This is a genomic window from Roseococcus sp. SYP-B2431, assembly GCF_004336745.1.
GTDB lineage: Bacteria > Pseudomonadota > Alphaproteobacteria > Acetobacterales > Acetobacteraceae > Roseococcus.
On record NZ_SJXD01000001.1, the window covers coordinates 55,112 to 108,744 of the forward strand.

The window sequence follows — 53,633 nt, forward strand, 5'->3', positions numbered from 1 at the left end:
GGCGGATCGACGAGGTGCCGCTGGACTGGTGCTTTCAGCCGGGCGTGAAGCTGGACTTTCGGGACAGACCTGACGGCTACGTCTGCACGCCCGAGGATGTGCGGCAGGAGCTGGCGCGCATCGGCCACACGCTGCAACCGCTGGAGATCGTGGTGGTGAATACCGCCGCCGGCGCCCGCTACGGCCAGGACGACTATATCGACACGGGCTGCGGCATGGGCAAGGCGGCAACGCTGTGGATGCTGGAGCAGGGCGTGCGCCTAGTCGGCACCGACGCCTGGTCCTGGGACGCGCCCTTCTCGCACACGAAGAAGCGCGTGGCCGAGACGGGCGACGCCGCGCTGATCTGGGAGGGCCACCGGGCCGGGCGCGAGATCGGCTACTGCCACCTGGAGAAGCTGGCCAACCTCGACCAGCTGCCCGCCACCGGCTTCACCGTGGCCTGCTTCCCGGTGAAGGTGCATCGCGGCAGCGCGGGATGGACCCGCGCCGTCGCGATCCTCGGCGACTGAGCTACTCGACCGTCACGCTCTTCGCCAGGTTCCGGGGCTGATCCACGTCCGTGCCCTTGAGAACGGCCACGTGATAGGCGAGCAGCTGCACGGGAATGGCGTAGAGGATCGGCTGCGCGAAGGGGTCGATCTCCGGCAGCACGATCACCCTCTCGGCGAAGCGCTCCAGGCTCGGCGCGCCCGCTGCATCCGTGAAGGCCATGATCCGCCCGCCGCGGGCAGAGGCCTCCTGCAGGTTGGACAGCGTCTTCTCGTAGAGCGGCCCCGAGGGGCAGATCGCGATCACCGGCACCTGGCTGTCGATCAGCGCGATCGGCCCGTGCTTCATCTCGCCCGCCGCATAGCCCTCGGCGTGGATGTAGCTGATCTCCTTCAGCTTCAGCGCCCCCTCCATCGCGATCGGGAACAGCGCGCCGCGGCCCAGGAACAGCACGTCCCGCGCCTTCGCCACCTCGGCCGCCAGCGCGTGGATCTCGGCGTCCCGCTCCAGCACCTCGGCCGCCTTGTGGGGGATTTCCAGCAGCGCCTTGGTCAGCCGCCCCTCGTCCATCGTCGTCAGCTCGCGCCGCCTGCGGCCGAGGCCGATCGCGAGGCAGGCCAGCACCGACAGCTGCGCGGTGAAGGCCTTCGTCGAGGCCACGCCAATCTCGGGGCCGGCCACCGTCAGCACCGTGGCGTCGCTCTCGCGCGCCATGCTGCTCTCGGGGACGTTCACGACGGCCAGCACGCTCTGGCCCTTCTCGCGCAGCAGCTTGAGCGCGGCCATGGTGTCCGCCGTCTCGCCGGACTGGCTGACCAGGATCGCCGCCCCGCCCTCCGGCAGCGGCGGGTCGCGGTAGCGCAGCTCGCTCGCCACATCGGCATCCACCGGGATGCGCGCCAGCTGCTCGATCCAGTAGCGCCCCACCTGGCCCGCGAGGAAGGCGCTGCCGCAGGCGGTGACGGTCAGGCGGGGCACCTTCGCGGGGTCGAAGGGCAGCCGCGGCATCCGCACCTCCAGCGTGCGCGGGTCGAGATACTGCCGGAGCGTGTCGCCAATCACGGCGGGGTGCTCGTGCAGCTCCTTCTCCATGAAGTGGCGGTAGTTGCCCTTGCCCGTCGCCGCGCCGGAGACGGCCGTGGTCCGCACCTGCCGCTCGACGGGATTGTCCTGGATGTCGAAGAAGCGCGCGCCGTCCTGGTCGAGCACCGCCCAGTCGCCCTCCTCCAGATAGGCGATGCGCCGCGTCAGCGGGGCCAGGGCCAGCGCGTCCGAGCCCACGAACATCTCGCCCTCGCCGAAGCCGATGGCCAGCGGAGCGCCCTGGCGGGCGGCGATCAGCATCCGGTGCTCGCCCGCGAACATCATCGCCACCGCGAAGGCGCCGTGCACGCGCTTGAGCGCGGCCGCCGCGGCCTGCTCGGGCGTGGCGCCGCCGGCCAGCAGGTCGTCGAGCAGGCGGCAGAAGGTCTCCGTGTCGGTCTCGGTCTCGAAGACCTGGCCCTTCTGCTCGAGCTCGGCGCGGAGCTCGGCGTAGTTCTCGAAGATGCCGTTATGGACGATGGCGACGCGCGCGGTCGCATGCGGATGCGCGTTGCGCTCCACCGGCGCGCCGTGGGTCGCCCAGCGCGTGTGGCCGATGCCGGTGGTGCCCGGCAGCGGCGAGGCCTCCAGCACGGCGGCGAGATTGCCGAGCTTGCCCTCCGCGCGGCGCCGCTCGACATGGCCCTCCACCAGCGTCGCGATGCCCGCGCTGTCGTAGCCGCGGTATTCCAGCCGCTTGAGCGCGTCGAGAAGACGGGGCGCGGCGGCCTCGACGCCCACCACTCCGACAATTCCGCACATGCTAGAGCCTTTTCCGTTCGCAAGGGCTCACTGCAAAGCCTCTAGCTGATTGGTTGAAGAGCATGATTCACGCTTCCGGCGATTCCACCTGCAGCGATCATGCCCTAGGTCTTCCCCTTCGCGCCACGTCCGGGCTTGTTCGCCTGCCGGCCCCGCGCGATGGCCAGCGCGTCGTCCGGCACGTCCTCTGTGATCACCGAGCCCGCCGCAGTGACCGCCCTTGCGCCCACGCGCACCGGCGCCACCAGCGCCGTGTCGCTGCCGATGAAGGCGCCCGCGCCGATCTCCGTGCGGTGCTTGTTCACCCCGTCATAGTTGCAGGTGATGGTCCCGGCGCCGATATTCGCCCCCGCGCCGACCGTCACGTCGCCGAGATAGGTCAGGTGGTTCGCCTTGGCCCCCGCGCCGAGATGCGCGGCCTTCAGCTCCACGAAGTTGCCCACATGCGCGCCCTCGCCCACATCGGCGCCGGGCCGCAGCCGCGCATAGGGGCCGATGATCGCGCCGCGGCGCACCACGCATTGCTCCAGATGGCTGAAGGCGCGGATGGCGACATCGTCCTCCACCGTCACGCCGGGCGCGAAGACCACATGCGGGTCCACCACCACGTCCTGCCCCAGCTTCGTGTCGAAGCTCAGCGTGACGCTCTCCGGCTGGACCAGCGTGGCGCCGCCGAGCATGGCCGCCGCGCGCAGGCGCGACTGCACCTCCGCCTCGGCGGCGGCGAGCTCGACGCGGCTGTTGATGCCGCGCAGCTCGGCCTCCGGCGCCTCGACGGCGACGGCCCGGCGGCCTTCCGCATGGGCGGCGGCAACCACGTCCGTGAGGTAGAACTCGCTTTGCCGGTTGTCGTTCCGCAGCCCCGCCAGCCAGCGGGACAGGTCGGCCCAGGCGGCGCAGACCACCCCGGCATTGCACAGCCCGATGGCGCGCTCGGCCTCGCTCGCATCGGCCCATTCCACGATTCGCTCGACCGCGCCCGAGCCGCCCTGCACCACCCGGCCGTACTTCGCCGGATCGGCCGGGCGCATCGCCAGCAGGGCCAGGCCCGCGCTGGCCCGCCCCTGCACCAGCCGCTCCAGCGTCGCCGTGGTGATCAGCGGGTTGTCGCCGTAGAGCACAGCCACGTCGCCGGAGAATCCGTCCAGCAGCGGCGCCGCCATGCGCGCGGCATGGCCCGTGCCCAGCCGCTCGGCCTGCACGACCGTCGCATGCGGGGCCACGGCCTTCTCCAGCTCCGGCATGCCCGGCCCGACGACCACGATCACCCGGTCGAAGACCGGCTCGCCGGCGGCGATCAGGTGGCGGATCATGGGGCGGCCGGCGATGCGGTGCATCACCTTCGGCATCGCTGACTTCATGCGGGTGCCCTGTCCCGCCGCGAGAATGATGGCCGTGCGCATCCTCATGGCCTAGCCGCCCCTATGGCCGCACCGCAACCCTTGCCTGCCTGACGCTTTCTTGCGGGGCGTTTCCGCTCCGGCTACGCCCGCCGCCATGCCCCTCGCGATCTTCGACCTCGACGGCACGCTGGTGGACAGCGCGCCCGACCTCCACGCCTCGCTGAACCGGTTGATGGGCCGGTACGGCCTCGCCCCCTTCCTCCTGCCGGAAGTCAAGAAGATGATCGGCGACGGCGCGCGGGCCCTGGTCGAGAAGGCCTTCGCCGCCCGGGGCGAGGCCGTCGGCGAGGAGGCGGTGAGGCACTTCCTGGCCGATTACGAGCCGAACAGCGCCGTCCTCACCCGCCCCTATCCGGGTATGGTCGAGGCGCTGGAAACCTTCGGCAAGGAGGGCTGGCAGCGCGCCATCTGCACCAACAAGCCGATCGCCGCGACCTGGGTGATGCTGGATGCGCTCCGCCTCGGCGGCTATTTCGAGCTGGTTCTGGGCGGCGACAGCCTGCCCGTGAAGAAGCCCGATCCCGGCCATGTCCTGGGGGTGCTGGAGAAGCTCGGCGTGGACCCGCTCGATGCGACGATGGTCGGCGACCATCAGAACGACATCCGCGCGGCCGCGGGCGCCAGGGTACGAAGCGTCTTCGCGGCCTGGGGCTACGGCGACGGCACGGGCGCGGACCTCGCCTGCGCGACACCCGCCGAGCTGCCGGACCTGCTCATCGCGGCTTTTGGCGCGCCTTAGGGTCCGCCGCGCGAGACCTGGCTCAGCACCACCTGGATGGTGCCCCACCAGCGGCTCGCCAGCTCCATCCGGAGGGGGAGCACCGGCGCATCGGGCTGCACGGGCGGGCCGAAATGCACGATGCTCCGCATGGGGCGCGCATCCTCCGGCCGCTCCAGCGGCACCCCGGCCAGCATCCGGCTCTCGATCACGCAGCTCGGCAGGCCACCGCCGGTGGGCTGGCGCACGGCCTCGGTGCTGACGTCCAGCTGGGTGAGGCGCCTCCCGTCGAAGACCCTCGCCCGCCCGTCGCAGCGCCCGGTCTCGCGCACCTGGCGCGAGAGCTGCAGCATGGCCGAGAGCGCGTCCAGCGTTCCAGGCAGCGCCTCGGGCGGGATGGGCGTGCGTTCCATGTCCTGCACGGGCTCGAGCGTCACGCTTCGCGGTGTGCCGGCGCCGTAATCGATGGCAATGCGCCGGGCGCTACCCCGCCAGTTGCCGCTGCTGCGATGGAGCCGCGGCGTCGGGGTCGAGCCGCGCCAGACGCCCTCGCTGCGCGAGACCTGCTCGCCCCGGAAGAAGAGAGTGGCAAGCCCGCGCGGCCGCGTCCGTGTCTCGATGACATAGGGCGCCCCGGCTCCGCCGATGTCGACATCCACCCGGGCCTCCATCACCGTCACGCCGGCGACGGTGAAGACGTAGCTCGCCTGCCATGGCGCCGCCGCCGCGGGGAAGCCGAGAAGGACGAAGCCCAGGGTGATGCGCCGCAGCATGTGACCGCATAGGTGGGGGCGCCGGCGAGGCGAGACAACCGTCTTGACACCCCGCCCCATCCGCCGCAAAGGGAGCGCCTCCAGGGGCGCGTAGCTCAGCGGTAGAGCACTGCCTTCACACGGCAGGGGTCACAGGTTCAATCCCTGTCGCGCCCACCACGTCGCCCCTACCTTTCGCTTGACCGCGCCGCCCGAACCAGCGGCACCAGCGACAGCAGGATCGCCGAAACCAGGATGCCGGCCGTCACCAGCCCCGCCGGCATGGTGCGCGCGGCCGCGGTAACGCTGGCCGGGCCGAGCCGAAGGGTGACACTGGCCTTCATCTCCTCGGGATGGGTGATCTCCGCGGGCGGCGTCGTGGCGGGAAGTTCGGGGTCCATGCTCTGCCTCTCGATGGATGGCGCGGCAGCATAGCCTCCCGCAACGCCGCGGGCCCGCCCGCGTTGGCCGGGCATGGCCCTTCCCGACGCCCCCCTCCGCCTCTCCCTCGATGTCCTGGCCGCGGCCGAGGCGGCGGCGCGACGCGCCGGGATCTCGCCGCAGCAATGGATCGAGCGGCTGGTGCTGCGCGAGGCCGGCGGGCCGGAGCCGACCTCCGCGCCGCAGGAGGTCGGACCCGAGGACGAGGTGCGTGGCGGCCCGGAAGCCACCGAAAAGCCCGCTCACCAGACCGACGACTGACCGGCCGCCCGGGATCGGAGCAACCCACATTTCGCGGCGGCGTTGATGCTTCATGCGAATGCATGAAGGAGTAAGCAAGATGATGAAGCGCCACATGCCCGCCTTCGCTTTGGCCGCCGCGCTGCTTGCGGCGCCGGCCGCCGGCTTTGCGCAGGGCTCCAGTTCCGACACGCCTCGGCCCCCGGGCTCCGATCCAAGCGCCGCGGTGAGCCGCTCGGTCGGCCAGCCCACCGCGCCCCCGGGCAGCACGGGCAATCCGACCGGCAGCCCGCTGGACCGGTCGCCCACCCCGGGCGCCAGCGCCTCGGGCAATGCGGCCAACCCCGGCCGCCCCTCAGTCAGCGACCCGGCGGCGCGCTCCACCAGACCGGGCATGCCCTCGCCCGGCGCGCCCTCGGCCCCCGGGTCGAACACGAACTGATATGGGAAGACCTGGCCCGCGATCGCCTCAAGGGGTCGCAGGACAGGTCGTCGGGAGGACGCATTCCGCCCGACAGTGAACGCCGGCGAGGACGCCCCTCGCCGGCGTTCATCGATTCAGCGCGGCAGGGTGAGCGCGAAGCGGAGCGCGACCGGCTCGGGGCTGGGTACCGGCCAGCAAGGGCGGACACGGGCAGCCGGCCGCTCCGGGGGCGCGCCCCCGTCCTGACAGGGCATCGCAGGAAGAAGCGGTCATGAACCCCGCTTCACCGCTGCGGATCATGGGAATGGCGGTGCCCGGCGACCCTCACGAGATGCAGGTGCCCGAGGCGAACGCCGCGCTGCGTGACCAGGCTGTCGCCGAAGGCGCGCACCTCCGACAGCCTCCCCTTGAGCACCGCCACCTCCAGGCATTCCTCCCGGTCGAGATGCACGTGCATCGTCGCCACCGAAAGGTCGTGGTGGTGATGCTGCGCACTGGTCAGCCGCCGGGCGAGGTCCCGCGTCCCATGCTCGTAGACGTAGCTAAGCGCGGCCACGCAGGGCGCATCGCCGTCGCCCGCCGCCGCCTCGCGCGCCTGGGTCTCGCGCAGGATATCGCGGATCGCCTCGGACCGGCTGGCATAGCCGCGGCGGGCGCAGAGCCCATCGACCAGGCCGAGCAGTTCCTCGTCGACGCTGATGGTGATGCGCTGCATGAACGGCTCCGTCCTCGGGGCGCGATCTTCGCGCCGATTCGCGGTAAACCGGAAGCCTCAGCCGCCCAGGGCCGCGAGTTCCCGCTCCAGCTCCCCGATCTCCTTGCGCGTCTGGCGGAGGTAGGCGTCGCGCTGCGCAATCTCGGCCTCGGTCTTCAGCTTCCAGCCATAGGCGTTGGTGATGTCCTGCCGCTTCTTGCGGATCAGCTCGGCGAGATCCACCCGGCGCCGGGCGACCTCGGGCGGCGCGGAAGGCTCCGGCTCGGATGCGGCGGGCAGCGGGGGGCCGGTCGCCGGGGATGGAGGGGGCGGCCCGGGCATCGCGCAGGCAGGCGGCTCCGGCGCCGGCCAGAGGGATCCGGACGCCGCCAACCCCTCGAAGAGCCGGATCAGCACCGACCAACGGAGCGCCTCGAGCCGCGCCGCGGCGCGGTGGCGCGCCACCCCGGGGGCTGACCCGCCGCGAAGGCTCCAGCCGCCGGCGCCGAATCGGCCGGCCGCGCCCCGGAACGCCTCCGCCGCACCGGGGCCATAGGCCAGCTCCAGAAATGCCTCCACGTCGCGCGGGCCTGGCCGGTGCAGCAGGGACCGCCGCTGCCGGCGCCAGGCCCACATCACCTCCCGGGCCGCCAGCCGCGCGGAGAGCCGGCGCATCGCCCGGCGGCTGAAGGCCTCGGCGAACCAGTCCCAACCCCAGGCCAGGTGGTAGAGGAGGCGGCAGCCGACCTCGTGCAGCGTGTCCCGCGCGAGGGGCAGGCGCAGCAGGAGCCAGGCGGGACCGGCCAGGACCAGCGTCCCTCCGGGCCGGAGCACGAGGTCCAGCATCGGCCCCCGATGGGTCACCGCCGACCAGCATCCCCAGAGGAAGGCGGCCAGCACGAGCGCGTCGAGCGCGAGCCTCAGCAGGAAACGGAGCTTGCCCGCCAGCTTGCGCGCCGAGGGCGCGGCGCGCAGTGGGGGGCCGGCCGCCAGCGCCGGTCGGTGCGCATGCAGCAGCGAGCGCGAGCTCTCCAGCAGTTGCCGGACATCCACCCGCCGTTCCGCCAGCCCGCTCCGCTCCAGCTGCGCCACGAGCTCCCGAAGCTCGGCCGTCGCGCGGTCCTCGGCCCGCCTGCCCAGCACCTGGCCCTCCATGGAGCCCCTTTGGCCCCGTCCATCGACGAGGCGCCATCCTGGGAGGATCTGGTGAAGGCCGTGTTAAGCCGGCTCCCTCGGCCAGGCCCGGCAGCGGCGAATCGGGGCGGCGGCGGATCCGGGCAGCGATCAGACCCGGGCAGGCGCCGTCCTCGCCGCCTCGGGCTTGGCTTCCGCGACGGTGTAGTATTGCAGCAGGTCGAAGCGGACGACATAGGCGAGGAAGCCGCCCGGAAAGCCCGTCCTCGCCTCGTTGTAGGCCCGCGCCGCCTCGTTGAAGGCGCGCGCCGATCTGCCGATCCGGCCCTGGAGGTCCGAGAGCTCGGCCTGGAGCCGCCCAAGGCCGGGATCCACACTGAGGTCCGGGTCCTGCTCCACCGCCTCGAAGGCGCGGCCGATCGCCGCGCTCAGCTCCGCTTCGGCCTTGCCGATCGCCGGCGGTTCCTGCTCCGCCGCGGCATGGCGGCGGGCGTTCGTCAGCCCGTCCAGCGACTTTTTCTCGCGCGCGGTGCGCCCCGGCACGGCAGCGACGAGACGGGAAACGAGCTCGTGCCGCCGCCGGAGCGGTTCGTCGAGATCAGCCCAGGCCTGCACCGCCGCCTGCTGCAGCGCGACCAGCCGGCCCCGGACGAACACAGCCCAGATCAGCAGCAGCAGGACGACCGCCGGTATCACCCACTCCATGATACGCCCGCCATTCGTTGCAGGGTCGAGATCAGCACGGAATCCTGCGGTGGAATAGGACCGGGACGATCCGCGCTTGCGCGGGCGGGACCGATGGCCTAAACGCCGCCGACCCACGGCAGGAGCCATCGCGCCTGCCGCATCCCCGAAAGCCCGCGCCATGAAGCCCGACACGCATCCCGCCTATCACGACCTGAACGTCATCATGACCGACGGCACGACCTTCACGACCCGCACCGCGGGCGGCAAGCCGGGCGAGACGCTGCGCCTCGACATCGATCCGAAGAGCCACCCGGCCTGGACCGGCGTGCAGCGCATCATGGACACGGGCGGCCAGGTGGCGAAGTTCAACAAGAAGTTCGCCGGCATCGGCATGCGCAAGGGCTGATCCAGCCCTCCTGCTGCTGGAAAGAACCGCCTGGCCAGTGGCTTAGGCGGTTTTTTCGTTTTCGCGCGGAGCCCCTTGAACGGCGCTTTCGCGCGTCATATCTCGGATCCGTCGAGGCGCCCTTGCGGGCCTCGACGCGGATCCGAGGCGCTGTCGCCCGCATGGGGACGGAGCCGATCGGGACGCTTCAACAGGACCTTGCTCCGGAAGGAGGTTCGCGTATGAACGCCATTGATTTCTCTCCCCTGTTCCGCACCGCCATCGGCTTCGACCGCGTTGCCCGCCTGCTCGACGGCGTGCGCAACCAGGCCGAGACCCAGGCCTATCCCCCGTTCAACATCGAAGCGACCGGCGATGACAGCTACGTGCTGACCATGGCCGTGGCCGGCTTTGGCCCCGAGGACATCGAGCTCGTCGTCCGCGACGACCAGCTCTCGATCAGCGGCAAGGCGCCGCAGTCCGCCGAGGGCCAGGAGCGCCGCTACGTCCACCGCGGCATCGCCGGGCGCGCCTTCGAGCGCCGCTTCGTGCTCGCCGACCACCTCGTGGTCCAGGGCGCGCGGATGGAGAACGGCCTGCTGCATGTCGCGCTGAAGCGCGAGGTGCCGGAGGCGCTGAAGCCCCGCCGGATCGAAATCCAGGCCGCGGCGCCGCGCCAGCCCGCGATCGAGCAGGTCGCCCAGGCGGCTTGAGCTGGTCCTTGCCGAGAGGCGGGCCTGAACGGGAGGGCCGGCGGGCGACCGCCGGCCCTTTCCTTATGCGTCGCGCTCAGGAAGGGCGCCTGAAGAAAGCATCCGCCGCCGCCCGCTGGCCCGACCGCGCGGCGATCGCCGCCTCGGCGCGGGCGATCTCCGCCTGGAGATCGGCGATATAGGCCCTCAGCTCCGTCTCGGCCCAATCTTGCAGGGCGGCCGGGGCGAAGCGCTGGGCCGGCTTCGGCCGCGGTTCCTCATCGAACACCGTTTTTCCTCCCCATCCTCACAGGGCTTGGCCCGGGCCGGCCCTGCCACTATAGGGCTTGCGACAGAAGAGCCGCCCCTTGGGGGTGCGCCCATCCGCGCAGCCCCCTCACCCATGGAAGCACCGTCATGGCCCTCCCGCCCCTGATGCCCAAGGCCACCGCCGTCTGGCTCATCGAGAAGACCTCGCTCTCCTTCGAGCAGATCGCTGATTTCGTCCAGATGCACCCGCTGGAAGTCCAGGCCATCGCGGATGGCGAGGTGGCGCAGGGCATCATTGGCTATGATCCCGTCGCGAATGGCCAGGTGACGCGCGAGGACATCGCCCGGGCGGAGGCGAATGGCAGCGCGCGGCTGACGCTGGCGGCCAACGCCATCCCGGCGGCCAAGGGGCGCGGCAAGGGCGGGAAGTACACGCCGGTCGCCAAGCGCAACGACCGGCCGGACGGCATCGCCTGGCTGCTGCGCAACCACCCGGAGCTCACCGAGGCGCAGATCGGCAAGCTGGTCGGCACCACGAAGGAGACCATCCAGAAGGTGCGCGACCGCACCCACTGGAACAGCGCGAACATCAAGCCGCGCGATCCCGTGATCCTGGGCCTGTGCAGCCAGGGCGCGCTGAACGCGGCCGTGACGGCCGCGCAGGAACGACTTCGTGCGGAGGGCATCGCGATCCCGACGCCGCATCCCACGCCCTTCGAGTCCGAGTGATCCTGGGGGCCTCCGCGCGGCTGGAGTGATTTCGTCCGCCGCGGGCACTCCAGCCGCCCTGTCTTTTCAAGGCACTTTCCCGGCAGCCGATGGTCCGGCCCAGCCTCAAAAATGCTCCTTTGCGCGACGCGTGGCCTGATCTCCGGCGCCTTGCGCCTCCGTCACGCCCTAATGAGCGCGGCGCAGCTTCTCCATTTCTTCCTTGAGATGCAGTTTTTCCCGTTTCAGTCGGGTGATCGCCTCATGGTCGGGACGCGGACGGTTGCCTTCGGCGGCAATCCGCGTCTCGAGATCTGCGTGGCGGGATTCCAGGGCTCTCACCCTCGGGGCGTGCATCATGCAGCGTCTTCCTCTGCTTCGCGATGGCCCTGACAGTTACGCCAGGGGCGTCGCCTGTTCATGCGGCTGTTGCGACCACATCCAGGCATGCTATCCCCTTGGCGCCGGGCAGGCGAGTGAATTCGTTGCCCTCGAATGAATCTGCCCTGGGGATACGGCGGGACTGATGCTGGAAGACCGAGAGGCCATGCTGCGCCGCCTGCACGAGCTGCGCAGCGAACACCGCGACCTCGACACCGTCATCGCGCGCCTCGAGAGCGGCTTCGGGGACCAGCTGCAGATGCAGCGGCTGAAGAAGCGCAAGCTGAAGCTGAAGGACGAGGTCTCGTGGCTCGAGGGGCAGCTCGTCCCTGACATCATTGCCTGAAGCGGGTCCTGGAATGCCTCAGAACGACGTGTCGCCCTCCCCTCTGCATCCATTGGTCGGCATCATCATGGGCAGCCGTTCCGACTGGGAGACGATGCGCCATGCCGACGAGGTGCTGACGGCGCTGGGCATCGCGCATGAATGCCGTGTCGTCTCCGCGCATCGCACGCCGGAGCGGCTCTTCGACTACGCGCGCGAAGCCCGTGGGCGCGGGCTGAAGGTGATCGTCGCCGGCGCCGGCGGCGCGGCGCACCTGCCCGGCATGGCCGCGAGCATGACGCCGTTGCCCGTCCTCGGCGTGCCGGTGGAGAGCCACGCGCTCAAGGGCATGGATTCGCTGCTGTCCATCGCGCAGATGCCCGGGGGCGTGCCGGTCGGGACGCTGGCCATCGGGAAGGCGGGCGCGATCAACGCGGCGCTGCTGGCGGCCGCCATCCTGGCGCTCTCCGATCCCGCGCTGGCGGAGCGGCTCGACGCCTGGCGCGCCCGGCAGACCGAGAGCGTCCCGCATGACCCGGCCTGAACCCGTGCCCGCCTCCCTCCCTGCCCCCGTACCCGCCCCTTTGGCGCCCGGCTCTACCATCGGCATCCTCGGCGGCGGGCAGCTCGGCCGGATGAGCGCCATGGCGGCGGCGCGGCTGGGCTATCGCTGCCACGTCTTCTCGCCCGAGCCCGACTCGCCGGGCATGCAGGTGGCCGCCGCCCATACGCTGGCGGCCTATGACGATGCCGAAGCGCTGAACCGCTTCGCCGGATCGGTGGACGTCGTCACCTTCGAGTTCGAGAACGTCCCGGTCGCGACGCTGCGGGCGCTGGAGGGCCGGGTGCCCTGCCGCCCCGGGACGAAGGCGCTGTCGATCTGCCAGGATCGCGTTGCGGAGAAGCGCTTCCTCGCCGAGGCCGGCGTGCCGGTCGCTCCCTGGCGCGAGGTCGCCAGCGAATCGGAGCTGGAAGCGGCCATCGCCGAGATCGGCCTGCCCGCCGTGCTGAAGACCACGCGGCTCGGCTATGACGGCCGCGGCCAAGCGGTGCTGCGACGGGCGGAGGACGCTGCGCCCGCCTTCGCGCGCCTCGCGCCCCGGCCGCTGATCCTGGAGGCCTTCGTCCCCTTCTCCGCCGAGATCTCCGGCATCGCCGCGCGCGGGCTGGACGGCGCGGTCGCGACCTACGATGCCATCGAGAACCGGCACCGGCATCATATCCTCGACCTTTCCTTCGCTCCGGCCCGCCTGCCCGAGGCCGCTGCCGGGGCCGCGCGGAGCCATGTCGCGCGGGTGGCCGCCGCCCTGGAACTCGTGGGCGTGGTGGCGCTGGAGATGTTCCTGCTCCCGGACGGCAGCCTGCTGGGCAACGAGATCGCGCCTCGCCCCCACAATTCAGGCCACTGGACCATGGACGCCTGCCTGTGCGGGCAGTTCGAGCAGCATGTCCGCGCCGTTGCCGGCCTGCCGCTCGGCAGTCCCGCGCGCCACGCGGACGCCGTCATGCGCAACCTCGTGGGCCCTGAGGGCCTCGCCGCCTGGCCCGGGATGGTGGCGCGCGAGGATGTGGTCGCGCATTGGTACGGCAAGGTGGAGGCGCGGCCGGGCCGCAAGCTCGGCCACGCGAACCGCCTGCTGCCGCTGAACGCCCTTGGCGCGCTGGACGACGTGGCCGCGCAGTCGTTCTAGCCCCTGTGGCTGAAAGGCCAGGGCATCTGTGGCCGTTTCGCCACAGGCCCTAGGAAATGCTCCACAAGGTGATGCAATCGGCCGACCTTGTTGTTAGGTTGCGTCCACGCAGCGCAGAATCGTTCCCGTCGGGTCCACTGTGCAGCGACCGAACAAACGAATTGTATTCAAGGAGAACGAGGATGAGCCTCAAGAAGGCCCTTCTGGCCGCGACCGTTCTGTCGCTGCCCGTGGCCGCCCAGGCGCAGCCGATCACCGGCCTCTACATTGGCGGTGGCGTCGGCGCGAACTACCGCGAGGACGGCGGCGCGACCGTGTCCGTCGGCCGCACCACTGTCGGCGTCGGCACGGGCAGCGTTCGCACCAACTGGGGCTACACGGCGCTCGGCAGCATCGGCTGGGGCTTCGGCAACGGCCTGCGCGTTGAGCTCGAAGGCAACTACCGCAACAACGCCGTTCGGCGCGTCGGCGGGGCCTCCACCAGCGGCGGCACCATCCACCAGTACGGCGCGATGGCGAACGCTCTGTTCGATTTCAACTTCCTGAACCTGAACGCCGGCGGCGTGGGCATCGTCCCCTATGTCGGCGCCGGTGTGGGTTACGGCTGGAACGACTGGCGTAACGTGAACGGCCGCAGCGGTTCCACGCAGGTCCGCACCGACGACCGTGACGGCCAGTTCGCCTACCAGGGCATCGCCGGCGTGGCCTTCGGCCTCGACGCCATGGTCCCCGGCCTGGCACTGACCGCCGAGTACCGCTTCTACGGCACGCTCGACCCCGAGCTGGGCACGGCCATCCGGGTGAACGGCGCCACCGTCGCGGCCGGCACCTACAAGCCGACCAACTACAACCACTCGATCCTGGCCGGCGTGCGCTACGCCTTCAACGCGCCGCGTCCGGCTCCCGTGGTGGCCGCGCCCGTCGCCGCCGCTCCGGCTCCGGCCCGCACCTACCTGGTCTTCTTCGACTGGGATCGCGCGGACCTGACCGATCGCGCCCGCCAGATCATCGCTGAGGCGGCCACCAACGCCCGTGCCGTGTCCGCGACGCGCATCGAGGTCTCCGGTCACGCCGACCGCACCGGCACGGCGCAGTACAACCAGCGGCTGTCGGTGCGTCGTGCCGAGGCGGTCGCCGCCGAGCTCGTCCGCCGCGGCATCGCCCGCAACGAGATCACGATCCAGGGCTTCGGCTTCGATCGTCCGCTCGTTCCGACGGCCATGGGCGTCCGCGAGCCGCAGAACCGCCGCGTCGAGATCGTCCTGCGCTAAGCAGGCTTTTCCAACGCAGGAATTGGGAAGGGGCGCCGAAAGGCGCCCCTTTTCGCGTTCGGCCTTTTTCCTAACCAACCTGTGGTAAATTTGCACTCATCTTTAAAACTCTGCGCGCGGATGCTGCAACGCGAAGCATTTCATGCATACGGTAATACCAACACTGCGTTCACGACGCGGGTATCGAAGGCAGACCGGTGAAGACCGGCAGGAGAAACAGATGAAGTTCGCTAAGCTCGTCGTCGCGACCAGCCTCATGGCGGTGCCAGCCTTGGCTCAGGCCCAGCCGATCACGGGCCTCTATATCGGCGTCGGCGCCGGCGCCAGCTTCCCCGAGGAAGGTAGGTTCCTCTCCAACCGGAGCCTCGCCGCGGGCGCGCGGGCCGTGGGTTTCCCCACGACCGGTTCGGGCGCTTTCGAGACCGGCTTCGTCGGCGTCGGCTCGATCGGCTGGGGCTTCGGCTTTGGCCTCCGCGCCGAGCTCGAAGGTCAGTTCCGGATGCACACCCCGCAGGGCCGCGGGTCGGTGAACGGCTCGGGCACCTCGTACAACTACGGCGTCATGGGCAACGTGCTGTATGACATCGCGCTGCCCTTCGCCCCCTGGGTGACGCCCTATGTCGGCGCCGGCGTGGGCTATACCTGGATCAACGCGGACAACACGGCGGCCATCAGCCCCGCCCGTGGCGCCGGCCTGGTCACGAACGACACGCAGGGCTCCTTCTCCTACCAGGCGATCGCAGGCCTTGCCTTCCCGGTCTCCGCGGTTCCGGGCCTCGCGGTCACGATGGAGTACCGCTACTTCCACGCCGAGGCGGCGTATTTCGACTCGCGTGCCTTCGCGACGAACAACGGCAGCACCTTTGCCTCCGGCGCGGTCAAGACCGACTTCACCGCTCACTCCGCCATGGCCGGCCTGCGCTACGCCTTCAACACGCCACGCCCGGCTCCCGTGGTGGCCGCGCCCGTCGCCGCCGCCCCGGCTCCGGCCCGCACCTACCTGGTCTTCTTCGACTGGGACCGCGCGGACCTGACCGATCGCGCCCGCCAGATCATCGCTGAGGCGGCCACCAACGCCCGCGCCGTGTCCGCGACGCGCATCGAGGTCTCCGGTCACGCCGACCGCACCGGCACGGCGCAGTACAACCAGCGCCTGTCGGTGCGCCGTGCCGAGGCGGTCGCTGCCGAGCTCGTCCGCCGCGGCATCGCCCGCAACGAGATCACGATCCAGGGCTTCGGCTTCGATCGTCCGCTCGTTCCGACGGCCATGGGCGTGCGCGAGCCGCAGAACCGCCGCGTCGAGATCGTCCTGCGCTAAGCAGGGCGCTCCCATCGCAGAAATGGAAAAGGGCGCCGAAAGGCGCCCTTTTCTGATTCGACACCCGCTCACGAAAAAGGGCGCCTCTCGGCGCCCTCTCCGTTCTCCGCCGTGGCGGCCAGGTTCAGCGCGTGGCCGAGGCGGGCGTGGCTCCCGAGGCCGTGCGGCGCGGCTGGGACGCGGCCGGCTGCTGGCGCTGATTGCGCGTCTGGGTCGTCGCTGCGCGCCCCGGACGCTCCGGGCAGGGCTGCGTGCTGATCGCCTGCGGGACCTCGCGCGCCACCGAGAGCTGCGAAAGCTCCACCGGCGTGGCCGCCGCCGTGGCCTGCTGGAAGAGCCCGCTCTGCTCGCGGCAGAAGAACGAGCCGCGCGAGATGCCCACCTGCGACTGGCCGTTCGCGAGGTTGGTGATGTACTGGTCCAGCTGGCGCTGATGCTGCGAGCCCGCCGTCCGCCGGAAATGGCCGGCGACGTTGCGGAAGGCCGTCGCGAGCTCACGCTGATGGCGCGTCACGAAGGTGTTGTAGTCATCCTGCTGGCCGCAGGTGAGCGCCACGACCATCAGCTGGCTCTGCAGCGCACGGATGTCGAAGGCCGTCTTTTCCGCAGGCTGAAGGCAGGCGCTGCTTTGCGCGAAGGCGATGCTGGGCGTCAGCATGACGGCGGCCAGGCCACACATGAGCTTACGTGAAGGCGTCATTCCGCCCATACTCCCGATCTCGTTTGGCCCCGGCCTCCGGCTGGCGAATCCAGGCGGGCGGCACGAATCGGCCCATCAGCATCGCCCTTTACACGCATAGAAGCGAGCCGCGAAGCCCGATCATGCGGCTTTTGGATGTGGCTTAGGTAATTCTGACAAGCGTCTGTCAAGAAACGATAAAGTCTCCTCCAAAGTGGGAGGGTTCGGGCGCAGCCAAAAGGCCAGTACAGCACCCTGCACCGCCATGAGCGTCGCCCGGCGCGTGTACCAGGAGAAATCGGCGGATTCGTCGCCCGCGGCGTACCAGATCGCCGACGCGCTCCTCGCCGCGCAGCGCAGCGCCGTGGGGAGGTTCCAGGGCAGCGCCAGCAGGGCCACCGCGCCGCGCAGCGCCTCGCGGTCCGGCTCGAGCGCGATCAGGCGCAGTTCGATCAGGCGGCGGATGCGCGCCGGCGTGCGCAAGGCGGCGAGATCCTCGGCGGCCGCCGCGGCCTCCATCTCCGCATCCACCAGCGCGAACCAGGAATCGATGGCACCGGCCACGCCGCGGGGGAAATGGCTGGAGGCCAGCTCTGCCCCCTCGCCCCGGTCCTCCAGGGCATGACGCAGCGTGGCCGTCGTCCAGCCCTCGCGCCCGGCCCGGGCGACGACGGCGCGCAGCAGGTCCGCTTCGCTCATGCGCGATTCTCCGCGAGGCGGGCGAGTTCCTCGGTGAAGCCCAGCTGGGTGAGGTCCCTCATGCGCGACAAATACAGCACGCCGTCGAGGTGGTCATTCTCATGCTGCAGAACGCGGGCGGAAAGGCTCCCCGCCTCGCCGGAGACCGGCGCACCGTTCTCGTCCAGGCCGCTCCAGGCGACACGCGCCGGCCGGTCCACGTGGCCTCGCAGGCCGGGGATGGACAGGCAGCCCTCCCAGGCCGCCTCGGTCTCCGCCCCGAGCGGCGTGATCGCGGGGTTGAAGAGCACGCGCAGCGCCGGCCCGTCCCGCCAGAGGAAGAGCCGCAGCGGGACATGGACCTGGGGTGCGGCCAGGCCAATGCCGCCGGCATCGGCGAGGGTCTCCGCCATGTCGCCGACGAGTCGCCGCATCTCGGGCGCGGTCGGGTCGGGAATCTCGTCGGCCCTGCCGAGAAGGACTGGATGACCCATGCGGGCGATCTTCAGGATGGCCATGCGGCGGGGACTTCCTCTTTCTTCCTGATACTGGGCTTCATGATATCTGGGGCGAAGCTTTCCGCATTTGAGGGCTTCCCTCCCCTGCGATGGTTGTGTTATGTCGCTGCCTCGGCCTCGGCGCGACCTTCGCACCGGGGTCCTTCCGCATTTCAGGGCCGGATGAGGCCAGCAGGAGATTCGCCCGCGTGCAAGTCGTCGTTCGGGACAACAATGTCGATCAGGCGCTGAAGGCGCTCAAGAAGAAGCTGCAGCGTGAAGGCGTGTTCCGCGAGATGAAGCTTCGCCGGCACTACGAGAAGCCGTCCGAGCGCCGCGCGCGCGAGGCCGCCGAGGCCGTGCGTCGCGCCCGCAAGGTCGAGCGCAAGCGCATCGAGCGCGAAGGCTTCTGAGCCGCAGGGCCGGCTGACGCCGGCCCTCTTCAGGACGATCGAGACGAAAGCGCCGCCCGGCATGCCGGGCGGCGCTTTTGGCGTTGGGCGGTGGTGCGCAAGATCGGGATGTGCTTGCGGAATCCGGCCGCACGGCGGCCGGCGCCGCCCAAGCGACTGTCCGGCCTAAAGGATCAGTGGCGCGGCGAAGCCAAGCGAGCGAAGCGAGCGCCCGGCGTCTGAGGGCACGAAAAGACTGCTCTTGCAGCGCTTCAGCGCTGCAAGGCCTGCACGATTTCCTGCGTGACCTTCTTCGCATCACCGAAGAGCATCATCGTGTTCGGCCGGAAGAAGAGCTCGTTGTCCACGCCGGCATAGCCGCTGGCCATGCCGCGCTTCACGAAGAACACCGTCTTCGCCTTCTCCACGTCCAGGATCGGCATGCCGTAAATCGCGCTCGACTTGTCGGTCTTGGCCGCCGGATTGGTCACGTCGTTGGCGCCGATGACATAGGCCACGTCGGCATCGGCGAATTCGGGATTGATGTCCTCGAGCTCGTGCACGTCCTCGTAGGGGACGTTCGCCTCGGCGAGCAGGACGTTCATGTGGCCAGGCATGCGGCCCGCCACCGGATGGATGGCGTAGGAGACGTCCACGCCCTCCTTCTTCAGCAGGTCCGCCATCTCGCGCACCACCTGCTGCGCCTGGGCCACCGCCATGCCGTAGCCCGGCACGACGATGATCTTCTGCGCGTTCTTCATGATGAAGGCGGCATCCTCCGGGGAGCCCGCCTTCACCGGCGCACGGTCCGCCGCGGCCCCGCCCCCCGCCGCCGCGCCGCTCTCCGAGCCGAAGCCCCCCAGCAGCACGTTGATGATCGAGCGGTTCATTCCCTTGCACATGATGTAGCTCAGGATGGCGCCCGAGGCGCCGACCAGCGCACCGGTCACGATCAGCAGGGTATTGCCGATGGTGAAGCCGATGCCCGCCGCCGCCCAGCCCGAATAGCTGTTCAGCATGGACACCACGACCGGCATGTCGGCGCCGCCGATCGGGATGATGAGCAGGAAGCCCAGGCCGAAGGCCAGGATCGCGATCACCCAGAAGAGGAAGGCCGAGCCCGTCGCGACGAAGGCGATGACCAGGACCAGCAGCAGCGCGCCCAGGGCCGCGTTCAGCATGTGCTGGCCCTTGAAGAGGATGGGCGCGCCCGACATCCGCCCGTCCAGCTTCGCGAAGGCGATCACCGAGCCCGAGAAGGTGATGGCGCCGATGGCGAGGCCGAGCGACATCTCGATCAGCGACTGCGCGTGGATATTGCCGCGCACGCCGATGCCGAAGCTCTCAGGGCTGTAGAAGGCGGAGGCCGCCACGAAGACGGCCGCCATGCCGACCAGGCTGTGGAAGGCCGCGACGAGCTGCGGCAGCGAGGTCATCTGGATGCGGCTCGCCAGATAGGCGCCGAAGCTGCCGCCGATGGCGAGGCCCGCGATGATCAGCGCGAAGCCGCCGGCATCCATGTGCGAGTTCAGCATGGTCGCGACGATCGCGATCCCCATGCCGATCATGCCGTACATATTGCCCTGGCGGGACGTCGTCGGATGGGAGAGGCCGCGCAGCGCCAGGATGAAGAGGACCGACGCCACCAGATAGGCGAGGCTCGAGATCGTCGCCATGGTATCAGGCCTTGTTCTTGTTCTGGAACATCGCGAGCATCCGGCGCGTCACGAGGAAGCCGCCGAAGATGTTCACGGCGGCGAGCATCACGGCCAGGAAGCCGAAGAAGCGCGCGGCCCCGCTCTCGGCCGAGGCGGCCGCGTGGATGGCACCCACCACGATCACCGAGGAGATGGCGTTGGTCACGCCCATCAGCGGCGAGTGCAGGGCGGGCGTCACGTTCCAGACCACGTAATAGCCGACGAAGCAGGCCATCAGGAACACGGTCAGGAGGAGGAGGAAGGGCTCGGCGTGCTCGGCCACGGGCTGCACAGCTATGGCGGCGGTGCGCGCCATCGCCGCGAGTTCCTGCGCGCGCACAGCCAGGGCCGAGGCCGCGTTGGCGATGTCCGTCTGGGTGCTCATCGGGATCTCCTCAGGCCGCGGCGGCGGGCAAAAAGTTCTTGTGGACCACGGCGCCGCCGCGGGTGAGCGTCACGCCGGCGACGATGTCGTCCTCGGGCGGCAGCTTCGGCGCCTTCGCTTCCTTGTCCCAGAAGGTGGTCAGGAAGGTGAGGAGGTTGCGCGCGTAGAGAGCGCTGGCGGCGGCCGGGATGCGGCCGGGCCAGTTGTGGAAGCCCAGGATCTTCACGCCGTTGGGCGTGGTGACCATCTGGCCGGGGATCGTCGCGGCGCAGTTGCCGCCGGCATCGGAGGCGATGTCCACGATGACCGAGCCAGGCTTCATGCTGGCCACCATCGCCTCGGTGACGAGGATCGGCGCCTTGCGGCCCTGCACCAGCGCCGTGCAGACCACCACGTCCTGCTTGGCGATATGCGCGGCCACGACCTCGGCCTGCTTCGCGTAGAAATCGGCGGAGAGCTGCTTTGCGTAGCCGCCCGCGGTCTGGGCCGACTTGCTCTCCTCGTCCTCGTAGCCGACGAAGCTGGCGCCGAGGGACTTGATCTCCTCCTTGGCGGCCGGGCGCACGTCGGTCGCCGAGACGCGGCCGCCGAGGCGGCGGGCGGTGGCGATGGCCTGCAGCCCCGCCACGCCCGCGCCCATGACGAAGGCATTGGCGGCGGGGATGGTGCCGGCCGCCGTCATGAGCATGGGAAAGCCGCGGTCGAAGGTTCCGGCCGCCTCGATGACGGCGCGGTAGCCGGCGAGGTTCGCCTGGCTGCTCAGCACGTCCATGCTCTGGGCGCGGGTGATGCGGGGGGCGAGTTCCAGCGAGCAGGCCTCGATGCCGCCCTGGGCATAGCCGGCGACGGCGTCCGCATCGGCGGCCAGCGTGCCGACCAGCAGCATGCCGGAAGGCAGCGGCGCGTCGGGGGCGCGGACGCAGAAGACGATCCGCGCGCCATCGAGCGCGGCGGCGGCATCGGGCGCGACCTCGGCGCCGGCGGCGGCGTATTCGGCGTCGGGAAAGCCAGAGGCAAAGCCCGCGCCAGCTTCCACCGCGACGGTGAGGCCGAGGGCGATGAGTTTCTTCGCGGTCTCGGGCGTTGCGGCGACGCGGGTCTCGCCCGCCTTCGTTTCCTTCAGAACGGCCAGACGCATGTCGGAAATACCCCCCAAGACTTAGAACTTCCGTCCTGCATAGCCATGCCGCGCCGCCGCACGCAAGTGATGGGCCAGGAACCCGGACGGCACTTCGGCCCCGCGCGCTCCAAACGAAAAAAGGCGGCCCGGTTGGGCCGCCTTTTCCAACGATGCCTCGGCTGAGGAGGTCAGACGGCCTTGAGGTTGACCGCGGAGGTCTTCCCACGCTCTTCCGTCAGGTCGAAGGAGACCTGCTGACCGTCGTTGAGGCCCTGAAGGCCGGCAGCCTGGACGGCCGTGATGTGAACGAACACATCGGAGCCGCCGCCGGCCGGCGAGATGAAGCCGAAACCCTTGCTCGAATTGAACCACTTAACGGTGCCTGAAGCCATCCGCTTAGTCTCCTGATCATATGGGCGCGGAAAATTCCGGCGCAAACCGCCAAGTCAAGCCAGACAAATGGGACGCATCCAGCTGATCTTCGGAAGAGCTTCTGGGATCGGAAAGGCTGGACGAAGGCGCGCTCAATGGCGCAGATCGGCTGGCCGCTGTCAAACACAATGCGGCCCGCCAATCCTCCCGCAATCACACCGTCGCCGGCACCTTGGCCTCGGCCAGCGCCGCCGCCTGCCGCGCCGCGAGCTCCTGCTCGTTGAAGCCGTCGACCAGTTCGTGGAACATCCGGTGCCAGTTCAGCCGCGCATCCAGCCGCAGGAAGACGCTGCCCAGCCCGATCGCCGAGCGGTCCATCAGCGGGAACTCACGCGGAATCCGCACGCCGCCGGTGCGCTTGAGGCCCTGATGCACCTCCTCGGCGATCCTGCGGCCGAACATCGGGTCGTCCGTTTCCTGGATGGGACGCACGCGGTCCTGGATCAGCGGCTCGTAGAGGAAGGCCGCCCACTTCTTCAGGACCTGCATCGTGTCGTTCGACAGGTTGCGGAAGCCCCAGATGCGGAAGCCCTCGGCCGCCTTCTCGTCGTCGCCGTCGCGCACCGCCTCGTAGAGCGTCAGCACGCCCGTGATGAAGCTCGGCGGGAAGACCCGGATGGTGCCGAAATCCAGCAGGTTGATGCCGAGATCCCAGGGCCGCACCTGATAGTTGCCCAGATGCGGGTCGCCATGGATCACGCCGTAGCGGTAGAGCGGCACGTACCACGCGGCGAAGAGCGCGCGCGCATAGGCGTTCTTCTCCTCGGGCTCGGCGCCTTCCTCGATCCGCTTGAGGATGGATTCGCCCGGCAGCCAGGTCATGGTCAGCAGCCGGCGCGTGGTCAGCGCCTCGACCGGCGTGGGGACGTGCACGTTGGGCTGGTCGGCCAGCATGAGGCCGTAGAGGCGCTGCTGCGCGGCCTCGCGCTCGTAGTCCAGCTCCTCGCGCAGTCGGTCCTTCAGCTCGGCGAAGGCCTCCTCGTTGTCCAGCGCGCTGTCCATGCGGCGATAGAGGCTGAGCGCGAGCTTGAGCTGCCTGAGGTCGGCCTCCACCACGGAGGGCATGTCCGGATATTGCAGCTTGCAGGCGACCTCGCGCCCGTCATGCAGGGTGGCGCGATGCACCTGGCCGAGGCTCGCGGCGGCGGCGGCCTCCAGCCCGAAGCTCGCGAAGCGCGACTGCCATTGCGGGCCGAGCTCGGTCTGCATGCGGCGGCGCACGAAGGCTGGGCCCATGGCCGGCGCGTTGGACTGGAGGGTGGCCAGTTCGCGCGCATATTCCTCGGGCAGGGCATCGGGCACGGTCGCGAGGAACTGCGCGACCTTCATCATCGGGCCCTTCAGCCCGCCGAGGATGGCCTTCAGATCCTCGGCATGCGCGCCCTTGTCCGTCTTGAGGCCGAGGAAGCGCTGGCCGGCCACGCGCGCCGCGATGCCGGTGACGGCGCCGGACGTGCGCACCATGCGGCGCACCTCCCCGAAGAAATTATTGCCTTCGCGGTCGGTCAAGGACTGGCTTCCAACTCGTCGATAAAGCCGGAGATCACGTCGAGCCCCTTCTTCCAGAAGTCCGGATCGGAGGCATCGAGGCCGAAGGGCGCCAGAAGCTCCTTGTGGCGCAGCGTGCCGCCGGCCTTCAGCATGTCCATGTACTTCTGCTCGAAATCCGGCACCGACCCGTCGCGGAAGACGCCGTAGAGCGCGTTCACCAGGCAATCCCCGAAGGCATAGGCGTAGACGTAGAAGGGCGTGTGCACGAAGTGCGGGATATACGCCCAGTAGGAGGTGTAGTCCGGCGTGAATTCGAAGACCGGGCCGAGGCTTTCGGTCTGGATCGACATCCAGATCTCGCCGAGGCGCTCGGGCGAGATCTCGCCCTTGCGGCGCTCCTCATGCACCTGCGTCTCGAACTTGTAGAAGGCGATCTGGCGGACGACCGTGTTCAGCATGTCCTCCACCTTGCCGGCGAGCAGCAGGCGGCGCTTGGCCGGATCCGTCTCGGCATCCAGCAGCGCGCGGAAGGTCAGCATCTCGCCGAAGACGCTGGCGGTCTCGGCCAGCGTCAGCGGCGTGGAGGAGCGAAAGTAGCCCTGCGCGGCCGCGAGGCGCTGGTGCACGCCATGGCCCAGCTCATGGGCCAGCGTCATCACGTCCCGCGCCTTGCCGTGGTAGTTCAGCAGCAGATAGGGATGCGCCGAGGGCACCGTCGGATGGGCGAAGGCGCCGCTCGCCTTGCCGGGGCGCAGGGCGGCGTCGATCCAGGCCTGCTCGAAGAAGGGGGCGGCCAGCTTCTCCATCTCGGGGCTGAACCCGGCATAGGCGCGGCGGACGCGGCTGACCGCATCGGGCCAGGCGATCTTGCTGTCGGCGTCGCGCGGCAGCGGCGCATTACGGTCCCAGTGCTGCAGCTTCTCCAGCCCGAGCCACTTGGCCTTCATCGCATAGTAGCGGTGCGAGAGGCGCGGGAAGCTCTCGGTGACGGCCTTCACCAGCGCGTCCACCACCTCGTCCTCGACCATGTTGGCGAGGTTGCGCGAGGAGCCGGGACGCGCGTGCTTGCGCCACTTGTCCATCACCTCCTTGTCCTTCACCAGCGTGTTGGTGATGAGGCTGAAGAGGCGGATGCGGCTGCCGAAGGCCTCCGACACGCCCTTGGCCGCGGCCTCGCGCACCGCGCGGTCGGTGTCGGAGAGCTTGTTCAGCGCGGCGGAGACGGAAAGCTCCTCGCCGGAGACCGTCACGGTCATGGTGGCCAGCGTCTCGTCGAAGAGGCGGTTCCAGGCGGCGCGTCCCGTGACCTCCTTCTCGTGCAGCAGGCGCTCCATCTCGTCCGAAAGCTGGTGCGGCAGCCAGACGCGCAGGTCGCGCAGCCAGGGGCGCCAGGCGGCGAGGCGCGTGCTGGAGGCGATCTTCCCCTCCAACACCTTCTCCTCCAGGTGGTTCAGCTCCAGCGAGAAGAAGACGAGGTGCGAGGAGATCTCGGTCACCCGCTCCTGCATGGTCTGGTAGAAGCGGCCGTTCTCGGTACTGAGGGAATCGCCCGCGAAGATCAGCGAGGCGAAGCTCATGGCGCGGCCGAGCACCTCCTCGATCCGCTCGCAAGCCTCGATGGCCGCGGCGAGATCGTCGCCGGAGAGGCCGGCCAGCTTCGTCGCGTATGTCTCCTGGAAGGCGCGGGCCTCGGCCGCGGCGCGGTCCAGGTCAGCCTTAAGGGCCGGATCCTCCTGGCCCTTGTAGAGATCCGAGAGGTCCCAGGACGGGAGGGCGGCCTCGCCGGAGGCGGCATCGAGAGGGGAGCGCAGCATTTCGGGCACGCGGCCTGGGATCATTCGCATTTCTCCCATATATGCGCCCTGTCGGCGCGGCCAAGCGGGAAGTCCAGGAATGACAACAGGAATCGAGGCGGCCAAAAGCCTCCCCGCACTGCTTTTTACACTGGCGGTCCAGGAACCGGACCTGCCGATGATCGGCTACTGGCGCGACGGGGCCTGGCGGAAGATGAGCCGCGGCGCCTTCGCGCAGAAGGTGGCGGATGCCGCGGCCGGGCTGCGGCGGCTCGGCGTCCTGCCCGGGGACCGCGTGTTGTTGGTCAGCGAGAACCGTCCCGAATTCCTCATCGTCGACACCGCGATCATGGCGATCGGGGCCGTCTCGGTGCCGACCTACACGACCAATACGGTGACCGACCACGCCCATATTCTGCGGGATTCCGGCGCCCGGGCGGTGATCGCCTCCACGGCGGCGCTTGCGAGCCGGATCCAATCGGCGGCGGAGCAGGTGGCGGGGCTCGACGCCCTGGTCTGCATGGAAACGGCCGAGGGCGCCACACCCTGGGCCGATCTGGAAATGCCGGCCGACCTCCCTTCCCTCATCGCCGAGGTGGAGCAGATCCCGGAAGGGCGGCTCGCCTGCCTGATCTACACCTCCGGCACCGGCGGCCCACCCAAGGGCGTGATGCTGCCGCATCGCTCCATGCTGGCGAATTGCGTGGCCGTTCGGAAGATCATCCGCCGCCTCCACATCGAGGGGCAGGGCCTGTACCTCTCCTTCCTCCCCCTGTCCCATGCCTATGAGCACACGGTGGGCGGCTACCTCATGCCCTCCGCCGGGGCGCAGCTCGTCTTCTCGCGCGGCGCGGACAAGCTGCTGGCCGATTTCGCCGAACACCGGCCGCATCTCATCACCACCGTGCCGCGCCTCTTCGAGGTGATCCGCGAGCGGGTTTCCGCCCAGGTCAGCAAGGAGGGCGGCGCCCGGCAGCGCCTGTTCGGGAAGGCGCTGGAGCTCGGTCTGCGGAAGCTCGACGGCCCGCGCCTCGGCCCCGTTTCCTGGGTCATGGACCAGGTGCTCGACCGGCTGGTGCGCGAAAAGGTTCGCGCGCGCTTCGGCGGGCGGCTGAAGGCGCTGGTCTCCGGCGGCGCGCGCCTCGACCCCGACCTTTCGGGCTTCTTCCTGGCCCTCGGCGTCACGGTGCTGCAGGGCTACGGCCAGACCGAGGCCGGGCCGGTCATCAGCGTCAACCTGCCCTGGGACAACGACCGGCGCAGCGTGGGCAAGCCGCTGTCTGGCGTTGACGTGAAGATCGCGGGCGACGGCGAGTTGCTGGTCCGCGGCGATCTCGTGATGGACGGCTACTGGAACAATCCCGAGGCGACCGCGCGGTCCATCGCCGTGACGCCCGAGGACGGGCTTGCCTGGCTGCACACCGGCGACGTGGCCGAGCTGCGCGAGGGCCGCATCCACATCACCGACCGCAAGCGCGACTTCTTCAAGCTCAAGGGCGGCGACATGGTGGCGCCCTCGAAGATCGAGAGCCTGCTCGCCGCCGAGCCCGAGGTCGCCCAGGTGGTCGCCGCCGGCGAGGGCATGGCGGGCGTGGTGGCGCTCATCGTTCCCGCCGAGGGGCGCGAGGCGCAGGTGGGCGACGCCGTGAAGCGGGTGAATGCGCGCCTTTCCACCATCGAGCGCATCCGCCGCTTCGCGCCCGTGACGGAGCCCTTCACCGTCGAGAACGGCCTGATGACGCCCACCATGAAGGTGAAGCGGCGCCAGGTTCTGGAGCGCTACGCCGCAGAGATCGATGCCCTGGCCTGACATGGTGTCAACCCTACGGCAACCCTAGGTCCCGGCGGTCGTTTCCCTTCCTGCAAGTCGATGCAGAGGATGCGAAATGAGACGCCGGATCGGATACAAGCCCTTGATGGCGGCGGCCCTGGCGGGGTTGATGGCGCTATCCGCCGCCCCCGCCACGGCGCAGCCGCGCCACGGGGACCGCGGCCATGACCGTGGCTGGCACGGCGGCGGCCGCGGGCATGGCGGCTACGATCGCGGCCCGAGCCGCCGCGGCTACGACCGGGGTTATCATCGCGGCGGCGGCTATGGCCGGCGGGACAATTCCGGCGCGGTGATCGGCGGCGCGCTGCTGGGCCTCGGCATCCTGGGCGGCGCGCTCGCGCTGCAGCAGTCGCAGGTCGCGCCCCCGCCGGCCTATTACGCACCGCCGGACTACGACCCGCCGCCGGCCTATGCGCCGCCGCCCGGCTATTACGGCTACAAGTGAGAACCCCCATGAAGATCGTCACGACCACCCGCGTCGCAGCGCTTTGCGTCGGTCTCGGCCTGCCGCTGGCGGCTGCCGCGCAGGAGCAGCGCGCGGCCTCCGTCCAGGCGCCGGCCGGCGCGGCCAACCAGGCCCGGCGCACCCAGCACCTGACGCAGGAACAGATGATGCAGCAGGTGGAGGCGCATCTGGGCAGCCTGCGCAGCCAGCTCGGCATCACCCCCGCGCAGGAGCCGCAATGGCAGGAATTCGCGAAGGTGCAGCGGGACAATGCGGTGGCCATGCGCCAGCGCTTCACCCAGCGCGGCACGCAGCTCGCGCAGATGAGCGCGGCGGACAACATGCTGGACTATGCGCAGATCACGGAGCTGCTTGCGCAGGAGCGGATGCGTCTCGCGACGGCCTTCCGGGGCCTCTACGATGTCATGTCCGCCGAGCAGAAGCAGCGCGCCGACGTGATCTTCCGGACGCCACAGCAGCAGCAGCGCCAACGCGGCGCCGCTCGGCCGGGCTGATCGGGAGCGCGGGCGCCGTCAGGCCGGCTCCGTCACCCTGGCCCAGTTCGGGTTGAGAAGCGGCGAGGGCGCGGCCATCCGGCGGCGCGCCTCGCCATATTCGGCGTGCAGCCGCTCGATCAGCCGCGCCGCCGGCAAGATCTCCTGGATTCCGGACACGCTCTGCCCGGCGCCCCAGATGTCCTTCCACTTCTTCTTGCGGTCGGACCCGAAGTTCATCTGGGACGTGTCGGAGGTCTCGAGATTGTCCGGGTCCATCCCGGCATTGCGCATGGACGGCTTCAGGTAGTTGCCGTGCACGCCGGTGATGAGGTTCGTGTAGACGATGTCCGAGGCACCGGATTCCGTGATCATCCGCTTGTAGTCCTCGACGGCGCGGGCTTCCTCGGTGGCGATGAAGGCCGTTCCCATATAGGCGAAGTCCGCGCCCATGGCCTCGGCGGCCAGGATGCTGCGGCCATGCGCGATCGAGCCCGAGAGCGCGATCGGCCCATCGAACCAGGTCCGCGTCTCCTGCAGCAGGGCGAAGGGGCTCTGCGCCCCGGCATGCCCGCCGGCACCGGCCGCGACCAGCACCAGGCCATCGGCCCCCTTCTCGATCGCCTTGTGGGCGAAGACCTGGTTGATCACGTCGTGCATCACATGGCCGCCATAGCCATGGACGGCCTGGTTCACCTCCTCCCGCGCGCCGAGGGAGCTGATGATGAGGGGCACCTTGTGCTTCACGCAGAGCGCCAGGTCCTGCTCCAGCCGGTCGTTCGACCGATGGACGATCAGGTTCATGGCGAAAGGCGCGGACGGCCGGCCCGGATTCGCCGCGTCATGCGCGGCCAGGGTCTCGGTGATCTCGGCCAGCCAGTCGTCGAGCTGCTCGACCGGGCGGGCATTGAGGGTGGGCATGGCGCCGATCACCCCCGCCTTGCACTGCGCGATGACCAGCTCCGGCACCGAGATGATGAAGAGCGGCGAGCCGATGAGCGGCAGCCTCAGCCGCCCTTTGACCTTGTCGCGCAGATCCATGGACCAGCCCCTCGCCCGCCTGTTGTCGGCCAAGGTTAATCCGGCCGGCAGGGCGGCGCATAGACCGGCCACATGTCCGGGCAGGTCTTGTCAACCAGACATGATTCCGTGAGGTTGGACGGGATGGGTCCACACGGCGCGGGACGGAAGGCTGCCGGCGCGGCGGCATTTCGGCCCTCGGCCTCTTTGCCGGGATATATGAATGGCTGACATGAAGCCGGTCCTGATCGTGGGCGCAGGCCCCGTCGGGATGGTGGCCGCGGCCGCGCTGCTGAGGGAGGGGATCCCCGTCACCGTCCTGGAAGCGGGACCGACCATCTCGGACGAGATGCGCGCCTCCACCTTCCACGCCCCCACGCTCGACATGCTGGACGATCTCGGCGCCGCGAAGGACATGATCCGACAGGGCCTCAAGGGCCCGATCCTGCAATACCGGCAGCGCGACCAGGCGGTGATCGCCCAGTTCGACTTCGGCATCCTGGCCGACGTGACGCGGCACCCGTTCCGGCTGCAATGCGAGCAGTTCAAGCTGACGCGCATCCTCTACGACCTGCTCAGGGACAAGCCCGGCTTCTCCATCCGCTTCGATGCGCAGGTGGCGGATGCCGTGGACCACGGCGACCATGTCGAGGCCGTGCTGGAGGACGGCACGCGGATCGCGGGCAGCTACCTCATCGGCGCGGACGGCGCGCGCAGCGCGGTGCGCAAGGCGGCCGGCATCGCCTTCGAGGGCTTCACTTGGCCCGAGCGCTTCCTGGTCCTCTCCACCGAGTTCGACTTCGCCTCGATCATCCCCAACCTCGCCGACGTGACCTACTACGCCGATCCCGAGGAGTGGTTCTTCCTGCTCCGCGTTCCGGGCGTCTGGCGCTGCATGTTCCCCGTAGCGCCCGAGGTGACGGACGAGGAGATCGAGACGGACGACTTCGCCCGCGCGCGCTTCGCCCGGATCCTGGCCGGCCGCGACGACTACCCGGTGAGGCACCGCACCCTCTACCGCGTGCACCAGCGCGTGGCGGAGACCTTCCGCAAGGGGCGCCTGCTGCTGGCCGGAGACGCTGCGCATATCAACAATCCGCTCGGCGGCATGGGGCTCAACGGCGGCGTGCACGATGCGGTGAATCTCGTGGAGAAGCTTGCCCGCATCATCCGCGGGGAAGCCGGCGAGGCCGAGCTGGACCGCTACGTCCGCCAGCGGCGCGGCATCACCGTCGAGCACGTGCAGCGCCAGACGATCCAGAACAAGAAGAACCTCGAGGCGAAGACGCCGGAGGATCAGGCCGATTTCCGCGACCGCATGGCCGAGGCGGCCTCCGATCCGGCCAAGGCGCACGCCTATCTGCTAGGTGTCTCCATGATCAACAGCCTGAAGCGGGCGGCGGAAATCGGGTAGCGGAAACGGCCCCGAAGGGGGGGCGGTTCCGGGCCGCTCCACCCGTCACCCATAGATTGTTGTTGAGGTGCAACTTCCCACGAAATAGCGTTCCAGTCCCGAGGGAAGCTGCCTAGGCTGCGGCGAACCCGAAAGGACGCCGATGCCGATCCGCCGTTTCCTCCCCCTCGTCCTCGCCACCGCGATCTTCGCCGGGCCCGCTTTGGCCCAGGCCTGGCCGGACCGGCCGCTACGGGTGGTGGTGCCCTTCGCGCCGGGCGGCGTGACGGACAGCATCGGCCGCCTGGCCTCGGAATGGCTGAGCAGCAAGCTCGGCCAGCCCGTGGTGGTCGAGAACCGGACCGGCGCCAACGGCATGATCGCGGTGGAATACGTCGTCCGCAGCCGGCCCGACGGCTACACGCTGCTCACCGCCAGCGCCTCGCAGATGGTGATGCTGCCGGCCCTGGCGCAGCTCAGCGTCGACCCCGCGCGCGACATCGCGCCCATCTCCATCGTGGGGTCCAACCCGCAGGTGCTAGCCGTCTCGGCGCGGCTCGGCATCAACAACCTGCAGGAGCTTCTCGCCTATCTGCGGGCGAACCCGGGAAGGCTGAACTTCTCCAGCGGCGGCAACGGCTCCTCCAACCACCTGGCCATGGAGCTGCTGCTGAACCGGACCGGCACGCGGGCCACGCATGTTCCCTATCGCGGCGGCGCGCCGGCGATGCAGGCGGTGGTGGCCGGCGATGTCGGCGCCTATTTCGGCAATCCCTCCGACATCATCCCGCATCTGGGCGGGCCGGCGATCCGGGTCATCGGCATCGCGGGGCCGGAGCGCATGGCCCAGCTCCCGGGCGTGCCGACCTTCGCCGAACAGGGCCTGGCCGGCTTCCAGGCGCAGACCTGGAACGGCATCGCCGCCCCGGCCGGGACGCCGCCGGAGTTGATCGAGCGCATGGGCGCGATCCTGGTCAGCGCCTGCCAGGACGCGGCCTTCAGGGCGGCGGTCGAGCGGCTGGGCGCGGTCCCGGTCTGCTCGACGCCCGCGCAGATGCGCGCCGCGATGGAGGCGGACGGGCCGCAATGGCGGGAGCTGGTGCGCGCGGCGGGTCTCAAGCTGGAGTAGCCGGCCCGGGCTGCCCCGGGCAGCCGCCCTTCGGGCCGGTCGGGCGTCAACGCCTGACCGGCATCCGCGCCGTACCCTTCGACGCAGCCTTCCGCGCGCTCGCGCGCCGGGAAATCATGTTCAGCGCCTCGACGGCCGCCGAGAAGGCCATGGCCGCATAAACATAGCCCTTCGGCACCTTCACCCCGAAGCCTTCCGCGATGAGCGTCATGCCGATCATGAGCAGGAAGGAGAGCGCCAGCATCACGACCGAGGGGTTGTTGCCGATGAAATTGCCGAGCGGATTGGCCGCGAACAGCATGACGGCGACGGTCACGACGACGGCGATCACCATGATCTCGATATGGTCCGTCATGCCTACGGCGGTGATGATGCTGTCCAGCGAGAAGACGAGGTCCAGCAGCAGGATCTGGCCGATGATCGCCGCATAGGCGGCGCCGGCGACCGCGCTGCCGCCGCTGCCGCCATCGAACACGTCCGGCGCATGCCCGGGATCGACATTGTGATGGATTTCCTTGGTGGCCTTCCAGACCAGGAAGAGCCCGCCGCCGATCAGGATCAGGTCGCGCCAGGAGAAGGACTGCCCGAACAGCGTCAGCACGGGCTCGACGAGTTGGACGATGACGAAGACCAGGCTCAGCAGCGCCAGCCGCAGCACCAGCGCGGCGGCGATGCCGATGAAGCGTGCCCGAGCCCGCTGATGCTCCGGCAGCTTGTTGGTCAGGATGGAGATGAACAGCAGGTTGTCGATGCCGAGCACCACCTCCATGACGATGAGCGTGCCGAGGGCCACCCAAGCCGCCGGATCCGCGGCGAGCGTCATGAGACTGTCCATGCTTGATCCATCCCCTCGGGCAGGTCGCCAGTTCGACTGCGCTCGATGGAATGCCTAACACGGATGCCAGTTGCCACCGATGGGGAACCGACGGGACATTTCGCCCCGGACCGGCCGAGCCGGCCCGGGGCGAAGTACTACATGCCGAGCGCGCGGCGGTAGAGGTCGAGCAGCGTCTCCTGCTCCTCCACCTCGGCCGGCTCCTGCTTGCGGATGCGGATGATCTGGCGGACCACCTTCACGTCGAAGCCGGCGGATTTCGCTTCGGAAAAGATGTCCTTGATGTCGTCGGCGAGCGCCTTGCGCTCCTCCTCCAGTCGCTCGATGCGCTCGATAATGGAGCGCAGCCGGTCGACGGCGATGCCGCCCACGTCGGCATCGGGGGCGTCGGCCTGGCGCTTGCGGCTCGCCGCAGCCTCGTCTTCGGTGTCTGACATGAAATCTCTCGAATCGCTGGTCGAAGGGCGAGGGAGGTAGCGCCTCTACCCGTGCTTGGCCATGGCTTGACTGAAGGCAGCCTTCTGCTCCGGCGAGGCCTCCTTCTGGTGGGCGGCCTGCCAGGCCTTGTAGTCCATCCCATAGACGATCTCGCGCGCGGCGGGCGTCTCGAGGGCGAGGCCGGCGTCGGTGGCCGCCTCCTGATACCAGCGGCTCATGCAGTTCCGGCAGAAGCCGGCCAGGTTCATCAGGTCGATGTTCTGGACGTCGCCGCGCTCGCGCAGATGGGCCACGAGCTTGCGAAAGGCCGCGGCCTCGATGCGGTCACGGGCGGCGGCGTCGAGTTCGGCGGCGGCGCCGAGGGCGAGGTCGGCTTCAGGCTGCGGTGCGGGCATGGACGTTCTCCTTGTCCCGCCAGAGATACGCGAAAGGGCCGGCGGTTCAAGCGGACGATTGCCGCCCTCACACCCCGGGCGGTTGGGGCAAGCAGCCCCAACCCAGCCGCTTGGCCTCGCCGCACGACAGGAACGCCAGGCCGGTAGGTCAGCTGGGCGGCGCCGGCCGCGTTACGGCCGGATCCTCCACAGTCAAAGCCAGTTCTCACGCCATCGCGGGCACCTTCACCACGCTGGTCCAGCCATGCGGGTCGGCCTGCGTGCCGTACTGGATGCCGACAATGGAATCGTAGAGCTTCTGCGTCAGGAGGCCGGTGTGGCCATTGCCGATGCTGAGCTTCTCGCCCTTGTAGCCGAGTTCGCCCACCGGCGAGACCACCGCCGCCGTCCCCGTGCCCCACATCTCGCGCAGCGTGCCCTGGCGGCCGGCTTCCATCACCTCGTCGATGGAGATCTTCCGCTCGGAGACCTTCATTCCCCAGTCGCGCATGAGCTGCAGGCAGGAGTTGCGCGTCACGCCGTCCAGGATGGTGCCGGCCAGCGGCGGCGTGATCACCTCGTCGCCGATCTGCATCATGATGTTCATGGTGCCGACCTCGTCGATGTACTTGCGCTCCACGCCGTCCAGCCAGAGCACCTGGGTATAGCCGGCCTCCTCGGCCTCCATCTGCGCCGAGAGCGAGGCGGCGTAGTTGGCCGCCGTCTTGGCCTCGCCGAGGCCGCCCTGCACGGCGCGCACGTGGTTGTCGCTGACCAGGATGCGGACCGGCTTCACGCCCTCCTTGTAGTAGGCGCCGACCGGCGAGCAGATCACGAAATAGGTGTAGGTGCTGGAAGGGTGCACGCCGAGCATCACGTCCGTCGCGATCACGGTCGGGCGGATGTAGAGCGAGGTGCCCATGGCATGCGGCACCCACTCGTTGTCCACCCCCACGATCGCCTCGAAGGAGCGGCGCACGAGGTCGGCATCCATCTCGGGGATGCAAAGGGCGCGGGCCGACTTGTTCAGCCGCTCGGCGTGGCGCTGGGCGCGGAAGAGGCGGATCTGGCCGTCGGGGCCGCGGAAGGCCTTCAGCCCGTCGAAGATCGCCTGGCCGTAATGCAGCACCTGCGTCGCCGGATCGAGCGAGATCGGCCCGTAGGGAACGACGCGCGGGTCATGCCAGCCTTGGCCCGCTGTGTAGTTCATCATGAACATGTGGTCCGTCAGGACCTTGCCGAAGGACAGTGAGGCGTCGGCGGGCCTGGCGGCCGGGGCGCGGGTCCGCGTGATGGTGATCTCGGTCATGACACTCGCTCTATTCTTCGCTTCGTTGATCCGCGACGCAACGATCTTGCGTCCGAATGGAGGTTAGCGCAACAACCCGCCCTCGATCTCGGAAAAGTCGGCAATCCTCCCATGCACCGCACGCAGGATAGGTCAATCCTACTGCCCTTGTTGCGGCGCGGCGAAAGGGGCCCGGCGACGGTCGTCAGTCCGCGAATTGACCGGCGGCGAGGATCAGCGGGCGCAGCCGCTCGATCTCGCTGGCCAGGAAGGCGGCGTGATGGGCCGGGTCCGCCTCGCTGTCGGTCGCGACGGTGGTGAAGGTCTCGGCGAAGCGGGTCTTCAGCCGCTCCTCGTGCAGCGCCGCGCGGATCGCGCGGGCCAGCCGCTGCTGCACCTCCGGCGGCGTGCCCCCCGCGGCATAAAGCCCGTGCCAGGCCGACATGGTCAGCGGGATGCCGAGCTCGGCGGTCGTCGGCAGTTCCAGCCCGGGAACGCGCTGCGGCGTGGTCACGGCATAGCCGCGGATGCGGTTGTCGCGCAGGAAGGGCGCCGTCACGGTGGCCTGGTCGCAGGTGATGTCGAGGCGGCCGGCCATCAGCTCGGTCATGGCCGGCGCGCTGCCGCGGAAGACCACGTTGGTGACGCTCTTGCCGGCGGCGTGCTGCAGCAACAGGGCGCAGAGCTGGTTGGAGCCGCCGAGGCCGCTATGGCCGAGGTTCAGCTCGTCCCCGCGCTGGCGGATCTGCGCGAGATAGGCGGCGGCGTCGGCCGCCGGGAAGTCCGGCCGGGCCACCAGCGTCATGCCGGTCTGCGAGACCACGCCGAGCGGCGCCAGCCCGCGCTGGATGTCGAAGGGCAGCCGCCGGTAGAGCGTCGCCGCGCTGGCGAGGCCGATGTGATGCAGGAGGAGGGTGTAGCCGTCCGGGCGGGCCTGGGCGACGCGCGCCGCGGCGATGGTGCCGCCCGCGCCGGTCACGTTCTCCGCGGCGACGGGCTGGCCGAGCTCCTTGGACATGCCCTCGGCCAGGAGCCGGCCGATCATGTCGGTCGGGCCGCCGGCCGCGAAGGGGATTAGCAGGCTGATCGGCCGCGTGGGGAACGTCCCCTGCGCCAGGGCCGGCGTGGCAAGCAGCAGGGGGAGTCCGAGCGTGGCGCGGCGGGCGATCATGGAGGCGTTTCCTTCGGCTTTTCGGGCCGGCCTCCATGGATCATCCTTGGGGCCAGCCTCAGTCGTTGGCGCTACGGATAGCCTCCACGACGGCATTCGTCACGTCTTGCGTGTTCGCCTTGCCGCCGAGATCGGGCGTGACCACGCCGTTCGCCGTCGCGACCTCGATGCCGCGCATCAGCCGGTCGGCCGCCGGCTTCTCGCCCAGATGCTCCAGCATCATGCAGGCGGTCCAGAAGGTCGCGATCGGGTTGGCGATGCCCATGCCCGTGATGTCGAAGGCCGAGCCGTGGATGGGCTCGAACATCGAGGGCGCGCGCCGCTCGGGATCCAGGTTCGCCGTCGGCGCCACGCCGAGCGAGCCGGCCAGCGCGCCGGCGAGGTCGCTCAGGATGTCGGCATGCAGGTTGGTGGCGACCACCGTGTCGATGCTGGCCGGCTTGCGCACCATGCGCGCGGCCATGGCGTCGACGAGTTCCTTGTCCCAGGTCACCTCGGGGAAATCGAGCGCGACCTTGGCCGCCACCTCGTCCCAGAAGACCATGCCATGCCGCTGCGCGTTGGACTTCGTCACCACGGTCAGCAGCTTGCGCGGCCGGCTGGCGGCGATACGGAAGGCCGTGCGCATGATCCGCTCGACGCCGACGCGGGTGAAGATGGAGGTCTCGGTCGCCACCTCGATCTCGTGGCCCTGATGGGCGCGGCCGCCATGGCCGGCATATTCGCCCTCGCTGTTCTCGCGGACGATGACCCAGTCGATCGAGCCGGGGACGGCGCCGCGCAGGGGGCTGAGCAGGCCTGGCAGCACGCGGGTCGGGCGGATATTGGCGTATTGGTCGAAGCCCTGGCAGATCGCCAGCCGCAGGCCCCAGAGGGTCAGCGAATCCGGCAGATGCGGGTCGCCCACCGCGCCGAAATAGATGGCGTCGAAACCGCGGAGCTGGTGCAGCCCGTCCTCCGGCATCATGCGGCCGGTCTCCCGGTAGAAGTCGCTGCCCCAGGGGAAGTGCACCACCTCCAGCTCGAAGTCGCCGGCGCGGGCCTGCAGGGCGCGCAGCACTTCGAGACCGGCGGGGATGACCTCCTTGCCGATGCCGTCTCCGGGAATGGCGGCGATGCGATAGCTGCGCATGGGGGCTCCTGCGGGAATGGTCGCTCGTTTCTTGCCATGTTTGCGACGCAGCAAGAAGATGGGTGCCCGAATTGCGCCCTCCTCGCCGCCGGGGCCATGATGCCTCCCGGAAACGAGGGCGGGATGACGTCAGACTGGACCGAGCCACGGGCGGTGGCGGCCCTGCGGGCCTTGTTCGATGCCGGAGTGCGCGCGGCGGATCCGCTGGCGGTGCTGGCCCCGCACCTGCCCGCGCCGCCGAAGAACGGCCGTGTGGTCGTGGTCGGCGCCGGCAAGGCCGCGGCCAAGATGGCGCTCGCCGTGGAGCGCGCCTGGCCCGAGGTGCCGCTGACCGGCCTCGTCATCGCCCCGCACGGCGCGGACCTGCCCGACCCGCCCGACCATCGCCGCATCGCGCTGCGCTTCGGCGCGCATCCCCGGCCCGACGCCTCGGGCGCGGCGGCGGCGGCCGGGATCCTGGCAGCTGTGCGCGGCCTGACCGCCGATGACCTGGTCCTGGCGCTGATCTCGGGCGGCGGCTCCTCGCTCTCCACCCTGCCGGCCGAGGGGCTGACGCTGGAGGACCTCGTCGCCGTGAACCAGGCGCTGCTGGATTCGGGCGCGCCCATCCACGAGATGAACTGCATCCGCAAGCATCTCTCCGCCTTTTCCGGGGGGCGGCTGGCGCTGGCGGCGGCGCCGGCGCGGGTGGTCACGCTCGCGATCTCCGACGTGCCGGGCGACGACCCGGAGGTCATCGCCTCCGGCCCGACCGTGGCCGACCCCTCGACCTTCGAGGAAGCGCGGGCCCTGGTCGCCCATTACCGCATGCCCCTTCCCGAGGCCGCCATGCGCCACCTCGCCGAGGGTCGCGACGAGACGCCCAAGCCCGGCGACCCGCGCCTCGCCGGCCATGAGCTGCGGATGATCGCGACGCCGCTCATGGCGCTGCGGGCCATGGCCGAAGCGGCGCGCGGGATGGGTCTCGCGCCCCTCATCCTCGGCGACGCGCTGGAGGGGGAGGCCCGCACGGTCGGCCAGGCGCTGGCCGGCATCGCCCGCAGCGCGGCCTCGCATGGGCTGCCGCTCGGCGCGCCCTGCGTGCTGCTCTCCGGCGGGGAGACCACCGTGACCATGGCGCCCGGCACCCAGGGCGCCGGCGGGCGGGGCACGGAGTGCCTGCTCGGCATGGCGCTGGCGCTGAACGGGGCGCCTGGCACCTGGGCGCTCTGCGCCGATACGGATGGGATCGACGGGAAATCCGACGCCGCGGGCGCCATCGCCGGGCCCGGCACGCTGGAGGCGGCGCGAAAGGCCGGACTCGATCCGCGCGCGGCGCTGGCCCAGCATCGGAGCTACGACGTCTTCGAGGCCGCCGGCGGCCTGATCCGAACGGGACCGACCCTCACCAACGTCAACGACCTTCGCATCCTTTTGGTCACTTAACTTACCATTCGTAAGATGCCGGAGGTTTCCCTTGCGGCCTGCCTTACGAGTGATAACCTAGCGGCATGCGCGATCCCGTCCTCGAGGATATCCTCGCCCGCCGCGGAGCGGTCACCCGCATCGCTTCCGCCCTCAATATCTCCACCGCGGCGGTGAGCCAGTGGAAGCGCGTCCCCGCCGACCGGGTGGACGACGTGGCCCAGCTCTTCGGCATAGAAGCGGAATCGCTCCGCTCGCCCGGCGCGCCGCCGCCCGCACCCCGCGTCCCGGAAGGCTCCGTCCGCCCGCGCATTCCCATGCGCCGCCACCGCCGCACCAAGATCATCGCCACCCTCGGCCCGGCCAGTTCCTCGCTTGAGATGATCGAGAAGCTGTTCCGCCAGGGCGCCGACGTCTTCCGCCTCAACTTCTCCCATGGCAGCCACGAGGACCACGCCGCCCGCATCGCCATCATCCGCGAGGTGGAGCGCAAGACCGGCCGCCCCGTCGGCATCCTCGCTGACGTTCAGGGCCCCAAGCTGCGCGTGGGAAAATTCGCCGCCGGCCGGGTTCAGCTGGCGACCGGCAGCCGCTTCCGCCTCGACCTGAACCCCACGCCCGGCGACGTGAAGCGCGTCCAGCTGCCGCATCCCGAGATCATCAACGCCGCCCGCATCGGCACCACCCTGCTGCTCGATGACGGCAAGCTCCGGCTGCGCGTCGTCCGCCAGGTCGAGAACGACCATCTGGAGACGGAGGTCGTGGTGGGCGGCGCCCTGTCCGATCGCAAGGGCGTGAACGTGCCGGACGTGGCGCTGCCCATCCCCGCGCTCACCGCGAAGGACCGCGCCGACCTGGAATTCGTGCTGCCGCTGGGCGTCGAGTATATCGGCCTCTCCTTCGTGCAGCGGCCCGAGGACGTGGCCGAGGCCAAGGCCATCTGCGCCGGCCGCGCCTGGGTCATGGTGAAGATGGAGAAGCCCCAGGCCGTCGAGAATCTCGACGGCATCCTGGCGCTGACCGACTGCGTCATGGTCGCCCGCGGCGATCTCGGCGTGGAGATGCCGCCCGAGGAGGTGCCGCTCGTCCAGAAGCGCATCGTCCGCGCCGCCCGCAAGCTTGGCCTGCCGGTCGTCGTGGCGACGCAGATGCTGGAGAGCATGATCACCGCGCCCTCCCCCACCCGCGCCGAGGCCTCGGATGTCGCGACCGCCGTCTTCGACGGCGCCGATGCTGTGATGCTCTCGGCCGAGACGGCCGCCGGGCAGTTCCCGCTCGAGGCCGTGAACATCATGGACCGCATCGTGGCCCGGGTGGAGCAGGACCCGGACTGGCGCGCCCAGACCGACGCCAGCCGGCCCGACCCCGAAGGCACCAGCGCCGGTGCCATCGCCGCTGCCGCCCGCCAGGTGGCCCGTACCATCGATGCCGAGGTCATCGCGACCTTTACCAGCACCGGCTCCACCACCTTGCGCGCCGCGCGGGAGCGGCCGGATTGCCCGATCCTGGGCCTGACGCCGTTGGTGCAGTCGGCGCGACGACTCGCCGTGGTCTGGGGGGTGCATCCGCTGGTGGTTCAGGATATCCACTCCATGACGGAAATGGTGGCGCGAGCCTGCCGGGCGGCGCAGCAGGAAGGCTTCGTGCAGCCCGGCGACGAGGTGGTGGTGACGGCGGGCGTGCCCTTCGGGACGCCCGGCACCACCAATTCGCTCAGGGTCGCCATCGTGAAGTAGCCGCGACCGGCCCCGTCGGCCGTCGCCAAGGGGACCGAGTGCCGATGAAGCGACTGATCCTGGCCTTTGGCCTCACCCTGGGTCTGGCTCTGGGGCTCGCCGGACCGGCGGCCGCGCAGCGCGCCGGGACCTACGACGTCACGGGCGCCAACCCCGACGGCACGCAATACGCCGGCACCCTGCTGCTGGAGCAGATCGGCCTGCTCAGCTTCCGCCTGACCTGGACCATCGGTGCCGAGACGATCGAAGGCGTGGGCATGGTGAGCGGCCTGGTCTTCGCCACCGCCTTCAGCCTGGGCAACCAGCCGAGCATGGGCATCTACGAGATCAAGCCCAACGGCGAGATGACCGGCCAGTGGACCATCATGGGGGCTTTTGCCGGCGGCACGGAAACCATTCGCCCGCGGCCGTAGGTTTCGCGGCCGCCAGCAAAAGCCTTTTCAACGCCCTCAGGCGCCGAGCGCTCGCTCCGCTCGCTTGGCTCGCCGCGCCTCTGGGGCGCCAAGCCGGAAGGTGGAGTGGGCGGCGCCGGCCGCTTTGCGGCCGGATTCTCGGTGGGCCCGCTTGCCTTTTGCTGGCCCGCCCCTTGGCGACTAAGCCGCCCAGCTCGGCTTCCGCTTCTCCTTGAAGGCCGCGATGCCTTCCGCCGCTTCCGGGCTGGAGCCCGTGCGGGCGAAAGCCTCCGCGCCCATCTCCGCATAGCTCTCCGGCGCCAGCGGGCCGAGCGCGGCCAGCAGGCCCTTGGTCTCGGCCAGCGCGCCCGGCGCGCCCTCCAGGATCAGCGCGACGCTCTGCGCCACCAAGGCGTCGAGGCCAGCGCGATCCGCGCCGACCTCGTGGACCAGGCCCCAGCGCAGCGCCGTGGCCGAGTCGACGACATTCGCCTCCAGCACCATGCGCGTGGCGTTCGGCCGGCCGATCCGGCGCGCGACCCAGGGCAGGATCTGCGCCGCCACCAGCCCGCGCCGCGTTTCCGGCGCCGAGAACCTCGCCTCCGCGCTGGCGAAGGCGATATCCGCGCAGCAGACGAAGCCGAGGCCGCCGGCATGGGCGGCCCCCTCGATGGCGGCGATCACCACCTGCGGCAGCTCGGAGAGTTCCTGGAAGCGCGCGCCGATGCGGCGGTTGCGGGCGAGCTGCGCCGCCAGCCGCTCCTCGGGCGTGCCCTGCGCCATCTCGGTGAGGTCGAGGCCGGCGCAAAAATGCCCGCCGGCCCCACGCAGCACCACGATGCGCGCCTGGGAATCCCCGCGCAGCCCGGCGATGAGCTCGTCCAGCGCCTCGCCCATGCCGCCGCCGATGGCATTGCGCCGGGCGGGGCGGTTCAGCGTCACGTGAACCACCGGCCCCTCGCGACGAACGAGGACCGGCGGCTCCGTGCCGCTCATCGCTTCCACCAGCCCCCACGGCGAGGCGCGGCGGCGGCCACCTCCTCGACCGTCTTGGGCTGGATGGCCGGGCCGATCACGACTTCCGCCGCCGGCTCCGGTTCGGCCTTCGGTGGCGAGGCGCCGCCGACCGGCTCTGGGATGGGCTCGGGCTTCGGCTCGACCGGCTCCGCGGCGACGGGTTCCACCGCCGCCAGAGGCGCGGCCTCGATCGGCTCGACCTCGGGCACCGCGTCGGCGGCCGGCGCAGGCGCTGATTCCGCGGGCGCTGATTCCACGGACGCAGATTCCAGAGGCGCCGGTTCCGCCGGCGCGGCCGGGCGGGCGACGAGCGCCGCCTCGGCCGCCGCCTCGGCCGCCTCCATGGCTGCCATCAGGCTGTCGGTCGTATTGGCGAAAGGATCGGCGGGTGTCGGGCCGGCATAGCCGGCCGGCGCCGGAGCCACGAAGGCGGCGGGCGCTTCCGGCGCCTCCCGCTCGGCCGCAGGCGCCTCGCCCTCGCGCCGGCGACGGCCGCCGCGGCGGCCCCGGCGGCGGCGCGCCGACTCCTCGCTCTCCACGGGGCTCTCCACGGCGCCCTCCATGGGGCTCTCGGCCGGCTCGGCCTCTGCATCGACCTCGGCGGGCGCGGCATCCTCGGCTCCCGCCTCCGCCTCGGAGGCGCCCTCGGCCGGCGCCTCGACACCGTCCTCGGCGCCTTCCCCACGCTCCGGCCCGCCCTCGCGACGGCCGCGGCCCCGGCGGCGGCGGCGCGGACGGCGGGCCCGCTCCTCCTCCGTCATCCCGGCCTCGGAGGCGTCCGAGGCCTCGGCGGCCTCGGCTTCCTCGACCTCCTCGGCGGCCGCCTCTTCCTCGGCGGCATAGTCCATGCGCAGCGCGGCGGGACGGCTGTCCTCGATCGGCGGCGGCGGCGCCTTGCTGCGCTCGATCCGCGTCTCGGCGCCATGCAGCGTGTCGTCCGGATCGAAGAGCACGGTCACGCCCCAGCGATTCTCGATGTCGGCGAGCCGGTCACGCTTCTTGTTCAACAGGTAGAGGGCGGCGGCCGAGGTCACCCGCACGGTGATCTCGGCGGCGCGGCGCTTGGCGCATTCCTCCTCGACGGCGCGCAGCACGGCAAGCGCGCTGCTCTCGAGCCCACGGACGGTGCCGCGGCCCAGGCAATGCGGGCAGGTGACGAAGGTCGTCTCGGCCAGCGAGGGGCGCAGGCGCTGGCGCGACAGCTCCAGCAGGCCGAAATGGCTGATGCGGCCGACCTGTATGCGCGCGCGGTCGGTGCGCAGCGCGTCCTTCAGCCGCTTCTCCACCATCGCATTGTGGCGGTTGGAGTCCATGTCGATGAAGTCGATGACGATCAGCCCGGCCAGATCGCGCAGGCGCAGCTGGCGGGCGACCTCGTCGGCGGCCTCGAGATTGGTCCGCAGCGCGGTGTCCTCGATGCTCCTCTCGCGCGTCGAGCGGCCGGAGTTCACGTCGATCGCGACCAGCGCCTCGGTCTGGTTGATGACGAGGTAGCCGCCCGAGCGGAGCTGGCAGTTCGGCTCGTGCATCGCATCGAGCTGCGCCTCGGCCTGGAAGCGCGAGAAGAGCGGCACGGTGCCGTCGCGATAGGCCTGGATCTTGCGGGCGTGCTCCGGCATCAGCATGCGCATGAATTCGCGCGCCTGGGCATAGGCCGTGTCGCCCTCGACGATGATCTCGTCCATGTCGCGGGCATAGCCGTCGCGGATGGAGCGCTTGATGAGGTCGGCCTCTTCGTAGATCAGCGCCGGCGCGGTGCTGGCCAGGGTGCGCTCGCGGATATCGTCCCAGAGGCGCAGGAGGTACTCGCAGTCGCGCCGGATCTCGGGCTTCGGCCGCTGCGCGCCCGCCGTGCGGACGATGAGCGACATGCCATGCGGCATCTCCAGCTCGTCGATCACCTCGCGCAGGCGGCGGCGGTCGGAGCTGGAGGTGATCTTGCGGGAGACGCCGCCGCCGCGCGGGCTGTTGGGCATCAGCACGGAGAACCGGCCGGCCAGGGAGATATAGGTGGTGAGTGCCGCGCCCTTGGTGCCGCGCTCCTCCTTCACGACCTGGATGAGGAGGATCTGCCGGCGGCGGATGACCTCCTGGATCTTGTAGTTGCGCAAGAAGCGCGGGGAGGAGCGGCGCTCGCGGCGCTCCTCCTCCTGCTCGGCCTCGGCCTCTCCCTCGGCATCGCCCTCGGACTCGCCGATGGTCTCGGGCGGCGGGGCGTCGGAGGGGGGCAGGATCTCGACGCGGCTGCCGTTCTCGTCGTCGCCCTCGGAGGCTTCGGCCGATTCCGGCCGGCCCTGCGATTCGAGCTGCGCGACGATATCGGCTTCCATCTCCTCGGGGGTGGGCTGCTCGGAGGTCAGCTCCTGCGGCAGGGCCTCCAGCGGCGGCTCCTCGGCCGGCTCGGCGTCGCCGGCCGCGACCTCGGCGGCGCGGGCCGCCTGGGCGGCGGCGCGGGCCGCCTGGGCCTGGGCCCGGCGCTCGTCGTCGCGGGCCTCGGCCTCGGCCTCCTCGCGGGCCTCGGCCTCCTGGGCCTCGATCAGCCGCTGACGGTCGGCGACGGGGATCTGGTAGTAGTCGGGGTGGATCTCACCGAAGGCCAGGAAGCCGTGGCGGTTGCCGCCATATTCCACGAAGGCGGCCTGCAGGCTCGGTTCCACGCGGACGACGCGGGCGAGGTAGATGTTGCCCTTGAGAGGCAGCCGGTTGGCGGCCTCCAGGTCGAATTCATCGACGCGATGGCCATCCATCACGACCACCCGGGTCTCTTCCGGGTGGGCCGCGTCGATCAACATGCGCTTGGTCATGCGAGGGTAACTCCGCACCGCGGCGGGGCATCGGAGCGCCCGGCCGGCGGCGGAAAGGGTGTGTGGATTCCGGGTGCGGGCCGTTCGGCGGCGATGTCCTGGACATGCGCTTGCGTCCTCACTCGGGGGCGCGGAAGCCCTCTTCCTGCACCGCGAAGCGCGGCCGGCAGGCAAAAGGGCATCGTGCCCAATGGGTCACCCCCACGGATGTGCGCCCTTCACGGGCGGACGATATTGCGGCAGGTGGGCGCAACCGCGTCTCGGCATGGCCAGCCTGCACCGCGGGCACGCAGGCGGAACCGGCAGCGTCCTTTCTTCGGAGCGCCGCAAAAGGGGGCGTCCATCCGGCGGACCACGACCGGGGCTTGGCGCGCGAAAAGCCGCGCCGTCCGCCCCTGCTCCGCCCGCAGCACCTATCGCTGGGGCAAGTCAGCATAGGCGAGGTGGCCAAGCGTCACAAGGCGCACTGTGGACAAGTCGGATCGCCGAGGCCGGCCAGGATGCCCTGGCGCTGCACAAACGCGCTGCGTCCTGCCTGCATGGGAAGCACGTCCTCTGGATTTTTCGGGCCCCCGCCCCTACTCTCCGGTCACCGCGATGGGGGTTGCGGCCTATGGGGGTTATCGATCGCAGGGCATGGCTCGTCGCGATGGCTGGTCTGGCCATGGCGCCTTTGGCCACCGGGGCGGAGGCGCAGACGCGGCCTGCCCAGCGCCGGCGCGCGCCGCCGGCACGGGACGTCACGCGCCTGCCGCTGGTCCTCCTGGACCCGGGCCATGGCGGCGCCGATCCGGGGGCCATCGGCGCCAACGGCACCCAGGAGAAGCGCGTCACCCTGCCCATCGCGCTGGAGCTTCGGCGCCTGCTTGAGGCGGGCGGCCGCTGCCGCGTGGCGCTGACCCGCACGCGCGACGTCTTCGTGCCGTTGGCCCGACGGGTCGAGATGGCCCGGCAGCGCGAGGCGGTGCTGCTGCTCTCCATCCATGCCGATGCCATGCCGGCGGGGCAGTCGCAGGCCTTGCGGGGCGCCTCCGTCTATACGGTGTCGGAAACGGCCACCGACTCCCTGGCCGCGGCCCTGGCCCGGCGGGAGAACCGGGCCGACCAGGCCGGCGGCCTGCGGCTGCCGTCCGTCTCGCCGGAGGTGCAGCGCATCCTGCTGAGCCTCATGCGGCAGGAGACGCGGGCGGGATCGGAGCGGCTGGCCCGGCTCGCGGTGAATGCGCTGGACGGCGAGGTCGCGCTGCTCTCGCAGCCGCTGCGGCGGGCGCAGTTCGTCGTGCTCAAGGCTCCCGACGTGCCCGCGGCCCTGGTGGAATGCGGCTTCCTGTCCAACCGGCAGGACGAGGCGCTGCTGCGCCGGGCGGACCACCGGGCCAGGGTGGCGGCCGCCCTGGCGGAGGCGGTGAACGGCTTCATCGGGCGGCGGAGCCTGGCCTGATCCACCCGTAACGGTTCTGAATCGACAGCAGGGCTTGCTGGAACAGCCGCGGCGGAGGGGCTAACACATCAGCCTCTCACGGCTTTCAGGAGTCCCGCCATGACCAGCCTCAGCCGCCGCGCCCTCGGCGCCGCCGCCGTTTCCAGCGTGATCGCGGGCCCCGCTTTCGCCCAGGCCGACCGGGCCCTCACCATCGCCACCGGCGGCTCCATCACCTCGATCGATCCGCATTTCTTCAACGCCGCGCCGAATTCCTCGCTGGCGCTGCACATCTTCCAGGCGCTGGTGGACCGCACGCCCGACGCGAAGTTCGTCCCCGGCCTCGCCACCTCCTGGCGCGTGATCGAGCCCACGCTCTGGGAGTTCAAGCTGCGCGAGAACGTGAAGTGGCATGACGGCCGCCCTTTCACCGCCGCGGACGTCGAGTTCACCTATGGCCGCGCGCCCAATGTGCCGAACAGCCCGGGCGGCTTCGGCGGCTTCCTGCGCAGCCTCAAGCGCATCGAAATCCTCGATCCGCACACGATCCGCTTCCACACCCATGCCCCGAACCCGATCCTGCCGATCGATCTCGCGGCGATCTTCATCGTCTCGAAGCACGCCGGCGAGGGCGCCTCGACCGAGGACTACAACAGCGGCAAGGCCGCCATCGGCACCGGCCCCTACAAGTTCGTGAGCTACGAGCCCAACAACCGCACCGAGCTCGTCCGCAACGACGACTACTGGGGTGGCCGCGAGCCGTGGTCGCGCGTCTCCTACCGCTTCATCGCCAACGACGCGGCGCGCTCCGCGGCGCTGCTCTCGGGCGATCTCGACATGATCGACCAGGTCGCCAGCAGCGACCTCGCGCGCCTGAAGCGCGAGCCGCGGACCAGCGTCTCCGAGACGGTCGGCCTGCGCTGCGTCTACCTGATGCCGGACTTCTCGCGCGACGGGAACCTGCCCTTCGTCACCGACAACAACGGCCAGCCGCTGCCGACCAACCCCTTCAAGGACGTGCGCGTCCGCCAGGCGCTGACCAGCATCATCAACCGCCAGAACATCGCCGAGCGCGTGATGGAGGGACAGGCCACGGCCACCAACCAGTGGCTGCCGCCCGGCACCTTCGGCTACGCGCCCGACATCGCGGTGCCGGTGCCGAACGTCGAGCATTCGCGCCGCCTGCTGGCCGAGGCCGGCTATCCCAACGGCTTCAAGCTGACCCTCCACACGCCCAACGACCGCTTCCCGAACGACAGCCGCATCGCCCAGGCGATCGGCCAGTTCTGGACGCGCATCGGCGTGCAGACGCAGGTCGAGGCGGTGCCCTGGGCCAGCTTCTCCGCCCGCAGCAACCGGCAGGACTTCGCCATCCGCCTGACGAGCTGGGGCAGCACGACGGCCGAGGCCGGCTACATGCTCAGCAACATCATGATGACCTACAGCCGCGAGAACCGCACCGGCGCCAGCAATTCGGGCCGCTTCTCCTCGCCCGAACTGGACCGGATGACCAACGCCGCCGTGTCCATCATCGACGACGAGGCGCGCGAGAAGGCGCTGCAGGACATGGTGCGCTGGGTGGCGCGCGAGGTGCCGATCATCCCGCTGGTGCAGCTGAACCACACCTGGGCGACGAAGCGCGGCCTGACCTACGCCGCGCGGATGGACGAGCGGACCATCGCGATGGGCGTGCGGCCGGCCTGAACGGGCGGGTCATTCCAGCCTGATCCCCGCCACGCGGATGATCTCCGCGTAGCGGGCGATATCCTCGGCCAGGAGGGAAGCATATTCCTCCGCCGAGCTGCCCACCACGAAAATGCCGCTCGTCAGCAGGCGCGCCTGAATGGCGGGCTCCCGGATGGCGGCGCGGAACACCTCCTCCAGCCGCGCACGGATCGCCGCCGGCACGCCCGCGCCGATCGCCATGCCGAAATCCGAGCTGACGCGCAGCTTCGGGAATCCCAGCTCCGTGACCGTCGGCGTCTCCGGCAGGGCCGGAAGACGTTCGGAATGCGTGACGGCCAGGGCGCGCAGCTGGCCGGACTGGATCATCGGCAGCGCATCCGGGATCGTCGAGAAATAGACCTGGATGCGGTTGGCCAGCAGATCCGTCGCGGCATTGGTCCAGCCGCGATAGGGCACGTGCACGAGGTCGGTCCCGGTGAGCATCTTCAGCTCCTCGCCGCCGAGATGGAGCGAGGTGCCCACGCCGACGCTGCCATAGGACCATTGCCCGGGCCGGGCCTTCGCCGCCGCGACGAACTCGGGAAAGCTCCGCAGCCCGAGCTGGGCCGGAACGACCAGGACGCTCGGCCCGACCGTGAGCCGCGTGAGCGGCGCGAAATCGCCCATGCGGAAGCGCAGGTTCGGCATCAGCAGGCCGACGATCGCGAAGCTGCTGCCCGTGATCATCATGGTGTGGCCATCGGGCGCCGCCTGCGCGACCTCGCCCATGCAGACGGTGCCCGTGGCGCCCGGCCGGTTCTCCACGACCACCGGCTGGCCGAGCGCCTGCGAGACGGCAGGCGCCAGCAGACGGGCCACCATGTCCATGGCGCCGCCGGCGCCGAAGGGCGTGAGGATGCGCAGGGTGCGGCTGGGCCAGGGATCGGCCGCCCGGGCCCCCGGGGCCGCGAGCCCCCAGGCGGCCATGGCGGCCGCCGCCCGCGTCAGTCCGCGTCTGCTCGATGGCATCATGATGATCCTCCCCAAGGTGCCGCGGCGTCTCGGGCCAAGTTGTCGATGCGACCGTGGCACCGGATGGAAGGAATTGCCAAGAGCTTTGCACCGGAGTGATCGACCCCGGCGAGAGACGGCGGCTCCGGGCCCGTCGGACCGTGGTGCCTCGCGGTCGCCCGAAATCAGCTCGCCATACGCGCGCCTGCCACGTTCATCCACCGCACAGGCCGCCGGTCGTGCCAACCGTTCCCTACTTGAAGGCCCGCGAATCTTCTGGTCACCTGAGCCCGACATGGCCGTAGCGCGTTAGAAGGCGCGGCGATGCCCGGGGAGAGCAGCCAGTGCCATATCATGCCATCCGCCTGGGGACCGCCCTTCCCGGGGCGAGCCGAAGGGTCGAGCTGTGCCACGACCGCGCGAAGACGACCGTCTGGCTCCAGCTCACAAATACCGAATTCATCATCGGCGGCGCCTCACCCGTCTTCGTGACGGCCCTCATCGGAGCCATCAGGACCCCCACGGGCTGGCAGCCGATCGATGCCGGCACGGCCGCCCGGCTGCGCGACGTGACGATCGCCTTCGGCACCAAGCTGGGCGACCGGATCGACGAGTTCCAGCGCGCCATCACACGCGACTGGTCCACCTTCGACGGCGCCCGCGCCTCGCATTGGGCCAAGGGCCTGACCGTGGGCCACGACATGTCGAATCCCAGCTTCGTGATGAAGGCCATCAAGACGGGCTTCGACGCCATCGGCGTCTCGGTCTCCGCCTATAGCGGCCTGCGGATGAAGGGCTTCTCGGTCGACGACGCCATCGACTACCTCCAGCGCCGCGCCGCGGTGGCCGGCGTCAACGTGGTCGACGGCGCGCTGCTCGATTTCGAGGAGATCGGCCCCGATCCCACGCTCAGGGTGCAGGAGGACAAGGCCTACCAGTCGGATCCCCGCATGATCCCCTATGTCCCGGCGAAGCGGAACGGGCATGGCGGTCACTTCTCCTATCCCGAGCTCACGGCATCGGTGCCTTTTCCGCGCGTGCTCGCCTATGGATTCCGGGGCGACTCCCGCCTGCCGAGCGCGATCAAGAACGCCGGCGGCTTCAATCCGAACTACACGCGCCCGGACCAGATCGCCAAGGCCGCCGCCCAGGGCAATGCGCAGGACCGCGCCCTCAACCTGCCGGAGTTCCTCGCCAACCAGTTCTACGGCGGCTACATCTCGGTCTGTAAGTCCTATGCGGTGACGAAGGCCTTCGCCACCGGCATGGGTGGAACGACGCCCCCGGGCCCCGGCTGGGTCTATGCCTGCTTCGTCGAAGGAGGCTTCGTCATTCCCCCCGCCGGCACCATCCCGGCCACGGCGACTCATCCCCAGATCAAGATCCCCTACAACGAGCAGGAAATCTCGATGCCGGGCCTGCTCGACTGGGACGATGTGGTGGGGTGCCGCCGGGTCAGCTCGAACGGCAGGTTCGAGGGCAATATCTTCCTGCGCCAGACCATGGCGCAACAGGACCCGCAGGCCGCCGTCGCGCTCTGGAAGCTGCTCAGCGGCGAGACCCAGGGACCCGGCCTGCCACCCTGAAGCGCGCCGCCGCTTCAGGGCTCCGGTTTCAGAGCGCCTTGATGCCGGCCGCGAAGCCGTCGAGCGTCCTCGCCACGTCGTCCGGCGTATGCGCCGTCGAGACGTAGTACTTGCTGTCGCCCTTCAGGATGCCGGCCGCGCGCAGATGCTTGTTGAAATGCGCGGCGAGCCTGGCATCGGCCTTCAGCGTGTCGCGGTAGTTGAGGATCGGGCCCTCGGCATAGACGATGTCGAAGAGCGGCGCCTCGCCGACGATCTGGCCCGGGACGCCGGCATCGCTCATCAGCTTCGTCAGCCCGTCCATCAGCGACTGGCCGAGCGCAAAGACCTTCTCGTAGGTGCCGGGACGGCTCAGCACGTCGAGCGTCGCGAGGCCGGCAACAGAGGCCACGGGATTGCCCGAGAGCGTGCCCACCTGCATCAGGAAGCCCTCGTCGCCGACCTTGGCCTTGTCGAAATGCGCCATGATATCGGCCCGGCCGGCGAGCGCGGAGAGCGGGAAGCCGCCGCCCACGATCTTGCCGAGCGTGCAGAGATCCGGCGTCACGCCGTAGTAGCTCTGCGCGCCGCCATAGGCGAAGCGGAAGCCGGTCACGACCTCGTCGAAGATCAGCGGGATGCCGAAGCGCGCCGTCACCTCGCGCAGCGCCTCGAGGAAGCCCGGCACCGGCGGGATCAGCCGCTGGAAGGGCTCGACGATGACGCCGCCGATCTCGTCGTGCTGCGCCTCGATCAGCGCCACCACATGCGCCGCGTCGTTGTAGGGCGCGACCAGGACGTCGTCGCGCACCTTGGCCGGGATGCCGGGGCTGTCGGGGATGGCGAGGGGGAAGTTGCCGGGGCGCTTGGGCGCGAGGCTCATGAGCCCGTGGTCGCTCATGCCGTGATAGCCGCCCTCGAACTTCACGATCTTGTCGCGGCCGCGGAAGGCGCGGGCGACGCGCATCGCATACATGTCCGCCTCGGTGCCCGAGCCCAGGAAGCGCACCTGGTCGGCGCAGGGCAGCGCGGCGACGATCCTGTCAGCGAGCCGGATGCCGTGCGGGTTGTTGGTGAAGAAGGTGGTGCCGAGCGGCACCTGCTCCATCACCGCCGCCGTCACCTCGGGATGGGCATGGCCGATGAACATCGGGCCCGAGCCGAGCAGGTAGTCGATGTACTCCTGGCCCTCGCTGTCCCAGACATGGCCGCCGACGCCTTTGACGATCGCGATGTCGCTCGCGAAATTGCCGAAGTTCCCGGCGGGCAGGACGCGGTGGGCAGTTTCGACGAGGGTTTCCGCGGTGGCGACGTCGTTCATGAGCGCACGGCCTCCCCAAGGGTTTGCATCAGGCGATTGGCATTGGCGAACATCGCGACAGAGAGCGTGATGTCCAGGATCTCGGCGTCGTTCAGGCCTTCGGCGCGGAGGCGCTCGAGATCCGCCTTCGTAGCGGCGGAGGGCGTGGCGGCCAGCTTCACGGAATAGTCCACGATGGCGCGCTGCTTCGCGGGCATCGCCGCGCCCACACCCTCGTCCAGCAGCCGCAGCATGAGGTCCTTGTCGCCCTTCATCTGCACGAAGCGCTGGGCGTGGACGCTGGCGCAATAGGGGCAGCCGTTCACGCGGGATTCGGCGGTGGCGGCGAGCTCGCGATCGGCGCGCGAGGCACCGCGCGGGCCGTACATGATGGTGTTGAAGAGCTTGGAGCGCTGCCGCAGCACCTCGGCCTCCTGGACCAGCAACAGGTAGTAGGGCGAGGTCTTCGCCTTGGGATGGCTCTCCTCCAGAACCGCGATCTCGTCCGGCGTGGCCTTCTCCAGATCGAGGACCGGCGCCCAGGCTTTCCATTCCAGCGTGTCGATGGTGAAGCCGAAATCATGCGTGCTCATCGCGCAGCCCCCGATAGCCGAAGCGCGTCCTTCGCGCGAAGGTCTGAATCGGCGGCCATCACGCCGCCTCCAGCAAGCGCAGGCCGGCGAGCAGCCGCGCCTCGTAGTTCACATGCGCGACGAGCTGCGAGAGCATCACCACGTCGCGCGGCGCGAGGCCGGCGGCGATGAGCGTCTGGATGGCCTCGGGCGTCGCCTGGTCCGGCGCCATCGTGAGCATCGTCGCATGCGCCAGCAGGACTGGGATTCGCGGGCTGTCGCCGGCCTTCGCGCGATGGTGCTCCGCCAGCGCCGCATCCCCGTTCAGCTCGGCCACGTGCAGCGCGACGGCGTGCCGCTCCGTCCTGGTCAGGCCGCTCTCCCCCTCGAAGATCGCGACCTCGCTCGCCTGGGTCGCAAGGCGAACGTCCGGGCGCAGGGCCCGCAACCCGTCCAGCTTCGAGCCGGGCGCGATGCCCATCAGCTCGTCGATTACATCAGCCATCGGAAGCTCCCGTTTTCGGCACGTGGAAGGGCGTGCCGAGAAGTTCAGGCTCGTCATACTCCACCAGCGCCTGCCGGATCGCGGGGAATTCCGCCACGAAGAGCGCGCGCAGGACCGCATCGGCCACCCGCTCGCCCGCCACCATGACGCCCGGGATGTCGCTCGCGATGCCGCCATGGCTCAGATGCGCGCCGTAATTCACCAGGTGGATCTTCTCCAGCTCCGGCGGCGCCGCGGCGTCGCGCGGCTGCAGCTCGAAGCCTGGGCCGAGGACCGGGAAGGTCTCGATCTCGCGCCGGCGCAGCTCGGGCGGCGCGTCCCCGATCACGTCGATCCAGCGCCGGACATGCGGCGCGAAGTCGCCGAGCTCCGGCACATGCAGCGGATCGACCGAGAAGCCGGTAGCGACGATCAGGAAGTCGCGCCGCTCCTCGCGGGGATTCCCGCCGCCGAGGTCGATCGCCACCTGATTCCCGTCGCGCCGCGCCGCGCGCGTGGGCGTGGCGAGATGGACGTGGAAGCCCGGCTGGCGGAGCGCGCGGTGGACGGTCTCGTGCGGGACGGGCGCCTGCTCGTCATGGAGATAGACGGCGAGCTTCCATCTCTCCTCGTCGGAGAGGGCGTCATAGGCATTGTGATAGTGCGGCCCGGTGCTGCCGCGGCCCTTGTTCACCTGCGGCAGCACGGCGCGGCGGACATAGAGGTCCACCCGCGCGGCCCCGCGCTCCAGCGCCGTCGCGGCATTGTCCCAGGCCGAAGCGCCGCCGCCGATGATGCCGACGCTCCTGCCGCGCAGCGCCTCGAAATCGATGGGCTGGGGCGCCAGCGCCGCGAGGTCGGGGAAGAGGGCGCGGTCCACGAAATCCGGCAGGTCGAGCCCGCCCGCCCCTGCCCTGCCCGTCGCCAATACCACATGGCGGGCGAGGAGATGGCGCTCGCCCTCCGGCTGCTCCACCGTCAGACGCAGCAGGCCATCGGCGGGCGCGATGCGGGTGACGCGGGAAAAGTGCGACAGCGGCAGCTTCAGCACGCGCTGCACCCAGCCGAGATAGTCCTGCCAGGTGCGGTTGAAAATCTTGTAGAGGCCCTCCCAGGCCTCCACGCCGAAGCTCGCCACGTACCAGGCGCGAAAGGTCAGCGAAGGGATGCCGAAGCAGGGTCCGGGCAGCGTCTTGGGCGATCGCAGCGTGTCCATGCGCGCGGTGGTGCACCAGGGGCCTTCCTGGCCGGGCCCCGCGGCCTCGAGCACCGCGATGTTCGGCATGCCCCTGAAGATCAGCGCGCCGGCGGCCGCGATGCCGTTCATCCCAGCCCCGACCACCACCGCGTCCAGCGCGGCCGTCCGGTCGCGGAACAGCGGCGGCACCCAGTTCCTCGGCGGAAGGTTCAGCATCTCCAGATCGCGCGCGACCTGCGCCTCAAGGGCGGCCAGGCCAGCCGGGTCCGGCGCTCGTGTCTCGATCCGCATCGTCTGGTTCATGGAGCGAAAGCTTTGCTGCGTCGCCGGAATCATGGTGTCATCCGTGGCCAGTGTCCATGCGCCCAGGGATGTCCCCATGCCGCTCCCGCGCCGAATCCTGCTCTGCGGCCTCGCGGCGGCGCCGCTCCCGGCACGGTCCGTGACGCTGCCGCCGGGCTGGCCGGACCGGCCGCTGCG

Annotated in this window: 57 protein-coding genes and 1 tRNA gene (2 of these 58 running past the window's edge); 26 read left to right on the plus strand and 32 right to left on the minus strand. The window is 70.2% G+C overall.

Going from position 1 to position 53,633, the window contains the following annotated elements; translation table 11 throughout:
• Positions 1–512 carry the 3' portion of a cyclase family protein gene (locus EJV46_RS00270; RefSeq protein ID WP_131546590.1) on the plus strand. It extends 277 nt beyond the left edge of the window, so the window shows 512 of its 789 coding nt (coding positions 278–789); its start codon lies beyond the left edge, outside the window; the stop codon is at positions 510–512.
• Position 513: 1 nt separating this feature from the next.
• Here the strand turns inward: EJV46_RS00270 and glmS are convergent, their stop codons facing one another.
• Both glmS and glmU read right to left on the minus strand, forming a co-directional pair.
• Entirely contained in the window at positions 514–2,337 is a 1,824-nt protein-coding gene (glmS, locus tag EJV46_RS00275) for a glutamine--fructose-6-phosphate transaminase (isomerizing) (protein WP_131546591.1), read from the minus strand.
• Positions 2,338–2,441: 104 nt separating this feature from the next.
• On the minus strand, positions 2,442–3,740 hold the full coding sequence (gene glmU, locus EJV46_RS00280; RefSeq protein WP_206020666.1) for a bifunctional UDP-N-acetylglucosamine diphosphorylase/glucosamine-1-phosphate N-acetyltransferase GlmU: 1,299 nt from the start codon (positions 3,738–3,740) through the stop codon (positions 2,442–2,444).
• Positions 3,741–3,834: 94 nt separating this feature from the next.
• Here glmU and EJV46_RS00285 point away from each other — a divergent pair, with 94 nt between their 5' ends.
• Entirely contained in the window at positions 3,835–4,479 is a 645-nt protein-coding gene (locus tag EJV46_RS00285) for an HAD-IA family hydrolase (RefSeq protein ID WP_131546593.1), read from the plus strand.
• Here the strand turns inward: EJV46_RS00285 and EJV46_RS00290 are convergent.
• Entirely contained in the window at positions 4,476–5,231 is a 756-nt protein-coding gene (locus tag EJV46_RS00290) for a DUF3108 domain-containing protein (protein WP_165585244.1), read from the minus strand. The genes EJV46_RS00285 and EJV46_RS00290 overlap by 4 nt on opposite strands.
• An 84-nt stretch (positions 5,232–5,315) precedes the next feature.
• Between EJV46_RS00290 and EJV46_RS00295 the strand changes: the two genes are divergently transcribed.
• Positions 5,316–5,390 (plus strand) — tRNA-Val (locus EJV46_RS00295).
• A gap of 8 nt (positions 5,391–5,398) precedes the next feature.
• Here EJV46_RS00295 and EJV46_RS00300 read toward each other — a convergent pair.
• On the minus strand, positions 5,399–5,611 hold the full coding sequence (locus tag EJV46_RS00300; protein WP_131546595.1) for a hypothetical protein: 213 nt from the start codon (positions 5,609–5,611) through the stop codon (positions 5,399–5,401).
• Positions 5,612–5,684: 73 nt separating this feature from the next.
• On the opposite strand from EJV46_RS00300, the gene EJV46_RS00305 reads away from it, so the two are divergent.
• Together EJV46_RS00305 and EJV46_RS00310 are read left to right on the plus strand one after the other, a co-directional pair.
• Positions 5,685–5,912 (plus strand): hypothetical protein, encoded by a 228-nt coding sequence (locus tag EJV46_RS00305; RefSeq protein ID WP_131546596.1) that lies wholly within the window; start codon positions 5,685–5,687, stop codon positions 5,910–5,912.
• Between the two features lie 79 nt (positions 5,913–5,991).
• Complete coding sequence (locus EJV46_RS00310; RefSeq protein ID WP_131546597.1) at positions 5,992–6,333, plus strand: hypothetical protein; 342 nt, start codon at positions 5,992–5,994, stop codon at positions 6,331–6,333.
• Between the two features lie 265 nt (positions 6,334–6,598).
• Here EJV46_RS00310 and nikR read toward each other — a convergent pair whose 3' ends face one another.
• The 3 genes from nikR to EJV46_RS00325 form a co-directional block, all read right to left on the minus strand.
• A complete protein-coding gene (gene nikR / locus EJV46_RS00315; RefSeq protein ID WP_131546598.1) occupies positions 6,599–7,030 on the minus strand; it encodes a nickel-responsive transcriptional regulator NikR in 432 nt (143 codons plus the stop codon).
• A gap of 57 nt (positions 7,031–7,087) precedes the next feature.
• A complete protein-coding gene (locus EJV46_RS00320; RefSeq protein ID WP_131546599.1) occupies positions 7,088–8,152 on the minus strand; it encodes a hypothetical protein in 1,065 nt (354 codons plus the stop codon).
• Positions 8,153–8,293: 141 nt separating this feature from the next.
• Complete coding sequence (locus EJV46_RS00325) at positions 8,294–8,848, minus strand: LemA family protein (protein WP_165585245.1); 555 nt, start codon at positions 8,846–8,848, stop codon at positions 8,294–8,296.
• A gap of 160 nt (positions 8,849–9,008) precedes the next feature.
• Between EJV46_RS00325 and rpmE the strand changes: the two genes are divergently transcribed.
• Positions 9,009–9,236, plus strand: a complete 228-nt coding sequence (rpmE, locus tag EJV46_RS00330) for a 50S ribosomal protein L31 (protein ID WP_131546601.1) — start codon at positions 9,009–9,011, stop codon at positions 9,234–9,236.
• A 221-nt stretch (positions 9,237–9,457) separates the two neighbouring features.
• Complete coding sequence (locus EJV46_RS00335) at positions 9,458–9,928, plus strand: Hsp20 family protein (protein WP_131546602.1); 471 nt, start codon at positions 9,458–9,460, stop codon at positions 9,926–9,928.
• A gap of 76 nt (positions 9,929–10,004) precedes the next feature.
• Here EJV46_RS00335 and EJV46_RS00340 read toward each other — a convergent pair whose 3' ends face one another.
• Complete coding sequence (locus EJV46_RS00340; RefSeq protein ID WP_131546603.1) at positions 10,005–10,196, minus strand: DUF1192 family protein; 192 nt, start codon at positions 10,194–10,196, stop codon at positions 10,005–10,007.
• A 128-nt stretch (positions 10,197–10,324) separates the two neighbouring features.
• On the opposite strand from EJV46_RS00340, the gene EJV46_RS00345 reads away from it, so the two are divergent.
• Positions 10,325–10,906: a DUF1013 domain-containing protein gene (locus EJV46_RS00345; RefSeq protein ID WP_131546604.1), complete on the plus strand. Its 582-nt coding sequence runs from the start codon at positions 10,325–10,327 to the stop codon at positions 10,904–10,906.
• 168 nt (positions 10,907–11,074) lie between these two features.
• Here EJV46_RS00345 and EJV46_RS00350 read toward each other — a convergent pair whose 3' ends face one another.
• Positions 11,075–11,245 (minus strand): YdcH family protein, encoded by a 171-nt coding sequence (locus EJV46_RS00350; protein ID WP_131546605.1) that lies wholly within the window; start codon positions 11,243–11,245, stop codon positions 11,075–11,077.
• A gap of 166 nt (positions 11,246–11,411) precedes the next feature.
• On the opposite strand from EJV46_RS00350, the gene EJV46_RS00355 reads away from it, so the two are divergent.
• From EJV46_RS00355 to EJV46_RS00375, 5 genes are all read left to right on the plus strand, one after another.
• Positions 11,412–11,612, plus strand: a complete 201-nt coding sequence (locus EJV46_RS00355; RefSeq protein ID WP_131546606.1) for a YdcH family protein — start codon at positions 11,412–11,414, stop codon at positions 11,610–11,612.
• Positions 11,613–11,625: 13 nt separating this feature from the next.
• Positions 11,626–12,135, plus strand: a complete 510-nt coding sequence (purE, locus tag EJV46_RS00360; protein ID WP_131546607.1) for a 5-(carboxyamino)imidazole ribonucleotide mutase — start codon at positions 11,626–11,628, stop codon at positions 12,133–12,135.
• Positions 12,122–13,282 (plus strand): 5-(carboxyamino)imidazole ribonucleotide synthase, encoded by a 1,161-nt coding sequence (locus tag EJV46_RS00365; protein ID WP_131546608.1) that lies wholly within the window; start codon positions 12,122–12,124, stop codon positions 13,280–13,282. The genes purE and EJV46_RS00365 overlap by 14 nt, the downstream gene beginning before the upstream one ends.
• Positions 13,283–13,464: 182 nt before the next feature.
• Entirely contained in the window at positions 13,465–14,553 is a 1,089-nt protein-coding gene (locus tag EJV46_RS00370; RefSeq protein ID WP_131546609.1) for an OmpA family protein, read from the plus strand.
• Positions 14,554–14,773: 220 nt separating this feature from the next.
• Positions 14,774–15,871: an OmpA family protein gene (locus EJV46_RS00375; protein WP_131546610.1), complete on the plus strand. Its 1,098-nt coding sequence runs from the start codon at positions 14,774–14,776 to the stop codon at positions 15,869–15,871.
• Between the two features lie 124 nt (positions 15,872–15,995).
• Here EJV46_RS00375 and EJV46_RS00380 read toward each other — a convergent pair whose 3' ends face one another.
• From EJV46_RS00380 to EJV46_RS00390, 3 genes are all read right to left on the minus strand, one after another.
• Entirely contained in the window at positions 15,996–16,571 is a 576-nt protein-coding gene (locus tag EJV46_RS00380; protein WP_131546611.1) for a hypothetical protein, read from the minus strand.
• A 120-nt stretch (positions 16,572–16,691) separates the two neighbouring features.
• The gene (locus EJV46_RS00385) at positions 16,692–17,249 is read right to left on the minus strand and encodes a COQ9 family protein (RefSeq protein ID WP_131546612.1); all 558 of its coding nucleotides are present in this window, start codon (positions 17,247–17,249) and stop codon (positions 16,692–16,694) included.
• Complete coding sequence (locus EJV46_RS00390) at positions 17,246–17,746, minus strand: peptide deformylase (protein ID WP_131546613.1); 501 nt, start codon at positions 17,744–17,746, stop codon at positions 17,246–17,248. Before EJV46_RS00390 ends, EJV46_RS00385 begins: the two co-directional genes overlap by 4 nt.
• 188 nt (positions 17,747–17,934) lie before the next feature.
• On the opposite strand from EJV46_RS00390, the gene rpsU reads away from it, so the two are divergent.
• Positions 17,935–18,138 carry a 30S ribosomal protein S21 gene (gene rpsU / locus EJV46_RS00395; RefSeq protein ID WP_027286066.1) on the plus strand — a complete coding sequence of 68 codons (204 nt, stop codon included), beginning with the start codon at positions 17,935–17,937 and terminating at the stop codon, positions 18,136–18,138.
• A 251-nt stretch (positions 18,139–18,389) separates the two neighbouring features.
• Here rpsU and EJV46_RS00400 read toward each other — a convergent pair whose 3' ends face one another.
• From EJV46_RS00400 to EJV46_RS00425, 6 genes are all read right to left on the minus strand, one after another.
• Complete coding sequence (locus EJV46_RS00400; RefSeq protein ID WP_131546614.1) at positions 18,390–19,793, minus strand: NAD(P)(+) transhydrogenase (Re/Si-specific) subunit beta; 1,404 nt, start codon at positions 19,791–19,793, stop codon at positions 18,390–18,392.
• Positions 19,794–19,797: 4 nt separating this feature from the next.
• On the minus strand, positions 19,798–20,199 hold the full coding sequence (locus EJV46_RS00405) for a proton-translocating transhydrogenase family protein (protein WP_206020663.1): 402 nt from the start codon (positions 20,197–20,199) through the stop codon (positions 19,798–19,800).
• 10 nt (positions 20,200–20,209) lie between these two features.
• Positions 20,210–21,337 (minus strand): NAD(P) transhydrogenase subunit alpha, encoded by a 1,128-nt coding sequence (locus EJV46_RS00410; RefSeq protein WP_131546616.1) that lies wholly within the window; start codon positions 21,335–21,337, stop codon positions 20,210–20,212.
• Positions 21,338–21,507: 170 nt separating this feature from the next.
• Complete coding sequence (locus EJV46_RS00415; protein ID WP_131546617.1) at positions 21,508–21,711, minus strand: cold-shock protein; 204 nt, start codon at positions 21,709–21,711, stop codon at positions 21,508–21,510.
• 193 nt (positions 21,712–21,904) lie between these two features.
• Complete coding sequence (locus tag EJV46_RS00420) at positions 21,905–23,215, minus strand: AarF/ABC1/UbiB kinase family protein (protein ID WP_131546658.1); 1,311 nt, start codon at positions 23,213–23,215, stop codon at positions 21,905–21,907.
• A 41-nt stretch (positions 23,216–23,256) separates the two neighbouring features.
• Positions 23,257–25,080, minus strand: a complete 1,824-nt coding sequence (locus tag EJV46_RS00425) for a M3 family oligoendopeptidase (protein WP_240782343.1) — start codon at positions 25,078–25,080, stop codon at positions 23,257–23,259.
• 55 nt (positions 25,081–25,135) lie between these two features.
• On the opposite strand from EJV46_RS00425, the gene EJV46_RS00430 reads away from it, so the two are divergent.
• The 3 genes from EJV46_RS00430 to EJV46_RS00440 all read left to right on the plus strand — a co-directional run bounded on the left by EJV46_RS00430 (position 25,136) and on the right by EJV46_RS00440 (position 27,826).
• Positions 25,136–26,845, plus strand: coding sequence for a long-chain fatty acid--CoA ligase (locus tag EJV46_RS00430; RefSeq protein WP_131546619.1), 1,710 nt, complete (start codon positions 25,136–25,138; stop codon positions 26,843–26,845).
• Positions 26,846–26,921: 76 nt separating this feature from the next.
• Positions 26,922–27,311 (plus strand): hypothetical protein, encoded by a 390-nt coding sequence (locus EJV46_RS00435; protein ID WP_131546620.1) that lies wholly within the window; start codon positions 26,922–26,924, stop codon positions 27,309–27,311.
• Between the two features lie 8 nt (positions 27,312–27,319).
• Positions 27,320–27,826 carry a Spy/CpxP family protein refolding chaperone gene (locus EJV46_RS00440; protein WP_131546621.1) on the plus strand — a complete coding sequence of 169 codons (507 nt, stop codon included), beginning with the start codon at positions 27,320–27,322 and terminating at the stop codon, positions 27,824–27,826.
• 18 nt (positions 27,827–27,844) lie between these two features.
• On the opposite strand, the gene EJV46_RS00445 is transcribed toward EJV46_RS00440, so the two are convergent.
• Positions 27,845–28,879, minus strand: coding sequence for an NAD(P)H-dependent flavin oxidoreductase (locus EJV46_RS00445; protein WP_370323052.1), 1,035 nt, complete (start codon positions 28,877–28,879; stop codon positions 27,845–27,847).
• Between the two features lie 169 nt (positions 28,880–29,048).
• Between EJV46_RS00445 and EJV46_RS00450 the strand changes: the two genes are divergently transcribed.
• Together EJV46_RS00450 and EJV46_RS00455 are read left to right on the plus strand one after the other, a co-directional pair.
• Positions 29,049–30,239: an NAD(P)/FAD-dependent oxidoreductase gene (locus tag EJV46_RS00450; RefSeq protein ID WP_131546623.1), complete on the plus strand. Its 1,191-nt coding sequence runs from the start codon at positions 29,049–29,051 to the stop codon at positions 30,237–30,239.
• Between the two features lie 142 nt (positions 30,240–30,381).
• Positions 30,382–31,347 (plus strand): tripartite tricarboxylate transporter substrate binding protein, encoded by a 966-nt coding sequence (locus EJV46_RS00455; RefSeq protein WP_131546624.1) that lies wholly within the window; start codon positions 30,382–30,384, stop codon positions 31,345–31,347.
• Positions 31,348–31,393: 46 nt separating this feature from the next.
• On the opposite strand, the gene EJV46_RS00460 is transcribed toward EJV46_RS00455, so the two are convergent.
• The 6 genes from EJV46_RS00460 to EJV46_RS00485 form a co-directional block, all read right to left on the minus strand.
• On the minus strand, positions 31,394–32,182 hold the full coding sequence (locus EJV46_RS00460) for a TerC family protein (RefSeq protein WP_131546625.1): 789 nt from the start codon (positions 32,180–32,182) through the stop codon (positions 31,394–31,396).
• Between the two features lie 137 nt (positions 32,183–32,319).
• Entirely contained in the window at positions 32,320–32,619 is a 300-nt protein-coding gene (locus tag EJV46_RS00465; RefSeq protein WP_206020665.1) for a DUF2312 domain-containing protein, read from the minus strand.
• A 45-nt stretch (positions 32,620–32,664) separates the two neighbouring features.
• Complete coding sequence (locus EJV46_RS00470; protein ID WP_131546626.1) at positions 32,665–33,015, minus strand: DUF1244 domain-containing protein; 351 nt, start codon at positions 33,013–33,015, stop codon at positions 32,665–32,667.
• A 205-nt stretch (positions 33,016–33,220) separates the two neighbouring features.
• Entirely contained in the window at positions 33,221–34,303 is a 1,083-nt protein-coding gene (locus EJV46_RS00475) for a branched-chain amino acid aminotransferase (RefSeq protein ID WP_131546627.1), read from the minus strand.
• Positions 34,304–34,487: 184 nt separating this feature from the next.
• Positions 34,488–35,453 (minus strand): tripartite tricarboxylate transporter substrate-binding protein, encoded by a 966-nt coding sequence (locus EJV46_RS00480; protein WP_131546628.1) that lies wholly within the window; start codon positions 35,451–35,453, stop codon positions 34,488–34,490.
• A 58-nt stretch (positions 35,454–35,511) separates the two neighbouring features.
• A complete protein-coding gene (locus EJV46_RS00485) occupies positions 35,512–36,585 on the minus strand; it encodes a tartrate dehydrogenase (protein WP_131546629.1) in 1,074 nt (357 codons plus the stop codon).
• 123 nt (positions 36,586–36,708) lie between these two features.
• On the opposite strand from EJV46_RS00485, the gene EJV46_RS00490 reads away from it, so the two are divergent.
• The 3 genes from EJV46_RS00490 to EJV46_RS00500 all read left to right on the plus strand — a co-directional run bounded on the left by EJV46_RS00490 (position 36,709) and on the right by EJV46_RS00500 (position 40,138).
• Complete coding sequence (locus tag EJV46_RS00490; RefSeq protein WP_131546630.1) at positions 36,709–38,010, plus strand: glycerate kinase; 1,302 nt, start codon at positions 36,709–36,711, stop codon at positions 38,008–38,010.
• A 296-nt stretch (positions 38,011–38,306) separates the two neighbouring features.
• Positions 38,307–39,725 carry a pyruvate kinase gene (pyk, locus tag EJV46_RS00495; RefSeq protein ID WP_131546660.1) on the plus strand — a complete coding sequence of 473 codons (1,419 nt, stop codon included), beginning with the start codon at positions 38,307–38,309 and terminating at the stop codon, positions 39,723–39,725.
• Between the two features lie 44 nt (positions 39,726–39,769).
• Positions 39,770–40,138, plus strand: coding sequence for a hypothetical protein (locus EJV46_RS00500; RefSeq protein WP_131546631.1), 369 nt, complete (start codon positions 39,770–39,772; stop codon positions 40,136–40,138).
• Between the two features lie 180 nt (positions 40,139–40,318).
• Here EJV46_RS00500 and EJV46_RS00505 read toward each other — a convergent pair whose 3' ends face one another.
• A complete protein-coding gene (locus EJV46_RS00505) occupies positions 40,319–41,113 on the minus strand; it encodes an enoyl-CoA hydratase/isomerase family protein (RefSeq protein ID WP_131546632.1) in 795 nt (264 codons plus the stop codon).
• Positions 41,110–43,938 carry a ribonuclease E/G gene (locus tag EJV46_RS00510; protein WP_131546633.1) on the minus strand — a complete coding sequence of 943 codons (2,829 nt, stop codon included), beginning with the start codon at positions 43,936–43,938 and terminating at the stop codon, positions 41,110–41,112. Before EJV46_RS00510 ends, EJV46_RS00505 begins: the two co-directional genes overlap by 4 nt.
• A gap of 649 nt (positions 43,939–44,587) precedes the next feature.
• On the opposite strand from EJV46_RS00510, the gene EJV46_RS00515 reads away from it, so the two are divergent.
• Together EJV46_RS00515 and EJV46_RS00520 are read left to right on the plus strand one after the other, a co-directional pair.
• Positions 44,588–45,379: an N-acetylmuramoyl-L-alanine amidase gene (locus EJV46_RS00515; protein ID WP_240782344.1), complete on the plus strand. Its 792-nt coding sequence runs from the start codon at positions 44,588–44,590 to the stop codon at positions 45,377–45,379.
• A 99-nt stretch (positions 45,380–45,478) separates the two neighbouring features.
• Positions 45,479–47,062 carry an ABC transporter substrate-binding protein gene (locus tag EJV46_RS00520; RefSeq protein WP_131546635.1) on the plus strand — a complete coding sequence of 528 codons (1,584 nt, stop codon included), beginning with the start codon at positions 45,479–45,481 and terminating at the stop codon, positions 47,060–47,062.
• Between the two features lie 9 nt (positions 47,063–47,071).
• Here the strand turns inward: EJV46_RS00520 and EJV46_RS00525 are convergent, their stop codons facing one another.
• Positions 47,072–48,052 carry a tripartite tricarboxylate transporter substrate binding protein gene (locus EJV46_RS00525; protein ID WP_131546636.1) on the minus strand — a complete coding sequence of 327 codons (981 nt, stop codon included), beginning with the start codon at positions 48,050–48,052 and terminating at the stop codon, positions 47,072–47,074.
• Between the two features lie 326 nt (positions 48,053–48,378).
• Here EJV46_RS00525 and EJV46_RS00530 point away from each other — a divergent pair, with 326 nt between their 5' ends.
• Positions 48,379–49,620 carry a hypothetical protein gene (locus EJV46_RS00530; RefSeq protein ID WP_131546637.1) on the plus strand — a complete coding sequence of 414 codons (1,242 nt, stop codon included), beginning with the start codon at positions 48,379–48,381 and terminating at the stop codon, positions 49,618–49,620.
• Between the two features lie 28 nt (positions 49,621–49,648).
• On the opposite strand, the gene EJV46_RS00535 is transcribed toward EJV46_RS00530, so the two are convergent.
• Genes EJV46_RS00535 through EJV46_RS00550 form a run of 4 tightly spaced genes read right to left on the minus strand, consistent with a single transcriptional unit; the run spans position 49,649 to position 53,456 of the window.
• On the minus strand, positions 49,649–50,920 hold the full coding sequence (locus EJV46_RS00535) for an aspartate aminotransferase family protein (protein WP_131546638.1): 1,272 nt from the start codon (positions 50,918–50,920) through the stop codon (positions 49,649–49,651).
• Positions 50,917–51,492, minus strand: a complete 576-nt coding sequence (locus EJV46_RS00540) for a peroxidase-related enzyme (RefSeq protein ID WP_131546639.1) — start codon at positions 51,490–51,492, stop codon at positions 50,917–50,919. The genes EJV46_RS00535 and EJV46_RS00540 overlap by 4 nt, the downstream gene beginning before the upstream one ends.
• Before the next feature lie 58 nt (positions 51,493–51,550).
• Positions 51,551–51,976 carry a hypothetical protein gene (locus EJV46_RS00545; protein WP_131546640.1) on the minus strand — a complete coding sequence of 142 codons (426 nt, stop codon included), beginning with the start codon at positions 51,974–51,976 and terminating at the stop codon, positions 51,551–51,553.
• Positions 51,969–53,456, minus strand: coding sequence for an NAD(P)-binding domain-containing protein (locus EJV46_RS00550; protein WP_165585246.1), 1,488 nt, complete (start codon positions 53,454–53,456; stop codon positions 51,969–51,971). Before EJV46_RS00550 ends, EJV46_RS00545 begins: the two co-directional genes overlap by 8 nt.
• A gap of 76 nt (positions 53,457–53,532) precedes the next feature.
• On the opposite strand from EJV46_RS00550, the gene EJV46_RS00555 reads away from it, so the two are divergent.
• Positions 53,533–53,633 carry the 5' portion of a tripartite tricarboxylate transporter substrate binding protein gene (locus EJV46_RS00555; RefSeq protein ID WP_165585247.1) on the plus strand. The gene runs 880 nt beyond the window's last position, so only the first 101 of its 981 coding nucleotides appear in the window; the start codon lies at positions 53,533–53,535; the stop codon falls past the right edge of the window.

Coding starts and splice junctions, on each gene's coding strand:
- glmS (WP_131546591.1), bottom strand. CDS start 2,337: ATGTGCGGAATTGTCGGAGTGGTGGGCGTCGAGGCCGCCGCGCCCCGT.
- glmU (WP_206020666.1), bottom strand. CDS start 3,740: ATGCGCACGGCCATCATTCTCGCGGCGGGACAGGGCACCCGCATGAAG.
- EJV46_RS00285 (WP_131546593.1), top strand. CDS start 3,835: ATGCCCCTCGCGATCTTCGACCTCGACGGCACGCTGGTGGACAGCGCG.
- EJV46_RS00290 (WP_165585244.1), bottom strand. CDS start 5,231: ATGCTGCGGCGCATCACCCTGGGCTTCGTCCTTCTCGGCTTCCCCGCG.
- EJV46_RS00300 (WP_131546595.1), bottom strand. CDS start 5,611: ATGGACCCCGAACTTCCCGCCACGACGCCGCCCGCGGAGATCACCCAT.
- EJV46_RS00305 (WP_131546596.1), top strand. CDS start 5,685: ATGGCCCTTCCCGACGCCCCCCTCCGCCTCTCCCTCGATGTCCTGGCC.
- EJV46_RS00310 (WP_131546597.1), top strand. CDS start 5,992: ATGATGAAGCGCCACATGCCCGCCTTCGCTTTGGCCGCCGCGCTGCTT.
- nikR (WP_131546598.1), bottom strand. CDS start 7,030: ATGCAGCGCATCACCATCAGCGTCGACGAGGAACTGCTCGGCCTGGTC.
- EJV46_RS00325 (WP_165585245.1), bottom strand. CDS start 8,848: ATGGAGTGGGTGATACCGGCGGTCGTCCTGCTGCTGCTGATCTGGGCT.
- rpmE (WP_131546601.1), top strand. CDS start 9,009: ATGAAGCCCGACACGCATCCCGCCTATCACGACCTGAACGTCATCATG.
- EJV46_RS00335 (WP_131546602.1), top strand. CDS start 9,458: ATGAACGCCATTGATTTCTCTCCCCTGTTCCGCACCGCCATCGGCTTC.
- EJV46_RS00345 (WP_131546604.1), top strand. CDS start 10,325: ATGGCCCTCCCGCCCCTGATGCCCAAGGCCACCGCCGTCTGGCTCATC.
- EJV46_RS00350 (WP_131546605.1), bottom strand. CDS start 11,245: ATGATGCACGCCCCGAGGGTGAGAGCCCTGGAATCCCGCCACGCAGAT.
- EJV46_RS00355 (WP_131546606.1), top strand. CDS start 11,412: ATGCTGGAAGACCGAGAGGCCATGCTGCGCCGCCTGCACGAGCTGCGC.
- purE (WP_131546607.1), top strand. CDS start 11,626: ATGCCTCAGAACGACGTGTCGCCCTCCCCTCTGCATCCATTGGTCGGC.
- EJV46_RS00365 (WP_131546608.1), top strand. CDS start 12,122: ATGACCCGGCCTGAACCCGTGCCCGCCTCCCTCCCTGCCCCCGTACCC.
- EJV46_RS00370 (WP_131546609.1), top strand. CDS start 13,465: ATGAGCCTCAAGAAGGCCCTTCTGGCCGCGACCGTTCTGTCGCTGCCC.
- EJV46_RS00375 (WP_131546610.1), top strand. CDS start 14,774: ATGAAGTTCGCTAAGCTCGTCGTCGCGACCAGCCTCATGGCGGTGCCA.
- EJV46_RS00380 (WP_131546611.1), bottom strand. CDS start 16,571: ATGACGCCTTCACGTAAGCTCATGTGTGGCCTGGCCGCCGTCATGCTG.
- EJV46_RS00385 (WP_131546612.1), bottom strand. CDS start 17,249: ATGAGCGAAGCGGACCTGCTGCGCGCCGTCGTCGCCCGGGCCGGGCGC.
- EJV46_RS00390 (WP_131546613.1), bottom strand. CDS start 17,746: ATGGCCATCCTGAAGATCGCCCGCATGGGTCATCCAGTCCTTCTCGGC.
- EJV46_RS00400 (WP_131546614.1), bottom strand. CDS start 19,793: ATGGCGACGATCTCGAGCCTCGCCTATCTGGTGGCGTCGGTCCTCTTC.
- EJV46_RS00405 (WP_206020663.1), bottom strand. CDS start 20,199: ATGAGCACCCAGACGGACATCGCCAACGCGGCCTCGGCCCTGGCTGTG.
- EJV46_RS00410 (WP_131546616.1), bottom strand. CDS start 21,337: ATGCGTCTGGCCGTTCTGAAGGAAACGAAGGCGGGCGAGACCCGCGTC.
- EJV46_RS00415 (WP_131546617.1), bottom strand. CDS start 21,711: ATGGCTTCAGGCACCGTTAAGTGGTTCAATTCGAGCAAGGGTTTCGGC.
- EJV46_RS00420 (WP_131546658.1), bottom strand. CDS start 23,215: ATGGTGCGCACGTCCGGCGCCGTCACCGGCATCGCGGCGCGCGTGGCC.
- EJV46_RS00425 (WP_240782343.1), bottom strand. CDS start 25,080: ATGATCCCAGGCCGCGTGCCCGAAATGCTGCGCTCCCCTCTCGATGCC.
- EJV46_RS00430 (WP_131546619.1), top strand. CDS start 25,136: ATGACAACAGGAATCGAGGCGGCCAAAAGCCTCCCCGCACTGCTTTTT.
- EJV46_RS00435 (WP_131546620.1), top strand. CDS start 26,922: ATGAGACGCCGGATCGGATACAAGCCCTTGATGGCGGCGGCCCTGGCG.
- EJV46_RS00440 (WP_131546621.1), top strand. CDS start 27,320: ATGAAGATCGTCACGACCACCCGCGTCGCAGCGCTTTGCGTCGGTCTC.
- EJV46_RS00450 (WP_131546623.1), top strand. CDS start 29,049: ATGGCTGACATGAAGCCGGTCCTGATCGTGGGCGCAGGCCCCGTCGGG.
- EJV46_RS00455 (WP_131546624.1), top strand. CDS start 30,382: ATGCCGATCCGCCGTTTCCTCCCCCTCGTCCTCGCCACCGCGATCTTC.
- EJV46_RS00460 (WP_131546625.1), bottom strand. CDS start 32,182: ATGGACAGTCTCATGACGCTCGCCGCGGATCCGGCGGCTTGGGTGGCC.
- EJV46_RS00465 (WP_206020665.1), bottom strand. CDS start 32,619: ATGTCAGACACCGAAGACGAGGCTGCGGCGAGCCGCAAGCGCCAGGCC.
- EJV46_RS00470 (WP_131546626.1), bottom strand. CDS start 33,015: ATGCCCGCACCGCAGCCTGAAGCCGACCTCGCCCTCGGCGCCGCCGCC.
- EJV46_RS00475 (WP_131546627.1), bottom strand. CDS start 34,303: ATGACCGAGATCACCATCACGCGGACCCGCGCCCCGGCCGCCAGGCCC.
- EJV46_RS00480 (WP_131546628.1), bottom strand. CDS start 35,453: ATGATCGCCCGCCGCGCCACGCTCGGACTCCCCCTGCTGCTTGCCACG.
- EJV46_RS00485 (WP_131546629.1), bottom strand. CDS start 36,585: ATGCGCAGCTATCGCATCGCCGCCATTCCCGGAGACGGCATCGGCAAG.
- EJV46_RS00490 (WP_131546630.1), top strand. CDS start 36,709: ATGACGTCAGACTGGACCGAGCCACGGGCGGTGGCGGCCCTGCGGGCC.
- pyk (WP_131546660.1), top strand. CDS start 38,307: ATGCGCCGCCACCGCCGCACCAAGATCATCGCCACCCTCGGCCCGGCC.
- EJV46_RS00500 (WP_131546631.1), top strand. CDS start 39,770: ATGAAGCGACTGATCCTGGCCTTTGGCCTCACCCTGGGTCTGGCTCTG.
- EJV46_RS00505 (WP_131546632.1), bottom strand. CDS start 41,113: ATGAGCGGCACGGAGCCGCCGGTCCTCGTTCGTCGCGAGGGGCCGGTG.
- EJV46_RS00510 (WP_131546633.1), bottom strand. CDS start 43,938: ATGACCAAGCGCATGTTGATCGACGCGGCCCACCCGGAAGAGACCCGG.
- EJV46_RS00515 (WP_240782344.1), top strand. CDS start 44,588: ATGGCTGGTCTGGCCATGGCGCCTTTGGCCACCGGGGCGGAGGCGCAG.
- EJV46_RS00520 (WP_131546635.1), top strand. CDS start 45,479: ATGACCAGCCTCAGCCGCCGCGCCCTCGGCGCCGCCGCCGTTTCCAGC.
- EJV46_RS00525 (WP_131546636.1), bottom strand. CDS start 48,052: ATGCCATCGAGCAGACGCGGACTGACGCGGGCGGCGGCCGCCATGGCC.
- EJV46_RS00535 (WP_131546638.1), bottom strand. CDS start 50,920: ATGAACGACGTCGCCACCGCGGAAACCCTCGTCGAAACTGCCCACCGC.
- EJV46_RS00540 (WP_131546639.1), bottom strand. CDS start 51,492: ATGAGCACGCATGATTTCGGCTTCACCATCGACACGCTGGAATGGAAA.
- EJV46_RS00545 (WP_131546640.1), bottom strand. CDS start 51,976: ATGGCTGATGTAATCGACGAGCTGATGGGCATCGCGCCCGGCTCGAAG.
- EJV46_RS00550 (WP_165585246.1), bottom strand. CDS start 53,456: ATGAACCAGACGATGCGGATCGAGACACGAGCGCCGGACCCGGCTGGC.